Annotated in this window: 49 protein-coding genes (2 of these 49 cut by a window edge); 24 read left to right on the plus strand and 25 right to left on the minus strand. The window is 44.3% G+C overall.

Going from position 1 to position 57,671, the window contains the following annotated elements:
• The 5 genes from OW255_RS19240 to OW255_RS19260 all read left to right on the plus strand — a co-directional run.
• On the plus strand, positions 1 to 432 hold the final stretch of the coding sequence (locus OW255_RS19240; RefSeq protein ID WP_268115041.1) for a transketolase family protein. The gene continues 504 nt to the left of window position 1, outside the view; only the last 432 of its 936 coding nucleotides appear in the window; the start codon falls outside the window, past its left edge; the stop codon is at positions 430 to 432.
• Positions 429 to 1,877: an FGGY-family carbohydrate kinase gene (locus OW255_RS19245; protein WP_155857780.1), complete on the plus strand. Its 1,449-nt coding sequence runs from the start codon at positions 429 to 431 to the stop codon at positions 1,875 to 1,877. Before OW255_RS19240 ends, OW255_RS19245 begins: the two co-directional genes overlap by 4 nt.
• Positions 1,878 to 1,927: 50 nt before the next feature.
• The gene (locus OW255_RS19250; protein ID WP_024838175.1) at positions 1,928 to 2,974 is read left to right on the plus strand and encodes a LacI family DNA-binding transcriptional regulator; all 1,047 of its coding nucleotides are present in this window, start codon (positions 1,928 to 1,930) and stop codon (positions 2,972 to 2,974) included.
• A gap of 208 nt (positions 2,975 to 3,182) precedes the next feature.
• Positions 3,183 to 5,045 (plus strand): beta-glucoside-specific PTS transporter subunit IIABC, encoded by a 1,863-nt coding sequence (locus OW255_RS19255; protein ID WP_024838174.1) that lies wholly within the window; start codon positions 3,183 to 3,185, stop codon positions 5,043 to 5,045.
• A 16-nt stretch (positions 5,046 to 5,061) separates the two neighbouring features.
• On the plus strand, positions 5,062 to 6,342 hold the full coding sequence (locus OW255_RS19260) for a glycoside hydrolase family 140 protein (protein WP_024838173.1): 1,281 nt from the start codon (positions 5,062 to 5,064) through the stop codon (positions 6,340 to 6,342).
• A gap of 126 nt (positions 6,343 to 6,468) precedes the next feature.
• Here the strand turns inward: OW255_RS19260 and OW255_RS19265 are convergent, their stop codons facing one another.
• The 3 genes from OW255_RS19265 to OW255_RS19275 all read right to left on the minus strand — a co-directional run bounded on the left by OW255_RS19265 (position 6,469) and on the right by OW255_RS19275 (position 10,244).
• Positions 6,469 to 7,356: an alpha/beta hydrolase fold domain-containing protein gene (locus tag OW255_RS19265; RefSeq protein ID WP_024838172.1), complete on the minus strand. Its 888-nt coding sequence runs from the start codon at positions 7,354 to 7,356 to the stop codon at positions 6,469 to 6,471.
• Positions 7,357 to 7,386: 30 nt separating this feature from the next.
• Positions 7,387 to 8,775, minus strand: coding sequence for an MATE family efflux transporter (locus OW255_RS19270; protein WP_024838171.1), 1,389 nt, complete (start codon positions 8,773 to 8,775; stop codon positions 7,387 to 7,389).
• A gap of 473 nt (positions 8,776 to 9,248) precedes the next feature.
• Positions 9,249 to 10,244 carry a zinc-binding dehydrogenase gene (locus tag OW255_RS19275; protein ID WP_024838170.1) on the minus strand — a complete coding sequence of 332 codons (996 nt, stop codon included), beginning with the start codon at positions 10,242 to 10,244 and terminating at the stop codon, positions 9,249 to 9,251.
• Between the two features lie 175 nt (positions 10,245 to 10,419).
• Here OW255_RS19275 and OW255_RS19280 point away from each other — a divergent pair, with 175 nt between their 5' ends.
• The gene (locus OW255_RS19280; protein ID WP_024838169.1) at positions 10,420 to 10,770 is read left to right on the plus strand and encodes a winged helix-turn-helix transcriptional regulator; all 351 of its coding nucleotides are present in this window, start codon (positions 10,420 to 10,422) and stop codon (positions 10,768 to 10,770) included.
• 45 nt (positions 10,771 to 10,815) lie between these two features.
• On the opposite strand, the gene OW255_RS19285 is transcribed toward OW255_RS19280, so the two are convergent.
• The 5 genes from OW255_RS19285 to OW255_RS19305 form a co-directional block, all read right to left on the minus strand.
• Positions 10,816 to 13,032 carry an alpha-galactosidase gene (locus OW255_RS19285; RefSeq protein WP_024838168.1) on the minus strand — a complete coding sequence of 739 codons (2,217 nt, stop codon included), beginning with the start codon at positions 13,030 to 13,032 and terminating at the stop codon, positions 10,816 to 10,818.
• 14 nt (positions 13,033 to 13,046) lie between these two features.
• A complete protein-coding gene (locus OW255_RS19290; RefSeq protein ID WP_024838167.1) occupies positions 13,047 to 13,877 on the minus strand; it encodes a carbohydrate ABC transporter permease in 831 nt (276 codons plus the stop codon).
• A gap of 14 nt (positions 13,878 to 13,891) precedes the next feature.
• Entirely contained in the window at positions 13,892 to 14,800 is a 909-nt protein-coding gene (locus tag OW255_RS19295) for a carbohydrate ABC transporter permease (protein WP_268115042.1), read from the minus strand.
• A gap of 61 nt (positions 14,801 to 14,861) precedes the next feature.
• On the minus strand, positions 14,862 to 16,202 hold the full coding sequence (locus tag OW255_RS19300; protein WP_024838165.1) for an ABC transporter substrate-binding protein: 1,341 nt from the start codon (positions 16,200 to 16,202) through the stop codon (positions 14,862 to 14,864).
• 132 nt (positions 16,203 to 16,334) lie between these two features.
• Positions 16,335 to 17,147 (minus strand): AraC family transcriptional regulator, encoded by an 813-nt coding sequence (locus OW255_RS19305; protein WP_024838164.1) that lies wholly within the window; start codon positions 17,145 to 17,147, stop codon positions 16,335 to 16,337.
• A 119-nt stretch (positions 17,148 to 17,266) separates the two neighbouring features.
• Here OW255_RS19305 and melA point away from each other — a divergent pair, with 119 nt between their 5' ends.
• Together melA and OW255_RS19315 are read left to right on the plus strand one after the other, a co-directional pair.
• On the plus strand, positions 17,267 to 18,589 hold the full coding sequence (melA, locus tag OW255_RS19310; RefSeq protein WP_268115043.1) for an alpha-glucosidase/alpha-galactosidase: 1,323 nt from the start codon (positions 17,267 to 17,269) through the stop codon (positions 18,587 to 18,589).
• 125 nt (positions 18,590 to 18,714) lie between these two features.
• Positions 18,715 to 19,587, plus strand: coding sequence for an AraC family transcriptional regulator (locus OW255_RS19315; RefSeq protein WP_024838162.1), 873 nt, complete (start codon positions 18,715 to 18,717; stop codon positions 19,585 to 19,587).
• A 46-nt stretch (positions 19,588 to 19,633) separates the two neighbouring features.
• Here the strand turns inward: OW255_RS19315 and OW255_RS19320 are convergent, their stop codons facing one another.
• Entirely contained in the window at positions 19,634 to 19,834 is a 201-nt protein-coding gene (locus OW255_RS19320) for a DUF1858 domain-containing protein (protein ID WP_024838161.1), read from the minus strand.
• A 242-nt stretch (positions 19,835 to 20,076) separates the two neighbouring features.
• On the opposite strand from OW255_RS19320, the gene pflB reads away from it, so the two are divergent.
• The 6 genes from pflB to OW255_RS19350 all read left to right on the plus strand — a co-directional run bounded on the left by pflB (position 20,077) and on the right by OW255_RS19350 (position 24,530).
• A complete protein-coding gene (gene pflB / locus OW255_RS19325; protein ID WP_268115044.1) occupies positions 20,077 to 22,137 on the plus strand; it encodes a formate C-acetyltransferase in 2,061 nt (686 codons plus the stop codon).
• Positions 22,138 to 22,149: 12 nt separating this feature from the next.
• Positions 22,150 to 22,377, plus strand: a complete 228-nt coding sequence (locus tag OW255_RS19330; RefSeq protein ID WP_024838159.1) for a hypothetical protein — start codon at positions 22,150 to 22,152, stop codon at positions 22,375 to 22,377.
• 39 nt (positions 22,378 to 22,416) lie between these two features.
• The gene (gene grcA3 / locus OW255_RS19335) at positions 22,417 to 22,662 is read left to right on the plus strand and encodes an autonomous glycyl radical cofactor GrcA3 (RefSeq protein ID WP_024838158.1); all 246 of its coding nucleotides are present in this window, start codon (positions 22,417 to 22,419) and stop codon (positions 22,660 to 22,662) included.
• Between the two features lie 25 nt (positions 22,663 to 22,687).
• Positions 22,688 to 23,443, plus strand: a complete 756-nt coding sequence (pflA, locus tag OW255_RS19340; protein ID WP_268115045.1) for a pyruvate formate-lyase-activating protein — start codon at positions 22,688 to 22,690, stop codon at positions 23,441 to 23,443.
• 107 nt (positions 23,444 to 23,550) lie between these two features.
• On the plus strand, positions 23,551 to 23,721 hold the full coding sequence (locus OW255_RS19345) for a DUF362 domain-containing protein (protein ID WP_024838156.1): 171 nt from the start codon (positions 23,551 to 23,553) through the stop codon (positions 23,719 to 23,721).
• Positions 23,722 to 23,813: 92 nt separating this feature from the next.
• Complete coding sequence (locus tag OW255_RS19350) at positions 23,814 to 24,530, plus strand: gamma-glutamyl-gamma-aminobutyrate hydrolase family protein (protein ID WP_268115046.1); 717 nt, start codon at positions 23,814 to 23,816, stop codon at positions 24,528 to 24,530.
• Positions 24,531 to 24,625: 95 nt separating this feature from the next.
• Here OW255_RS19350 and OW255_RS19355 read toward each other — a convergent pair whose 3' ends face one another.
• Entirely contained in the window at positions 24,626 to 25,285 is a 660-nt protein-coding gene (locus OW255_RS19355) for a helix-turn-helix domain-containing protein (RefSeq protein ID WP_024838154.1), read from the minus strand.
• A gap of 306 nt (positions 25,286 to 25,591) precedes the next feature.
• Here OW255_RS19355 and OW255_RS19360 point away from each other — a divergent pair, with 306 nt between their 5' ends.
• Entirely contained in the window at positions 25,592 to 26,596 is a 1,005-nt protein-coding gene (locus tag OW255_RS19360; RefSeq protein WP_268115047.1) for an alpha/beta fold hydrolase, read from the plus strand.
• A 102-nt stretch (positions 26,597 to 26,698) separates the two neighbouring features.
• On the opposite strand, the gene dnaB is transcribed toward OW255_RS19360, so the two are convergent.
• The 4 genes from dnaB to OW255_RS19380 all read right to left on the minus strand — a co-directional run bounded on the left by dnaB (position 26,699) and on the right by OW255_RS19380 (position 31,048).
• Positions 26,699 to 28,033, minus strand: coding sequence for a replicative DNA helicase (gene dnaB, locus OW255_RS19365; RefSeq protein WP_024838152.1), 1,335 nt, complete (start codon positions 28,031 to 28,033; stop codon positions 26,699 to 26,701).
• Positions 28,034 to 28,044: 11 nt separating this feature from the next.
• Complete coding sequence (rplI, locus tag OW255_RS19370) at positions 28,045 to 28,491, minus strand: 50S ribosomal protein L9 (RefSeq protein ID WP_024838151.1); 447 nt, start codon at positions 28,489 to 28,491, stop codon at positions 28,045 to 28,047.
• Positions 28,491 to 30,551 carry a DHH family phosphoesterase gene (locus OW255_RS19375; protein WP_024838150.1) on the minus strand — a complete coding sequence of 687 codons (2,061 nt, stop codon included), beginning with the start codon at positions 30,549 to 30,551 and terminating at the stop codon, positions 28,491 to 28,493. Before OW255_RS19375 ends, rplI begins: the two co-directional genes overlap by 1 nt.
• 119 nt (positions 30,552 to 30,670) lie before the next feature.
• Complete coding sequence (locus OW255_RS19380; RefSeq protein WP_268115048.1) at positions 30,671 to 31,048, minus strand: LytR/AlgR family response regulator transcription factor; 378 nt, start codon at positions 31,046 to 31,048, stop codon at positions 30,671 to 30,673.
• A gap of 246 nt (positions 31,049 to 31,294) precedes the next feature.
• Here OW255_RS19380 and OW255_RS19385 point away from each other — a divergent pair, with 246 nt between their 5' ends.
• Positions 31,295 to 31,783 carry a C-GCAxxG-C-C family protein gene (locus OW255_RS19385; RefSeq protein ID WP_268115049.1) on the plus strand — a complete coding sequence of 163 codons (489 nt, stop codon included), beginning with the start codon at positions 31,295 to 31,297 and terminating at the stop codon, positions 31,781 to 31,783.
• Between the two features lie 4 nt (positions 31,784 to 31,787).
• The gene (locus OW255_RS19390) at positions 31,788 to 32,735 is read left to right on the plus strand and encodes a TDT family transporter (RefSeq protein ID WP_268115050.1); all 948 of its coding nucleotides are present in this window, start codon (positions 31,788 to 31,790) and stop codon (positions 32,733 to 32,735) included.
• A 7-nt stretch (positions 32,736 to 32,742) separates the two neighbouring features.
• Here OW255_RS19390 and OW255_RS19395 read toward each other — a convergent pair whose 3' ends face one another.
• From OW255_RS19395 to vanR, 5 genes are all read right to left on the minus strand, one after another.
• Positions 32,743 to 33,939 (minus strand): Acg family FMN-binding oxidoreductase, encoded by a 1,197-nt coding sequence (locus OW255_RS19395; RefSeq protein ID WP_268115051.1) that lies wholly within the window; start codon positions 33,937 to 33,939, stop codon positions 32,743 to 32,745.
• Position 33,940: 1 nt separating this feature from the next.
• Positions 33,941 to 34,600 (minus strand): TetR/AcrR family transcriptional regulator, encoded by a 660-nt coding sequence (locus tag OW255_RS19400; RefSeq protein WP_268115052.1) that lies wholly within the window; start codon positions 34,598 to 34,600, stop codon positions 33,941 to 33,943.
• Between the two features lie 184 nt (positions 34,601 to 34,784).
• Positions 34,785 to 35,396 carry a M15 family metallopeptidase gene (locus OW255_RS19405; protein WP_326498164.1) on the minus strand — a complete coding sequence of 204 codons (612 nt, stop codon included), beginning with the start codon at positions 35,394 to 35,396 and terminating at the stop codon, positions 34,785 to 34,787.
• A 321-nt stretch (positions 35,397 to 35,717) separates the two neighbouring features.
• Complete coding sequence (locus OW255_RS19410; protein WP_416861726.1) at positions 35,718 to 36,875, minus strand: sensor histidine kinase; 1,158 nt, start codon at positions 36,873 to 36,875, stop codon at positions 35,718 to 35,720.
• Positions 36,832 to 37,533 carry a VanR-ABDEGLN family response regulator transcription factor gene (gene vanR / locus OW255_RS19415; RefSeq protein ID WP_268115054.1) on the minus strand — a complete coding sequence of 234 codons (702 nt, stop codon included), beginning with the start codon at positions 37,531 to 37,533 and terminating at the stop codon, positions 36,832 to 36,834. The genes OW255_RS19410 and vanR overlap by 44 nt, the downstream gene beginning before the upstream one ends.
• A 261-nt stretch (positions 37,534 to 37,794) precedes the next feature.
• On the opposite strand from vanR, the gene OW255_RS19420 reads away from it, so the two are divergent.
• The 7 genes from OW255_RS19420 to OW255_RS19450 all read left to right on the plus strand — a co-directional run bounded on the left by OW255_RS19420 (position 37,795) and on the right by OW255_RS19450 (position 49,746).
• Entirely contained in the window at positions 37,795 to 37,956 is a 162-nt protein-coding gene (locus OW255_RS19420) for a hypothetical protein (RefSeq protein WP_268115055.1), read from the plus strand.
• A complete protein-coding gene (locus tag OW255_RS19425) occupies positions 37,947 to 38,384 on the plus strand; it encodes a DUF7948 domain-containing protein (protein WP_268115056.1) in 438 nt (145 codons plus the stop codon). The genes OW255_RS19420 and OW255_RS19425 overlap by 10 nt, the downstream gene beginning before the upstream one ends.
• 48 nt (positions 38,385 to 38,432) lie before the next feature.
• Positions 38,433 to 40,535 carry a DUF7948 domain-containing protein gene (locus OW255_RS19430; RefSeq protein ID WP_268115057.1) on the plus strand — a complete coding sequence of 701 codons (2,103 nt, stop codon included), beginning with the start codon at positions 38,433 to 38,435 and terminating at the stop codon, positions 40,533 to 40,535.
• A 58-nt stretch (positions 40,536 to 40,593) separates the two neighbouring features.
• The gene (locus OW255_RS19435; RefSeq protein WP_268115058.1) at positions 40,594 to 42,687 is read left to right on the plus strand and encodes a DUF7948 domain-containing protein; all 2,094 of its coding nucleotides are present in this window, start codon (positions 40,594 to 40,596) and stop codon (positions 42,685 to 42,687) included.
• 109 nt (positions 42,688 to 42,796) lie between these two features.
• Positions 42,797 to 44,893, plus strand: coding sequence for a DUF7948 domain-containing protein (locus tag OW255_RS19440; protein WP_268115059.1), 2,097 nt, complete (start codon positions 42,797 to 42,799; stop codon positions 44,891 to 44,893).
• A gap of 598 nt (positions 44,894 to 45,491) precedes the next feature.
• Positions 45,492 to 47,567 (plus strand): DUF7948 domain-containing protein, encoded by a 2,076-nt coding sequence (locus OW255_RS19445; RefSeq protein ID WP_268115060.1) that lies wholly within the window; start codon positions 45,492 to 45,494, stop codon positions 47,565 to 47,567.
• Positions 47,568 to 47,670: 103 nt separating this feature from the next.
• Entirely contained in the window at positions 47,671 to 49,746 is a 2,076-nt protein-coding gene (locus OW255_RS19450; protein ID WP_268115061.1) for a DUF7948 domain-containing protein, read from the plus strand.
• Between the two features lie 117 nt (positions 49,747 to 49,863).
• Here OW255_RS19450 and OW255_RS19455 read toward each other — a convergent pair whose 3' ends face one another.
• The 6 genes from OW255_RS19455 to OW255_RS19480 form a co-directional block, all read right to left on the minus strand.
• Complete coding sequence (locus OW255_RS19455) at positions 49,864 to 51,570, minus strand: BclA C-terminal domain-containing protein (RefSeq protein ID WP_268115062.1); 1,707 nt, start codon at positions 51,568 to 51,570, stop codon at positions 49,864 to 49,866.
• Positions 51,571 to 51,576: 6 nt separating this feature from the next.
• Complete coding sequence (locus OW255_RS19460; RefSeq protein WP_268115063.1) at positions 51,577 to 53,175, minus strand: recombinase family protein; 1,599 nt, start codon at positions 53,173 to 53,175, stop codon at positions 51,577 to 51,579.
• Between the two features lie 4 nt (positions 53,176 to 53,179).
• The gene (locus OW255_RS19465) at positions 53,180 to 53,359 is read right to left on the minus strand and encodes a hypothetical protein (RefSeq protein WP_024838139.1); all 180 of its coding nucleotides are present in this window, start codon (positions 53,357 to 53,359) and stop codon (positions 53,180 to 53,182) included.
• Between the two features lie 201 nt (positions 53,360 to 53,560).
• Positions 53,561 to 54,025, minus strand: coding sequence for a hypothetical protein (locus OW255_RS19470; protein ID WP_268115064.1), 465 nt, complete (start codon positions 54,023 to 54,025; stop codon positions 53,561 to 53,563).
• Between the two features lie 328 nt (positions 54,026 to 54,353).
• Positions 54,354 to 56,366 carry a collagen-like domain-containing protein gene (locus OW255_RS19475; protein WP_331485701.1) on the minus strand — a complete coding sequence of 671 codons (2,013 nt, stop codon included), beginning with the start codon at positions 56,364 to 56,366 and terminating at the stop codon, positions 54,354 to 54,356.
• Between the two features lie 149 nt (positions 56,367 to 56,515).
• Positions 56,516 to 57,671, minus strand: partial view of a collagen-like domain-containing protein gene (locus OW255_RS19480; protein WP_326498139.1) — the 3' portion only. The gene runs 881 nt beyond the window's last position; 1,156 of the gene's 2,037 nt are visible here — the last part of the coding sequence; its start codon lies beyond the right edge, outside the window; its stop codon occupies positions 56,516 to 56,518.

Consider the following 57,671-nt stretch of genomic DNA (forward strand, 5'->3'; position numbering starts at 1 on the left):
GACATTTACGGGGATGATATGGATTTTACTTTAAACCGCGCCCATGTTCTGGCAGAAGGGAAGGATGCCGTTATCATTACCTGCGGCGAGCTGGTTCCATACGGTGTAAAGGCACAGAAAGAGCTGGAAAGGCAGGGATATGATGTAGGGCTCATAGATATGTACTGCTTAAAGCCCATAGATGAAGAAGCTGTCAAAAGGGCGGCCAGTCAGGCAGATGTCATTATCACCGCAGAGGAGCACTCCCCATATGGGGGACTTGGAAGCATGGTGGCTCAAATCGTTTCTAGGGAAACAAAAAAAATGGTGGTGAACTTAGCTCTTCCAGACGGTCACCTGATTTCCGGTACCAATCATGAGATATTCCATTATTACGGCCTGGATGACCTAGGTATGGTGGCTGCTGTGAAAAAGGCAAGAAGCGAGGGATAGCAATGAAATATATAATTGCAATTGACCAGAGTACCCAGGCAACAAAGGCTGTCCTGTTTGATGAAAAAGGACGTTTTGTAGGCAGAGCTGACTTAAAGCATCAGCAGATCATAACGGAACATGGCTGGGTATCCCATGACCTGACTGAAATCTATGAAAACACCCTCCAATCCGTCCGGGATGTAGTGGATAAAACTGGAATAGATGCTGCAAGCATTGCGGCTGTTGGTATCAGTAATCAGAGGGAGACCACTGCTTTATGGGATAAATTGGGCAATCCTCTGGCACATGCCGTGGTGTGGCAGTGCGCCAGGGCAAAAGAAATCACAGAGCGATTTCAGGAGGAAAAGGAAATGGTCCGGGAAAAGACCGGACTTTCTCTATCCCCCTATTATCCGGCTTCAAAGATGGCCTGGCTCCTTACCCACCTAAGGCCCAAGGAACCCTTTTGCCTTGGGACCATGGATAGCTGGCTTATCTATAAGCTGACAGATGGGTTAAGTTTTTATACCGATTATTCCAACGCTTCCCGCACTCAGCTCTTTAACCTCCATACACTTTGCTGGGACCAGGAGCTGTGCCAACTTTTTGGCATTCCGATGACATCTCTTCCCGAAGTGATGGACAGCAATGCCTGCTTTGGTTATACAGACTTTGGGGGATTCCTAAATAAAAAAATACCCATTCATGGGGTCATGGGAGATTCCCACAGTGCGCTCTTCGGCCAGAAATGCCATTGTAAGGGCATGGCAAAGGCCACCTATGGAACTGGCTCTTCCATTATGATGAACATAGGAAGTACCTTTGCCGCCAGCCATGCAGGACTTGCCACTTCTCTTGCCTGGGGAATTGACGGAAAGGTGGAGTTTGTACTGGAGGGAAATATCCATTATGCCGGGGCAGTAATATCCTGGCTTCAAAATGACTTAAAGCTGATTTCCTCCGCCAAAGAGGCGGAGGAGCTGGCCGCCATTTCTAATCCTGAGGATAGCACCGTTCTTGTTCCGGCCTTTACCGGTCTTTCCGCGCCTTACTGGAAGGAGGATGCGAAGGCAGTTCTATGGGGAATGAGCCGGACGACTGGAAGGGCAGAAATTGCAAAAGCCGCCCTAGACAGCATCGCCTTCCAGGTCATGGATGTTCTAAATGCTATGGAACGGGACAGTGCTTGCAGCTTAAAGGAATTGTGTGTAGACGGAGGACCTGCAAAAAACAGCCGATTGATGCAGTTTCAAAGTGATATTGCAAGACAGACACTTCGGGCCTCCAGACAGGAGGAGCTTTCTGCCATCGGTGTTGCCTATCTGGCAGGCATGGCAGCCGGAATTTCAAAAGAAGAAGAAATATTTGGGCAAATAGAGTATGATATCTATACCCCAGCTATGGATTCCCAGACAAGAATCAGGCGTGTGAACCAATGGAATGAGGCTCTTTCTAAGATTTAATAAATTTCTAAAGAATATCTGGTAAATAATAAAGTGAGGTGATAAACATCATGCGAATCAAATCCAAGGATATTGCGTCAGCACTTAAGCTGTCGCCAGCAACCGTATCCCTAGTTTTAAATCATAAGCCCGGAGTGAATGAAGAGACCAGAAAGCGGGTTTTTAATTATATAGAAGAAATGGAACGGGCAGAGCAAAGAAAGAGCAGGCTTATGAAAGCTGATAACAAGGGGACCATATTATTTTTAACTTACATTAAGCATGGACTCATACTGAAACAAATTGCAAACCAGCCCGTCTCCCGCTTGTTTGAAGATATGGAATCTCTCTGCGCCCTTAGCGGATACTGTTTTTCATACGAAGTATTTTATGAAAAAACCGGGAATCTGGAAGAAATGTTAACGAAAATCAGGGAAAGGAACATCAAAGGAATCTATTTCATGGCTGCGGAAATGATGGGGAGTGATGTTTATCCCTTTTTAAGATTAAACATTCCTATCGTAATTGGAGACAATCTGTTCTATGAGCTGGAGGCTGACAGCTACCTGGTGGATAACAGAGAAGGCATAAGGCGGGGAGTGGATTATCTGGTGGACAAAGGGCACAGCCATATTGTTTATCTGGCACAGTCCATTGATATATTTAACTTTTCAGAGCGAAGAAAGGCTTTTATCGAAGAAATGGAAGTACGCCAGTGCGGAGATGGCACCAACCGGATTCTCCGCCTGGGAGATACGGTTGATGACGTTTATGATGCCATGAATCAGTACCTAGACCGGGGGATTTTAAAAACGACTGCCTTTGTACTGGAAAGCTCTGTTATTACCCTGGGTACCACAAAGGCTCTCCTGGAGCGGAATATGAAAATACCCAGAGAAATCTCCCTGATTGGTTTTGACGCCCTTCCTATACAGAGCATTCCCGGCCTTAATCTGACTCTTATCAAAGGAACCCATACAAACAGGCACCTGGCCGGCATGAAGCATCTGATCCGCCGACTGACAGATAAGGAAGATGAAATCGTCAGGGTCTATTACAGAACCCGGCTGATAGAAGGAGACAGTGTATTTGATAAAAAGAAATATATTTACCATTAACCATCGCCCATGGATTTAAAGAAAATTTAAATCCATGGGTGATGTGCACAAAAAAATTAATTTTAATATTGTTTTCATGTAATATTTTAACACAGATAGAGAAAAATCCGGTGGGGATTGAACCTCCATTTTGGTGATGCTAGTATAAAATCACAACAAGTCATACAAGGTACCATATGGGGTGTCCATATTACAGGAGGGAAAATTTATGGCCAATAAAAATTATGACGAACTGGCAAAACAAATCGTAGCCAATGTAGGCGGTGCAGAAAATGTCAGCTCACTGGTCCATTGTGCCACCCGTCTCCGTTTCCGGGTGGTCGACAGTTCCAAGGTGAATAAGGAAAAACTGAAACAGACCGAACATGTCATTACCGTGGTAGAAGCCGGGGGACAGATTCAGGTGGTAATCGGCAATGCAGTGGCTGATGTTTACAATACCATAATCCGCGTCACCGATGTAAAATCAGACGATGAAGGAACTGGAAATGAGTCATCAGAAAAAGATAAAAACCTGATTAATCTGTTTATGAGCACGGTTTCCGGAATCTTCGCTCCCACACTTGGAGCCATGGCTGGAGCCGGTTTATTAAAAGGTATCCTTATCCTATGCACGACCATGGGATGGCTTACGAATGATATGGGAACATACCGGATATTATTTGCAGCCGCAGACGGAGTCTTTACCTTCCTGCCGCTGTTCTTAGCCTATACTTCAGCAAAAAAATTTGGCGCTGATTTATTTGTTTCTGTGGGAATTGCAGCAGCTTTGGTCTACCCGGATCTAACGGCAGCGTTTAAAGCGAAAGAGGCCCTGTCCTTTCTAGGGATTCCAGTGGTTTTAGTAAGCTATACCTCTTCCGTCATTCCCATTATACTTTCCGTTTATGCTCTCGCTAAGCTGGAAAAGGGATTAAAGAAGATACTTCCAGGCGTGATTAAAAATGTTTTCACCCCTCTTATTTCTCTGGTTGTTATGGTGCCAGCCACCTATCTTGTGATCGGACCGATTGCCGATTATGCAGGAAAGCTTTTGGCAGGCGGATATATGACCATTGTAGGAGTAAATCCCATCATTGCAGGCTTTATTCTGGGTCTCATCTGGCCGGCAGCCGTTATGTTTGGTCTCCATTGGGGATTTGTACCGATTGTTATCAATAACATTACTCAATACGGAAGAGATACCCTGTTCACCATTACAGGCCCAAATAACTTTGCGCAGGCAGGCGCCACTCTTGGAGTCTTTTTAAAGACAAAGGACAAAAAGGTAAAAGACATTGCCGGACCGGCTGCTATCTCCGCTGTTCTTGCAGGAATTACAGAGCCAGCTATTTATGGTATTACACTAAAATATAAAAAACCATTTTTCATCGGAGCATTTTTCTCTGGTATTGCAGGAGCTATCACGGCAGCCGTTGGAGCTGGCGCACCTGCCTTACTTGGAACCAGCCTTCTTACCCTGACCGGTTATATTGGGGTTGGATTTACCGGTTTTTGCATCGCTTGTGCCATTGCATACTTTGGCTCCGCTATCTGTACCTATTTATTTGGATTTGATGACAGCATGCTCATAGACAATGAAAAGAAACCGGAATCTCCGGTTGTCCCGGAAGTGAAGGACGAGATGATTAAGGCTCCCGTAAACGGCGCTCTTATCCCATTATCTGAAGTTCCTGATGAAGTGTTTTCCTCCGGGACCTTAGGCCAGGGGATTGCCATAGTTCCCGAATCAAATGTGATAAAAGCTCCCTGCTCCGGTACGGTCATTACAGCTTATCCTCATGCAGTGGGAATCAGAACTGCTCTTGGTGCAGAAATCTTTGTTCACGTAGGACTTGATACCGTAAAGCTGGGTGGAAAGTACTTTGAGCTTCTGGTCAAAGACGGGGATGAAGTAAAAGAGGGAGACTCACTCATAAAAGTGGATATTGAGGCATTAAAAGCAGAGGGCTATAATGTAACTACCATGATCCTCGTTACCAATTCCAGAGATTATGAAGAAGTATTGCCGTCTGCCCATAATAAGGCAGCAGCAGGGGATACCATATTAAGCTGTATCAGCAGAAAATAAAGAAATGGAGGCGCCAATGAGCAGGCTAAAGATAAATGAGGATGGCAGGACTTTTAAACTGGACGGGCAAAGATTCTTTTATCTTGCAGACACCGTTTGGAGTGCCTTTACTTCTGCCACAATGGATGAGTGGGAATTTTATCTGGAGAAACGCTGGGCACAGGGCTTTACCGTACTGCAGATCAATATTCTGCCACAATGGGACCGCTGCATGTCCGATGTCGGGGTGTACCCATTTGAAACACAAGACGGTATTATATTTGATTATACCAAATGGAATGACGCCTATTTTGAACGAGCAAGGACCATGTGCAAAATGGCAAGGGAAAAAGGCTTTCAGCTGGCCCTTGTAGTCTTATGGCTGAATTTTGTTCCCGGCACCTGGGGAAGCAGGATGAAGAGCGATTACATCATGCCAAGAGAGCTTGTAGAGCCTTATACCAAAAAAGTCGTGGAAGCATTTGAGGAATTTGAACCAATTTACATGGTAAGCGGTGACACCGATTTTGATACCCCGGAGTCTGTGGATTATTACGAAGCAGCCCTGTCTGTGGCTTGTCAGATGTCACCGGATTCCTTAAAAGCAATGCATATCAAACGTGGATATGATTATATACCGGAATCCTTTTTAGATCGGATCAGCTTTTATATGTACCAGTCAGGGCACAATGCAGACGGCCAGCAAATGGCATACGTTCTGGCAGAAAAGTTCTACCGGGATTACCCGAAAAAACCTGTGATCAATGCAGAGCCCTGTTACGAGCAGATGGGCTACAGCCGAAATATGTACGGCAGATTCCAGCCCTTTGATATCCGAAAGGCTGCCTTTAGCAGCCTTTTATCCGGGGCCTGTGCCGGAATCACCTACGGAGCCCATGGGGTGTGGAACTGGAAAAAAAGCGGCAAACAGCCCAATCCTGTTATGGGGGAGGGGTTTGACAAATCCTTTTCCATGCAGGAAGCCTTACTCTTTCCCGGTGCCTGGGATTACGGATATCTGGCTGATTTTATGGAGAGAACCATTGTTGATGAGCTGATTCCGGCGTCAGACCTTTTGGAGGAGAAATCCTCTGATATCCGCATGGCCATGACAGCCCAGGGACAGTATTTAATCTATATGCCCTATCCCACGGAGCTTCTAATAAAGAAAGAACTTCATGGATACCAGGCGAAAGCCATTAATTTATCCGATCGGCGCATCGCCAGGGTAGGGATTGAAGAAAAAGAAAACAGCACAAAAGTCTCCATGCACAGTTTCCAGGATGATGTTCTTCTCTTTTTGACACCACAAAAATAAAAGTCTGGCTTGCCAGAATCTGGCGCTAAGGCGTCGTTATAATCATGACAAAAAACACCCCTTTGTGAGACAGGATCCAGCCTGTCCCACAAGGGGTGTTTCATGATTTAATCATGTCTTCACTTTTTATTCCCAGTCCTCATCCCTAAAAAAAGAACAAATCAGTTTAAACGTTCCGTCTGTCTCCTTGCTTGGAACTTTAATCCAGTCGTGGAACATGCCGGCACCTTTTTTATAGATGATTTCTGTTCCTTCTAATTTGCCGGCCTTTTCTGCCAAAAGCTCACAATCCGGTGTCAATATCTCCTCTGTTCCCGAGAATATTAGGATAGGACCCAGACCATTCCAGTCTCCGTATAAGGGAGAAACCATAGGATGATCATTTTCCAGCGGTCCACAGTATTTCCTGCCAGCCTCTCTTAACGCTTCTAAAGGTAAGATAACATCTGTTTTCTGAAATAGCTTGATCTTGGGATTTTCCAGCGCGATATCAAGCCATGGAGATACCACTGCCGTCTTAACCGGCATCGGAAGCTCTCCCTTATCTCTCAGCACCTGCAAAAAGGATAAGGCCAGTCCACCTCCGGAAAAATCTCCAAAAAGGAAAAAATCGTCCTCCGGATATTCCTTTCTTAAACTGGAATATGCTTCCATCAGGCACTCATGAGCGTTCAGTGCCGAATATTCCGGGGAAAGGGGATACTGGAAAATGGATACCTTAAAGCCTTCATATACGGCAAGGTATTCCCCGATTTCCCTGGTTCGTTCCGTGGGTTCTAAGGTATAGGCCCCTCCCGGAAGCATAAGAATATGGGCATTCTTAGGGTAGCTTCCGTTAATGGTGACTCCATAAAAGCCGTTGACATCAAAGGTCTTGACCCGAACCCGTTTTGTAAACTTTAAAGGATCCAGTTCAAAGCTTCCACGCGCTGGCTGCTCCAGCTCCAGTGCCATTTTCCGATTTGCTTTTCCCCATTTCGCAAAAAGCTTTGCTTTCTCTGCTTTTAAACTCATGATAAATCTCCCCTTTCCCTACTGGCAGAATTAAGCCTCCTTGCAGACTTTGTCCAGCTTCTTCATCTCCCGTATTACAAACTGGCTGACTATGATCGCAGATAAAATATCTGCAAGCGGGCCCGCATACAAAATTCCATCAAGCCCAAAATGTAGCGGCAGAATGAGTACGAGAGGAATCAGCAGCAAAAGCTGACGCAGCATGGACAGTATGGAAGCCTTTAGCGGCTGTCCGGTGGACTGGAAATAGCTGGTCACCACCACCTGGAAACCGGCAGTAAAAATTCCTAACATAAATACCTTTAAGCATCGAATTGCAAAATAAGAAAATTCCGCATCCTGTGTGCCAAAAATACTCAAAATAGGACCTGGGAATATCTGACAGGCAAGCCAGCCCACAAAAGAAACCGAGGTTGAGGCCGCTGCTGCTAACAGGAAGGTTCTCTTTACCCTCTTTGGCTGCCCGGCTCCCTTATTAAATCCTAAAATCGGCTGAGAACCAATACCAATTCCAATACAGATGGAAACCAAGGTCATACTGATCTTACTGACAATACCCATAGCACTTAAGGCTACATCTCCTCCAACCTCAGAATGATTTCCGTAAAAGACCAGAGAATTATTTAACACAATCTGTAAAATCGTAGAAGCAATCTGTGTGATACCGCTTGACATTCCAAGAGAGAAAGCTGACCGAAAAATCTGAGGATCGATTTTCATATAGCATTTGCGGAATCTCATATGCTTACCCCTGGTTACAAAGTAAGAGGTTAAGAATGCCGCCGAGATGAACTGAGAAGTAATGGTCGCAAAGGCAGAACCGCTTACTCCCCAGTGAAAAATAAAGATATAGATTGGATTTAGGATTGTGTTAATAACCGCACCCACTAAAATGGCGTACATGGACAGAGTAGGACTTCCATCGGTTCTTGCCATGTTGCTCAGCACCACACTTATCATATTAAAGGGAGTACCGATTAGCATAACAGCCGTATACTGTCTTGCATATACCATAGTATTATCCGTTGCTCCAAAGAGCCTTAGCATGGGATCTAAAAACAGAAAGCATGCAATCATTAAAACAATGCTTGAAAGAATCGTTAAAACAGTCACGGTTCCCAGAGTTTTTTCTGCTTGTTCCTCTTTTTTCTCCCCCAGCTTAATGGCTGCATAGGCACTTCCTCCTGCACCAAGAAGGGTGGACAGGGCAAGTACAATCGTTACAACGGGAAATGCAATGGTTGTTGCGGCATTTCCCAGATATCCGATTCCTTGTCCAATAAAGATCTGGTCAACGATGTTATAGATTGAGTTTACCAGCATGGAAATAATCGCCGGCATGGCAAACTGGGAGAGAAGCTTTCCAACCGGCTGATAGCCAAGGGGATTCCCTTCGTGTGTCGTTACTTTTTGTTCCATAGAATGTGTGATTCCTTTCCTTTGCGCTCTGCGACAAAGAACCTTAGTTCTTTCTGATTCATGTCATAAATCATAAAATTCTGCAACAAGAAAGAGTCTGACGAGTCAGACTCTAGCGCTGATACGCTGTCACTTCAGTGACACCTTCTTCTTAAGCGTCATGCGCATCCTGCAGGTCGTGCTTTTTATTTTATAGGGGAGTTCCTAAAACTTTCCTAGAAATTAAAAAAAACTGTTTCCACAGCCTGTTTCATTAAGAATTATTTCTTTTTTGTGATCCATGAATCCTTCTTCAGGGAGTTATTAATAGATAAAAAAAGCATATCATAAGTTATTTCCATGCGCAACCGCATTTTAAAAAATTAGTTTTGTAAATCTTAAGTAATTATTATAAACGTATTATGAGAAAGCAGCCTGGCGATTGCGCTTTGTGCTTTCTCATAATAAATTAGCCATTTTCAAAATATTAGACTTTATTCTTCACGTATTAGGATGGAAATATTACCAAGCTGCTCGCCTTTCTCCATTCGTTCATATGCTAAAGCAGTATCTTTTAAGAAATAGGTTGAATCTACCATGGGGTGAATGGAGTGCTTTTCCATGAAATCCACCATATCCTTATATTCCTGACCACTTGCCATGGAAGTTCCGGTAATTGTAATTTGAGGGAAAAAGATAGCTCTTGTGGGGATTGTAATATCATCTCCTGAACTACTTCCAAACATTACGATTCTTCCATTGGGTTTTATTACGTCAAAATATTTTTGGAACGTTGCTGGTCCGATGCTGTCTAATATAAGATCTACAGAACCACTCCCCATACTTTCTTTCCAGTCACTCCTACTGTCAACAGCCTGATTTATGGGCATTTTCCTGGCCATTTCAAGCTTTTCCTCACGCCTTGAAGTCACGCTGACCTTTGCACCAATTGCAGCTGCCATCATTGCAGCATACGTTGCAACGCCTCCACCGATTCCGGGAATAAGTACATGCTCGCCCGGCTGTAGATTCCCCTTCGTAAACAGGGCTCTATAGGCGGTCATGGCGGATAAAGATAAAACACCAGCTTCTTCCCAGGATAAATAAGATGGCTTTTCAATCGCATTTTCCTGAGGAATGATTACGAATTCAGCTAATGTACCATCTGTTGGTCCTCCTAGAATTTCAGGGACGACGGGAACCTGATTCATATTCTCCCAGCCCAAACAGGGATTAATGATAACCTCTGCCCCTATCTTAACATTGGTAACTCCTTCTCCAACGGCTTCAACGATACCTGCCCCATCAGATCCAGGAATGAAGGAAGCCTCTAAATCCACTGGAGAATTCATAAGAAACAAATCCCGGTGATTCAATCCTGCTGCCTTTAGCCTCACCTTAACCTCGCCCTTTCCGGGATATCGGTTTGCTTGCTGTGTATATTGTAATCCATGTATTCCCCTTGTTCCTGCATGTATGATCGCTCTCATGATAAACCTCCTGCCTTTCATTTAATCTATTTCTTATGAAAATACCAAGATAACCTGCCATTTGATTTTTATCTGTTTGACAAAGTCACTTAAAGTTTATATGATAGTGTTACAAGTTACAAGTATGAACATTTATGTTATATACTAAACTATTTGTAAGTATAGGAGTATGAGCATGGATTTTAATCTTAAATTTGGTAATTGTCCTATCTATTATACGATCTCTAAAATAGAAGGTAAATGGAAGTGGGTCATCTTATACAAGCTCTACAGATGTAAAGTAATCCGATACAATCGATTATGGTACGAACTGCAGCCAATCGCTCACAGAACCTTAAGCAAACAGCTAAAAGAGTTGGAGGCAGATGGATTGGTTCATAGAGAACAATACAACGAAGTTCCCCCGAGAGTAGAATACTCTCTCACCGAAGACGGAGAGACTCTCACACCAATTCTTGAATTGATGTCCGAATGGGGAGAAAGACACATAAATCCCAAACAAAAGGTATCAGACCATCAAGACTAATAGAAGCATGCCGTCATAAATACGGCATGCTTCTATTATAATACCCTATCTTCCTGCTTTTTCAATCATAATCATAAGAGAGGCAAAATCTCCGGTCTCCTTTGAGAACCGGACTCTGTCAATAGGGATCCCTGCATACATCAGCTGGCTTCCATAGAAAATTTCTTCCTGATCCCATAGAGTAACTTTATATGCTGTCTCCTCGGAAAGTCCATTAAGCTTTAATCTGAGCCAGCCTGCATTGGCGGGATTTAACACCTGATAATAGGATACGATGGCACGCTCCTTATCTTCCGAAACCACCATCCAGGCAGTATCATTTCCTTCAAATGGGCTCTTTAACCGGTAGAAGGTTCCCTGGTGGAGAAGCTTTCTGTTTTGCTTGTAGAATGCAATCTGCTCCTTTACCGTCTCAATTTCATCCGGGGTCAGGCTATTTAAGTCAAGCTCGTATCCAAAGGCTCCAAAAAGGGCTGCATGGCCTCTCGTCTTTAAATCCGTGACGCGGTGAATCTGATGGTTCGGCACCGCGGAAATATGGGCCCCTATGCTTGAAATGGGATAAACAAAGGTGGTTCCGTACTGAATCTTTAAGCGGTCTATGGCATCCGTATTGTCACTGCACCATGCCTGCGGTGCAAAATAAAGCATTCCCGGATCAAATCTGGCACCACCGCTTGCACAGGACTCAAAGAGAATTTCTGGGAAGTCCTTAATAAGCCTTGTGTATAAATCATAAACACCAAGAATGTATTTATGCATGACCATTCCCTGACTCTTATGGTCAGCGCCCCTGGAAAAGCACTCGGTCAGATACCGGTTCATATCCCATTTGATATAGGAAATCTTTGCATTGCCTATGACATCCTTTAACATGGTATAAACTGCATTAATGACCTCTGGCCTTGAAAAATCAAGAACGTGCTGACGTCTGCTTGGAGTCTCATACCGCCCCGGCGTGGATATGATCCAATCGGGATGGGCTTCATAAAAACGGCTGTTTTTATTGACCATCTCCGGCTCGATCCAAAGGCCAAAGCGCAAGCCCAACTCTTCAATCTTTTCGGACAGACCTTTAATTCCGCCTGGAAGCTTCTCTTTATTGACGAACCAGTCACCCAGACTTCTGTCATCGTCATTGCGCTCCCCAAACCAGCCATCATCAAGGACAAACAGCTCCACTCCGGTTTCCTTCGCCTTCTTTGCAATGGATAAGATCTTTTCTTCATTAAAATCCATGTAGGTAGCTTCCCAGTTGTTTAGTAAAACAGGACGCTCCCGGTCTCTCCAGCAGCCTCTTGCCAGACGTGTCCGGTAAAGCTTATGGTAGACCTGGCTCATATGGGAGAGCCCCTCTGTAGAATACACCATAACAAGCTCTGGTGTCTGGAATGATTCTCCTGTCTTTAAGGGCCATTCAAAGGTATCCGGATGAATTCCCATGAGCACTCTTGTGGTTTCATGTGAACAGACCTCTGCCTGTGCCAGGAAGCTGCCGCTGTATACCAGACTGAAGCCGTAAACTTCTCCGCTCCACTCTGTGGTTTCTTTTCTGGCAAGGGCAAGGAACGGATTGTGCTCGGCACTGCTGATGCCTCTCATACTGTACACAGCCTGAATTCCCTGCTCCAGGGGACGCCTTCTCACATACCGCTCTCTGGACCATGCACCGGATAACTGAATCATCTCGTAATTGCTGTCAGGTAAATCAACGGCACCGCTCATGGCAGTGGTAAGGGAGATTTCCTCCTGCCCGTGATGCTCAAATCTGGCGCTTCTTGTAAGGACCGGAAGTTCCTTATAAATGGTATAGGTCAGGATAAGATCTGTATCCATGACCTCATCATGAAGCTTGATGCTTAAGGTTTCTGCTTCCTCCTCATCCTCCACATAAGTAGAGGGAAGGGGTAATATGGAAGGCTTTCCTTTCACAATAGAGTGGGACTGATACGTAAATCCAATGGTCCGGCTGCCATTTTCCTGCTTTATGACACACGCGCCGTACCGGTAATCTCCCGTTCCATAGGCCGGATATTCCTGCTTTGTATACTCAAGGCATAAATCCACCGGATGGGAACAGCTGATGGCTGCATGGGGACGCTCCCCAGTTTCAAAGAGATAGGAGAATGATTCCCTGTCTGCAATGCGTTTTCCATAGTATAAGTTTCCCAGCTGGCCATTTCCCATAACCTGCATGATATAGCTGAAAGATCCGTTGCAAAGGTGAAACTCTCTGGCTTCTTCGTGGTAAATGATTGACATAGTATATACTCCTTTTACAATTTTCCTCCGGATGTTGCAATTCCATCAATGAACTGCTTCTGAAATATGAGGTAGATTACAATCATGGGAATACAGGCTAACAACGACGCTGCCATCAATTCCGGATAGTTTGTTACAAACTGGCCCTGAAGCTTTGCCAGTGCCGCTGATAATGGCATGGTATTTTGCTCCGTGTTGACTACCAGGGGCCACATCAGATCTTTAAAAGCAAACAAGGCAGTAAAGATACCGAGAGCCACCATGGAGGACTTGGTCAGGGGCGCCATCACATGTAGAAAGGTCTGACCGATGTTACAGCCGTCTAATCTGGCAGCTTCCTCTAAGGATGCCGGAAGCCCCATATAGGCCTGACGGAGAAGGAAGGTGCCAAAGGCAGTGACAAGACCTGGAAAGAGAAGTCCAAACCAGGTATTAAGAGCGCCAAGGCGGCTTACCATAAGATACTGAGGAATGATGAAAATCTGGGTGGGTACCATCATCTGAAAGAGAACCAGGGAAAATGCCAGGTTCTTTCCTTTGAAATGAAGGCGTCCAAAGGCATATCCAGCCATGGTAGCCGTCAGCACCGCACATACGACTCTGCCTACTATGAGAACAAGGGTATTCCAGTAGAGCCGTAAAAAATTCATCTTGCTCATGACCGCCAAAAAAGCATCCTTTCTCCAGGTACTGGGAAAGATGATGAACGGATTCATCTGAGTTGCCTCAGATGCCGATTTAAAGGCGGTTAATATCATCCATATAAAGGGTACCAGCATAACCACAGACCCTATAAAGAGGATCACGTAAATAAGGCCTTCCCTTACTTTTCTGCTCTTATCCATGTTTTTTCCTCCTCCTATGAGCTGTAATTAACCCACTTCTTCTGGCAGAACATCTGAATGACCGTAATCAATAAGATGACCACTAAAAGAAGCATGACAATGGAAGAACCATATCCCTTATTTCCCTCAATGAAGGAATATTTATAGAAGAGATACACCAGTGACTGGGTTTTTACAAGAGCAGGATTGCTTTTTTCCATCATCATATAGATACTGTCAAACACCTGCATGGCACCGATGATCCTTGTCACCGCGACAAAGAACATGGTCGGTGATATGAGAGGAAGGGTCACGTAGAAAAACTGCTTTACACCTCCTGCACCGTCAATCTGGGCGGCCTCATAATAATCCTTTGGAATTTCTTTTAAGCCGGCAATAAAGAGTACCATGTTGTAGCCGAGAATAGACCAGATACCTACCACAGCCACTGAGATGTAGGCAGTGCTTGGATTTGAGATCCAGTTGACAGAGGATAAGCCCATACTGTTTAACAAATGATTAAAGAGACCAAATTCCGAATTATAAAGCCATCTCCACACCATGGCAACCGCTGCCGGAGCAGCTACCATGGGAAGAAAGTAAATGGTTCTCCATGCAGACTTTCCACGGATCTTTCCGTCCATTAAGACGGCCAGCAAAAGGGCAATTGCAATGGAAAAAGGCACTTCCACCAAAGCATATTTACAAGTATTGATCAGAGCCTGCCATACCATTTGATCGCTGAACAGCTTTTCATAATTTTGAAAGCCTACAAAAATATTGCCCTTTCCAAAAGCCCCTGTCTTAAAAAAGCTTTGATAAATGGTTTGGAAAATCGGGATGATGTTTAGGATCATCAGACCCGCCATGGTAGGCAGAAGAAACATCCACCCCCATAGAAACTCACTTCTCTCCCGTCTGGATCCTTTTCTTTTTGTGTTCATGTAACCCCTCCCATCTCTGATTAAAAGGGGGAGGCAATCCTTATCGCCTCCCCTGCCTTACCTATTCGTTTGCCAGCATGGAATTCATTTCCTTTTCAATATCCTTACATACTTCCTCTGTGCTCTTGTTTCCGTTCCAGGCATCAATCAGCTTTTCATGGATCATGTTGGTCCATGCCATGGTTGATTTGGAGTATGGACGGATTACAAGGTCATCCATCATGTCAAGATAAGCCTTTAAATTAAAGGAAGGATAGGATTTTACCCAGTTGTCTGTGGTTCCTGCATAAGCAGACATAACGATTCCAAGGTCAGACTGCTTTTGCTGCGCGTCCTTGGAGCCCATGTATTCAATCAGCTTCCATGCTTCTTCCGGCATGGAGGTATTGCCAGATGCTGCCCAGCCAAGACCATTATAGATTGTTGCTCTTCTTCCGGAAGCGGCATCCTTTGGAAGAACTGCAATGTCACAGTTTGATTTTACATAATCATTGTTGCAAAGCTCTGGAAGCATCCAGGATCCCTGTGTGATCATAGCCACTTTACCAGCTTCAAACAACGCTTCTTCTTTATTCTCAGCAATTACTTCATATGGCGGTGCATATCCTGCCTTCATTAAATCGGTAAGGAAGGTAAGTCCTTTAATGGTTCCTTCCTGGCCAAAGCCGGAGGACTTCTTATCATCACTGATGACGTAACCGCCCATATCATAAACAATATTACACCAGCCAGCCTGATCATTGGTTGGGTTAATGGCAAAGCCGTACTGACTTCCATCTGACTTTGTCAGCTTTTTAGCTGCATCTGCAAAGGTATCCCAGGTCCAGCTTGCGTCTGGATAGGAAAGTCCAGCCTCATCAAACATGGTCTTGTTGTACCAAAGTGCAATGGTATCTATGTCCTTAGGAACTGCAAACTGCTTTTTCCCTTCCCAATTATAAATATCTACGATTTCTTTTGGGAATTTATCCATCTCAAGGGTCTTGCTGTCCTTAATCCGGTCTGTCAAGTCAAGGAGCATGTCGTATTGAGCATATTTGGCAATCTCATTGGAATGCATCCAGAATACATCTGGAAGAGAACCTCCGGTAGCCCCTGCCTCCAACATGGTCCAGTACTGCTCCCATGGGGTGACCTGTATCTGGGTCTTAATTCCTGTTGCCTGGGTAAAGTCCTTCATAATCTCTGTTAACCCCGGCTCCTGATTCTTATCCCAGATAGCAACCGTCAGTGTCTTGCCTCCACCGGTATTTTCTGCTGCCTTGGTGGTTTCCGCCGCCTGCTTTGTCTCCTCTTTGCCGGCTGACGTAGCTTCTTTTCCTGTCTGCTGGCTCGCACATCCCACAAGTGCCGCTGCAGCAATTGCTGCAAATGCCGCTGTAAATCCCCATTTACGTCTCATTACGCTACCTCCCTGTTTGACTATTTTACATGTTTTCTTTAACTAATGCCATTACTTTTTGTGCACTTTTCTTTTGTATGGTGTTATTATAATATATAGTTTGCATAAATAACATGGATTTTTGTGATTGAATTATGGTATTTTGTTATATCCCAGGCTGCCAGTGCGGATTCCTTTCCGATATTGTAAGGGGGACTGCCCCTCTGCCTGTTGAAAGCATCTGCAGAATACAGAAGCATCATGAAAGCCACAGGATAATCCTGTTTCTGTCATAGACAGCTCCGTATCCTCCAGCAGTCTTTTTGCCTCCATAATTCGATAAGCCGTTAAATACTGCTTGGGAGAGATATTTTTATGCTTCATGAAAAGCTTATATAGGTAGGTTCTGTCGATGCCCACATGTCGGGCCACATCTTCAATCCGTATGGAATAGCTGAAATTATGATGGATGTAGGATTCTGCCCTTAGTAAGTAGCTGGCTTCAAATTCGCCCTCCTCCTTTCTTTTGGGAAGCATGGAAAACAGGAGATAAAAATACCCTGTCATGGCATCCTGCCTATCCCCTCCTTCCAAAAACAATTCCACCAGCTTAGACATGCAGCGTTTCCACTCATTTCCTTCCTCAAACCCATAAACATATCCGGTCTCTTCCTGTATATGCTCCCTTAAAAGTCGCTCCCCATCCCCACCGGCAAAAGATACCCAGGCGTATTCCCAGGGTTCCAGCGGATCTGCTTCATAATAAGTCACCTCCTGAGGCTTAATTAAAAATCCCTCTCCTTCCTTTAATGAATACTCTTTACTTCCTGTCCGGTAAATTCCCTTCCCCTTAAGAATCACATGCAGCAGATAATGGGTCCGTATGGCAGGACCGAAAAAATGCCCTGGTGCACAGGATTCATGGCCGCAGAAATAGATGGTAAGTCCTCTGGCTGTCTGATTCATTCAGCATACCTCCATGCAACAAAATAACAATTATAGGAAACAATCTTCCTATCTTTTTATCTATGGCAATTATACAATAGCATCATCAGGGCTGCAATGAAAAACAAGGAGGAATTCATATGGTAAAGATAACGTTTATGGGGGCCGGAAGCACCATTTTTGCAAGAAATGTCCTGGGTGACTGCATGTGCACCCCTGTGCTTTGGGATGCACAAATTGCCCTCTATGACATCGATTCGGAGCGTCTTTCTGATTCCAAACTGATTCTAAATGCAATCAACAAAAATATAAACCAGGGCCGTGCTAATATAAGAGGATATCTTGGAGTGGAAAACAGAAAAGAAGCGCTTCGTGATGCCACCTTTGTAGTAAATGCCATCCAGGTGGGCGGGTACGATCCCTGCACCATCATTGACTTTGATATTCCTAAGAAGTACGGCTTAAAGCAGACCATAGCCGATACCCTGGGAATCGGAGGAATTATGAGAGGACTTAGAACCATACCGGTTCTTGAAGAATTTGCAAAGGATATGGAAGAGGTATGTCCCAACGCCTATTTCTTAAACTACACCAATCCAATGGCCATTCTCACTGGCTATATGCAAAAGTATACTTCCATTAAGACCATCGGACTCTGCCACAGCGTTCAGGTATGCTCAGAAACCTTACTAAAGGAGCTTGATATGGAGGATAAGCTTGAGGGCCGTACCGAGCTGATTGCCGGAATCAATCACATGGCCTGGCTGTTAAAGTTAAATGACAGAGACGGCAACGACCTTTATCCGGTCATTCGTGAAAAAGCATTAAAGAAGAATCAAACAGAAAAGCATAAAGATATGGTTCGCTTTGAATACATACAGCACCTTGGATATTACTGCACCGAGTCCAGTGAGCACAATGCGGAATACAATCCATATTTCATTAAATCAAAGTATCCGGAGATGATTGAAGATTTTCAGATTCCTCTCGATGAATACCCCCGACGCTGCATCAAACAGATTAAAGGCTGGGAAGAGGAAAAAGCTTCTATATTAAATAACGGTGAAATCACTCACACCCGTTCCCTGGAATACGCTTCTTATATTATGGAAGCAATTGTAACCAATCAGCCCTATAAGATCGGTGCAAGTGTATTAAATCACGGCCTCATTGAGAATCTTCCCTCGGATGCCTGTGTAGAGGTTCCATGTCTTGTGGATGGAAGCGGAATCACTCCATGCCGGGTGGGCCGCCTTCCTACCCAGCTGGCAGCCATGAATATGACCAATATAAATCCTCAGCTTCTTACTATAGAAGCTGCTCATAACAGAGATGTCTCCATGATCTATCAGGCGGCCATGCTGGATCCTCATACCAGTGCTGAGCTTAATATAAGGGACATACGGGCAATGGTAGATGAGCTCATCAAAGCTCATGGGGAATACATGAAAATGTATCGTTAATGGATCATTTGCGTTAAATAATATTTGCATGTCATATTGGCTTCCTGTATAATAGACCCATCAGATATCAGTTTTAAAGCTGCTGTCTGAACGGGTCTTTTTCTATATGGAGGTGGATTTCATTGATGGAAAAACAAACCACATACAACAACGTAGCAGGTTTCCGCTGTTTAAGAAATATCAAACGGCAGACCAATGACTTATACCTGGTCCACTGCGGAATCCAGAAGTGTCCCCCAGGCTATACCTACGATCATAAGATTCCCAATGAGTATCATCTTCATTTTGTGCTGGAAGGCACAGGTGCTCTTATTATTGGGGAAAAGCAGTATGATTTAAAGACCGACGATATTTTCCTGATTCCAAAAGGAATCCCCATCCGTTATCACGCGAACTACGAAAATCCCTGGGAATATATGTGGATCACCTTTGACGGAGAGATGGCAGAGGCTTACTTAAGCTATGCCGGACTATCTGCTGATTCACCAGCCATTCACTCCCAAATTCCAAGCCAGGTTTATCTTCCCATGATTCAGAAGATTCTGGATTTAAACCAGCTTACTTTTTATAATGAAATCCGGCGGGTAGGATATTTATATGAAATACTCTCTTCCCTGATCGAGATGCAGAGTTCTTTAAAGACTAGCCGTAAAAAGCAATACGATTATTCCATCGACACCTATGTTGATTATGCGCTTCAATATATAAAGCTTCATTACGAACATATTACCGTACAGGACATTGCAGATTATATTGGAATCAACCGTTCGTATTTGACATCTATATTTAAAAAACAGCTTCACGTTTCACCGAAAGAATACCTGATGAGGTTTAAGCTTAATATCGCCGCAAAGCAGCTTACTGACACTTCTATGTCCATTCAGGAGATCGCCACCGGCATCGGATATGATAATCCCCTTACCTTTTCAAAAATTTTCAAACAGGAATACGGAATCAGCCCCAGACATTACCGGGAAGAAAAAAAGATATCGATATAAAAAAAATAAGGAGGCAGATCAAAGCGACCTGCCTCCTTATATATATTTATCTGTCTGCCAGAACTTCATTAATCTGGGAAACTAAAACGTCACAGTCTAATCCATGAACCATGCACGCTTCCTCTAAAGACTCTCCCTGAGAAGATGGGCATCCAAGGCAATGCATGCCTGCACGCATTAAAATCGGTGCTATGCATTCATCTATCTGAAGCAAATTGCCGATTACCATATTTTTATCGATCTGCATCTCGTATACCTCCTTTTAAAAATGTACATATTGTCATTATAATATAATACTTTTTCCTATAATAAGCAAGATAAAAATCACTTTTATCAATTTATAAAAATTTTTATCAATAATAAGGTTATACTTGACATTGTATACAGTATTCATATATAATATATTCATACAAAGATTGTATGAAATATTATCTTTGACGGCACTTATCTATTGACATTACTTATAAAGAATTTTGGAGGTACAACACTATGAGACCAGAATGGAGAGCCTTTAAAGGCGGCGCTTGGGAACGTGAAGTTAACGTCCGGGACTTTATCCAGAAGAACTATACCCCTTACGACGGTGACGACTCTTTCCTTGTTGGAGCGACTGCCGCAACCAAAGAGCTTTGGGAGCAGGTTCTTGAATTATCTAAAAAAGAAAGAGAAGCCGGCGGCGTTCTTGATATGGACACTAAGGTTATTTCTTCCCTTACTTCCCATGGACCAGGATATTTAAACAAAGACAAAGAGAAAATCGTTGGATTCCAGACAGATAAGCCATTTAAGCGTTCCTTACAGCCTTACGGCGGTATTCGTATGGCAGAGAAGGCTTGTGCAGACAATGGTTATACCATTGACCCAGAAGTAAAGGAATTCTTCTCCACACATAGAAAAACACACAACGCAGGTGTTTTCGATGCTTACACACAGGAAATGCGTGACTGCCGTTCCAGCCATATCATCACTGGACTTCCAGATGCTTACGGCCGTGGACGTATCATCGGTGACTACCGCCGTGTAGCTCTTTACGGAATCGATTTCCTGATTCAGGATAAAGAAGATCAGAAAGATACCACAAGCTCTGTTATGTACGCTGATGTAATCCGTGACCGCGAGGAATTATCCGAGCAGATCCGTGCTCTCAAAGATTTAAAGAAGCTTGGTCAGATTTACGGCTTCGACCTTTCAAGACCAGCTGAGAACGTACAGGAAGCAATCCAGTGGACCTACATGGCATACCTGGCTGCTGTTAAAGATCAGAACGGTGCTGCTATGTCCCTTGGACGTACCTCCACATTCATCGATGTATACGCTCAGAGAGACTTAGAGGAAGGTACCTTTACAGAGGAGCAGATTCAGGAATTCGTAGACCACTTCGTTATGAAGCTTCGTCTTGTAAAATTTGCCCGTACACCAGAATACAACGAGTTATTCTCAGGAGATCCTACCTGGGTAACTGAGTCTATCGGTGGTGTAGGTATTGACGGACGTCACCTTGTTACAAAGATGTCCTTCCGTTATCTGCACACATTAAATACATTAGGAACCGCTCCAGAGCCAAACTTAACAGTTCTCTGGTCTACAAGACTTCCAGAAGGCTTCAAACGCTTCTGTGCTAAGTCTTCCATCGAGTCTTCATCTATCCAGTATGAGAACGACGACTTAATGAGAGTTACTCACGGTGATGACTATGCCATCGCTTGCTGTGTATCTTCCATGAGAGTTGGTAAAGAGATGCAGTTCTTCGGCGCCCGTGCCAACCTTGCAAAATGTCTCTTATACGCAATCAACGGCGGTGTAGATGAGATCTCCAAAAAGCAGATAGGACCAAAATACCGTCCGATTACCTCTGAATATTTAGAGTACGACGAAGTATTAGAATCCTACAAGCAGATGATGAAGTGGCTTGCTTCTGTTTATGTAAACACACTCAACATCATTCACTTTATGCATGACAAATACAGCTATGAGCGCATTCAGATGGCTCTTCATGATAGAGAAGTAACCCGTTGGTTCGCAACCGGTATCGCTGGACTTTCCGTAGTAGCTGATTCCCTTTCTGCTATCAAGTATGCAAAGGTGAAAGCAATCCGCGACGAGAACGGTGTTGTTACTGATTATGAAATTGAAGGTGACTTCCCCAAATACGGCAACAACGATGACCGCGTTGACCAAATCGCTCATGATCTGGTTCACACATTTATGTCCTATATTAAGGAAAACCACACTTACAGAAACGGTATTCCTACAACCTCTATCTTGACAATTACCTCTAACGTAGTTTATGGTAAGAACACAGGAGCAACTCCTGATGGACGTAAGAAAGGTGACGCATTCGCACCAGGTGCTAACCCAATGCACCACAGAGATACTCACGGTGCTGTCGCTTCCCTTGCATCTGTAGCAAAGCTTCCATTTAAAGATGCTCAGGATGGTATCTCCAATACCTTCTCCATCATTCCAGGTGCTCTTGGTAAGGAAGATCAGATCTTCCACGGCGATTTAGAGTTGGACCTTGAACTGGAACTCAGCGAAGACCAGAAATAAGGAGTGACTGCTATGGCAGATCCAAAAGACAAACAAATCGACGATATCGTCTCCATGCTTGATGAATTCATGACAGGTAATGGCGGACACATGAACATCCGTGTCGACAAAGACGGTACCGTAAATGCCGATAAGACTATGGCAAAAACAATTACTACAACTAGTTCCTCAGACTGCGCAGAAGGCGATCAGGCATGTAAAGTGCCAACGCTCTTCTTCGGTCTGGACCAGGAAGACTAATCAAACACATTTGTACAAACACATAAGGAGGATAACACTATGGCAAATATCAGCACATCCCAGATCGACAATCTTGTGAATTTATTAGATGGCTATGTAGAAGAAGGCGGTCATCACTTAAATGTTAACGTTTTTACCCGTGAAACTCTTTTAGACGCTCAGCAGCATCCAGAGAATTACCCACAGCTTACTGTTCGTGTTTCCGGTTATGCAGTAAACTTTATCAAACTGACAAAAGAGCAGCAGGATGAAGTTATCTCCCGTACATTCCACGACAATATCTAATTAAAGTAAAGAAGGCGAATCAATCATGACAGGTCATATTCATTCCATTGAAAGCTTCGGTACCGTTGACGGGCCAGGCGTACGCTTAGTAGTCTTTTTACAGGGCTGTCCTATGCGTTGTCAGTACTGCCACAATCCGGATACCTGGAAGATGGCTGGTGGTACTGAGATGACAGTAGACGAAATTTTAAGGCAGTATGAGTCGTCCCGGAACTTTTACCGGGGCGGCGGCATCACTGCCACCGGTGGAGAGCCGATGATGCAGCTTGAGTTCGTAACAGAGCTGTTTGAAGCTGCCAGAAAGAAAGACATTCATACCTGTCTGGATACCTCAGGGGTAACCTTTCGAAGGGATGACAAAGTGCTTCTCTCTAAAATCGAACGGCTCTTAAAATCCACCAGTCTTGTCATGCTTGACATCAAACACATCGATAACGAAAAGCACAAGCCATTAACCGGACATTCTAACAACAATATATTGGATTTTGCCCGGTACTTAGATGAGTTAGAGGTTCCCGTTTGGGTCCGGCACGTAGTGGTGCCGGGTCTCACGGACCAGGAAGAGGATTTATACCGCCTGGGCCGTTTTATCGGAGAACTGACAAATGTCAAAGCTCTTGATGTTCTTCCCTATCATGACATGGGTAAGGTGAAGTATGAAAGCCTTGGAATGGAGTATCCGTTAAAGGATGTTCCTCCTATGTCTAAGGAGAATGCCGTTGCGGCGAAGAAGATTATTCTCAGCGGTATTAAAGCCGCAAGATTAGACAAAACTAACTGACTTTGCTCCTAAAATTATACATGAAATGCATAGTTTACTACTTGATTAATTTTTATTAATAGTATAAAATATAGAAAAATGTATAGAATATAAGGAGGTAATTTATAATGGCACGTGTTATTAGTGATGCTTGTGTTAGTTGCGGAACCTGTGAAGGCGAGTGCCCAGTAAGCGCTATCAGCCAGGGCGACTCTATGTTCGTTATTGATGCTGATTCCTGTATCGATTGCGGCGCTTGTGAAGGTGTATGCCCAACTGGAGCTATTTCCGAAGCTTAATTTATGAATACATAAATGCCTCTTCCGTAAGGAAGGGGCATTTTGTTATTTCTTTTTATCTCCTTCTATCATGAGAGAAAGGATGTTTCTATATGAGAAAACCTCTGATTGGTCTCACGCCTTATCACGATACGGATAATCACGATATTAAGATGCGTCCCACCTATTTAAGGGCCTTAAAGGCCGCAGGAGCCATTCCTGTTGTCATGCCCTTAGAAGCTTCCAAAGATGATTTATTGCAGCTTACCGATGAACTAGACGGCTTCCTGTTTGCAGGAGGACCTGATGTCCATCCTTTTTTATTTGGAGAAGAAACCAGAGAAGGCTGTGGCAATGTTTCTAAGGAACGGGATCAGATGGAGCTTACTCTCCTTCCCCTGATTTTAGCCCTTGGAAAACCGGTGCTTGGCATCTGCCGGGGAATCCAGGTTTTAAACATCGGGCTTGGCGGTGATATCTGGCAGGATATCCCTTCCCAGGTGAAACGTGACTTCCCCGTTGCCCATTCCCAGCCATTTTATTACAACATGCCAAGCCATACGGTCACTTTATCAGATGACAGCCTCCTTTCTTCCATTGCAGGAAAATCGGAATTAAAGGTGAACAGCATGCACCACCAGGCAGTCAGAGAGGTAGCTCCTGGTCTTATTGCAACGGCATGGTCCCCGGATCAGCTGGTGGAAGCCATAGAAATGCCTGGTTACCCCTTCTTTTTGGGTGTTCAGTGGCATCCGGAATATTTGTGGGAAAAAGATGATGTGGCGTTACGAATGTTTCAGACGTTTGTTGATGCATGTAGAAAAGAATAAGCTTACAGAAAAATCCGCAGTCTCACTTTCAGTGGCAACTGCGGATTTTTGCCTGAACAGGTATCCCTGTTGTTTTATCTGAAAGTAGTGTGGTGTTACAGTTTTTTCCCGTTTCTCCCGAACTTTTTTTTGCGGTTGAAAAAAGGAATCTTGGAAGCGGCTGCTTCGGCACGGCCTTTGTTGTCTTTTTGATACGTTCTTAAAAGCTCGTCCAATTGCTTGTAACGCTCTTCTTCTTTTTCTTCTTTTAAACTCATTAGATACTGCATTTCCTTAATGACCTTATCATTGACCAGACAGCTTACATCCTGACTTAGCTGTTCATTATTGACCTCTAAGGCTCGTCCAATAATGTGGTTCATGATCTCCTGGAACTGCTCCATTTTTTCTGAGGCAATGGAAACCGGCGCTGTATTATGTATGTCCAGGACTGTCCCGCCCTCTTGACCAGATAAGCTTCCCTCTTTTAATTCCTGGGTGATCTGGCCCTCCAATAAATCATCGGGGATGATGGGATCTTCGCTTCCCTCAATGACCTTATCAAGCGCTGTTTTGATGGCTTTTAACTGGTATCCCTTTTCTTTCAAGTCTTTGATCTGCCTGAATAAACGGATGTGGGTCTCGGTGTAATACCGGTGCCCCATCTCATTTCTGGGAATGTCTAATTGAAGCTCGTCCTCCCAGTATCGAAGGACATGGGATTCCACATCGACTTTCCGCGATGCATCCGATATTAAGTAATGTATCTCAGCCATAGCTATATCCTCTCCTTTGGTTCACTAAGTTTTCATAACCTTACTATTTATATCATATGCTGGTTTCATACGGATTATGAATATAGAATGAAATTTTTTTAGGATATTGGGCAATATTTTAATGAAAAACCATTGGGATTGCTTATTACGTTCATTCTTTCCCTCATATTCACATCATGGTACTTCTCTCTTTCATACTTGCTTCTATGGGCTACATATTACCAGTGCAAAGGGGACATATTATTTTATACGACTTGATGCATGTGATAAAATAGCTTTAACGTTAGATAGACAGGAGAAATAAATATGGCAAAGACATTAGAAACAAAGGATAACACCGGAAATAGGCCCGGTAAGCTGATGCGCCTGTTATTAAGAATAATCGCAGGAATCGTAATCGTTCTCATATTGTTTCTGGCTATCACTTATGTGGTGAATGCAATCTGTAACCGCATGGAAAAGAAAAAAATCGAACCTTACGGTCAATCTGTAGAGGTGGATGGCAAAAGGATGAACGTTTTCATACAGGGGAATGGGGATCAGATCATCGTCCTACTCCCAGGACAAGGCACTCCATCTCCTGTCCTGGACTTTAAGCCGCTCATTGATGAATTGTCGCCGGATTACAGGGTCGTAGCCATAGAACCCTTTGGTTATGGACTCAGCGACGGAACTGACAAAGAAAGAACAACAGAGAATATCGTTAGTGAGATTCACCAGGCGGTACAGCAGCTAAAGCTGGATCATTACATTTTAATGGGTCATTCCATCACAGGTCTCTATGGGGCCACCTATGTAAACAACTACCGGGACGAGGTCCAGGCTTTTATTGGAATTGACAGCAGCGTTCCCAATCAGCCCGGCATGGAGGCTAAACTGCCTTTAAGAACCTTTGACTTTATAAAGCGTTCTGGCCTCATGAGATTGGTCAAAAAGCTGGAGGTCGACCGTAATGAAGACCTTCCATTAGATGAACACTCCCGCGAACAGATGAATCTCATATCCAATCAGGTAAGCAGCAATCCAACGATGCTCAACGAATTAAAACACCTTGGCTCCAATTTTAAAAACGGAGAAACGCTTACCTACCCTCACGATCTTCCAATGCTTCTTTTTGTACAGTCCAATAACGAAAATAATTCCTGGTGGCTGCCTCTCCACGAAGAACAGGCGAAGCAATCCCAATATGGTAAGGTGATTCCCATGGAAGGTACTCATTACCTTCACCATACTAAATACAAGGAAATAGCCCAGGAATTCAAGGCTTACATGAAGGAAGTATCCCATGATGGTACCCCTTCCTCAAAGTAGAAGCTATAAGAGCCATGAGACCGACCTTCAAAACTCATAAAAAGGAGCGGGGGAACATCACTGAAACTTGGTGATGTTCCTCCACTCCTTTTTCTACCCTGCTTATTGTCTTGCCATGTTTGCAAACTTCGTATACTCTGGTCTCCAGACCAGATTTACCGTTCCAATAGGACCGTTTCTCTGCTTTGCAATGATGACTTCTGCAATATTAGGCATATCTGTATCCTTATTATAATAATCATCTCGGTATAAGAACATAACAACGTCAGCATCCTGCTCGATGGCTCCTGACTCTCGAAGGTCAGATAGCATGGGCCTGTGGTCCTGTCTGGTCTCACAGGCACGGCTGAGCTGGGATAATGCGATAACCGGTGCGTTCATCTCTCTTGCCAGGGCCTTTAAGGATCTGGAGATTTCTGAGATCTCCTGCTGTCTGTTATCTCCGCCTTTTCCGCTTCCGCTCATAAGCTGCAGGTAGTCGATGATGACGACACTAAGACCGTATTCCAGCTTCATCTTCCGGCACTTGGAACGAAGCTCCATAATGGAGATTCCAGGGGTATCGTCGATGATCAGCTTGGAATTACCAATGACTCCGATTCCTTCTACTACGGCATCCCAGTCCGTATCGGAAAGGGTTCCCGTTCTTAGCTTCTGGGAGTCTACGTTGGATTCCATGGCAAGCATACGGTTTACCAGCTGCTCCTTTGACATCTCCAGACTGAATACCATGGCTGGAAGGCCTTTCTTAACCGCCACATGGTCTACCAGGTTCAAAACGAAGGCAGTCTTACCCATGGAAGGACGGGCCGCAATTAAGATGAAGTCAGAGGGCTGCAGGCCTGAGGTCTTATAATCTAAATCAATAAATCCAGTAGGAATACCTGTAACGGTTCCCTGGTTTTTCGAAGCTTCCTCGATCTTTTCCAGTACATTCATGGCAACCTGCCGGATTGGAACAAATTCCCCGGAATTACGGTTCTGTAACAGATTGAAGATGGTCTTTTCCGTATAAGCCATTATGGTTTCCAGTGGCTCTTTTCCTACGTAACATGTATTGGCAATCTCTTCATTGACCTTAATGAGACGCCTTAATACCGCCTTATCCCTTACAATATTAGCATAGGACTTTACATTGGCGGAGGTAGGTACTGTGGTAATGATCTCCCGGACGAACTCCAGGCTGGATACCTCAGGCGGTACATCCTTTTCCTTTAACCGGTTTTGTAGAGTTACTAGATCCACGGGCAGGTTCTCATTAAAAAGCTCCAGCATGGCCTCAAACATGATGCCATACTGGTGCTGATAAAAGTCTCCTGCGGTTACGATCTCGGAAGCTGAGATAATGGCGTCCCGGTCCATCAACATGGAACCAATGACAGACTGTTCTGCTTCTATGCTGTGGGGGAGCACCCGCTTGATCAGGGCGTCATCCATGGTTTTGCCTCCTAGCTTTCTATTACCTTAACAATCAGTTTTGCAGTTACTTCTTTATGAAGCTTAATGGGTACTTCGTGAGAGCCAAAGGTCTTAAGTGGCTCAGGAAGAACCAGCTTCTTTTTATCAATATCAAGTCCAAGCTGAGTTTGAATGGCCTGGGATATCTCCTTGCCTGAAACGGAACCAAACGCTCTTCCGCCCTCTCCTGCCCGGATAGACAGTGTGATGGAAAGCTCTCCTAACTTCGCTGCAAGCTCTTTGGCAGCCTCTAACTGCTCTGCCTGGATCTTAGCTTCGTTAGCCTTCTGAAGCTTTAAGTCATTTAAGTTCTTTGAAGTTGCTTCGATTCCAAGCTTCTTTGGGAGAATGAAATTTCTAGCATATCCATCGTTCACCTTAACGATTTGTCCCTTTTTTCCTAATGCCTTTACGTCTTCTAATAATACAATATCCATTATGATATGTCTCCCTTCTCTAACATCTCTTTGATAACCGCTTTTAAGCGGGTTTTTGCTTCTTCAATGGTCACATCCGCAAGCTGTGCGCCTGCTATGGTACGGTGGCCTCCGCCTCCCAGCTTTTCCATCATGACCTGGACATTTACCTCGTCAATGGAACGGGCGCTCATAAACACCGTATTGTTATAATGTGACATTACAACGGATGCCTTAATGCCTGCTATATCAAGAAGCTCATTGGCCGCCTGAGCCCCAATGACCGTAGGGCTTCCAATTCCTTCCGACGGGCAGACACTGATTGCAAAATATTTTTCAAAAATCTCTGCCTCACGAACTGCTTCTGCTTTTGCCTTGTAATCATCAAGATCATCCCGAAACAGCTTTCTCACACGGACCACATCAGCTCCGTTTCTCTTAAGAAATGCCGCCGCTTCAAAGGTTCTGACTCCAGTCTGATTGGTGAAATTATGAGTATCAATGACGATTCCCGCATACAGGGCGTCTGCCTCTGCAGACTTAATCTTAATTCCATCCGCAATATACTGAAGCACCTCCGCAACCATCTCACAGGCTGAGGAAGCGTATGGCTCCACATAGGATAAGACTGCATTGTCGATGATCTCACTGCTTTGTCTGTGATGATCCAGAACCACAATGGTCTTTACCATGCGTAAAAGCTCAGGGGCATCGGTAATGCTGGGACGGTTTACATCCACAACCACCAAAATGGTGTTGGCGTCCACAAGCTCTGCTGCCTTTGCTCCGGTGAGGAACAAATCATCGGGATAATCGGGATTTCCAATAAACCGGTCCTGCAAGGGACGAACGGAAGTGGTTACTTCATTAATAATGATGTGAGCCTTTTTATTCAGGGCTGTTGCAATACGGTAGATACCAACTGCGGCTCCAAAGGAGTCTACGTCTGTGAGCCGGTGCCCCATGATTAAGAGCCTGTCTTTGGTTTCCATAAGCTCTCTTAAGGCATGAGCCTTGACACGGGCTTTGACACGGGTGGTCTTTTCTACCTGAGGTGCCTTGCCTCCAAAGAACTGAATCCGCTCCCCATCCTTTACAACGGCCTGATCACCGCCACGGCCCAGGGCCATATCAATGGCGATTCTGGCAAAATCATAGTTTTTGTAATACGTGTCCCCGTTCATTCCAAGTCCAATGCTTAAGGTCACTGCCATCTCATTGCCGATATTCACGCCTTTTACTTCTTCTAAAATGGAAAAGCGGCCTTCTTTCAGCTCCGGAATATAGGACTGCTTAATGGCAATAAAATACTTATCTTTTTCCAGCTTCTTCACAATACCATTCATGTTGGTAATGTACTTTGTAATCTTACGATCAATGAGCGCCGTAAGAAGGGAGCGGCGGACTTCTTCCACGCTCTCTAAGGCTTCCTCATAATTATCCAGATAAATGAGTCCTGCGACCATCTTTTGGTCATCGACCATCTGCTTGTAAGTAAGGATCTCAGTCTCATCAAAAAGATAGACCGCTACAAGGGTCTCTCCCGCAGCATCCATATCCACGGCCTGACCGATTCCGTGAGAAGAGCCTTCCATGGTCACTGTCTTTAAATGAATCTTATATTTTCGGTCATTTAAGGTTGCATGAAGTTCCGCTGTTCCGTTACTCAGCTTAAGAGCTTCTTTTGTTATCTCTGGAAATATGGTGGTTATGTTCTTTCTTGTTACCTTAAGAGGCTTTTCCTCTCCCAGGACTTCTGAAAGCGCCGCGTTCCCCCATAAGACACGCCCATTCTCATCTGCGATTCCGTAGGGAAGCTCCAGATCGGTAAGAAAATTCTTCTGCATCCAGGAATATTCTGCGGAAAATTCCACAAGGCCTCCAAGCAGACGCTGCCTTCTGTAAGCGTAAAGCCAGACTGCAAGCCCCGTATACAAAAGCGTGAACAGGGCCATGATGATCCCTGCCTTTGCACTGACTGCACCTATGATCATATTCGCAATGATCCAAAGCGCACTCAGATAAAGCGGCCACTGCATATAGGCTCTCAGCTGCCCCCTTATTTTAAACTTCTCTTTCATATCTTTCTCCTTATGGAAAAAAGGGTCTTTTTTCACTATTTCCTTATTATAACATAGGAAAATGGGTTCGTCCATTAAAAGAAAACCCACCCTGGCAGAGACAAACAAAGGAAATACGATTATTCTCCAATGCCATATTCCACAATATACTGATCCACAATGTTTTTAATCTGGGGCTTTTTATAAGGTTTGATGATAAACCCGTAAGCCTTAATCTTCCACGCTTCCAGAGAAAAACCGGGGATTCCGGAAAGCAAAACTACCTCCGGCGGATTCGCCAGCTCATAAAGCTTGGCTGCTAAGGTAATGCCGCTGATATCTGGCATCACAACGTCAGAAAATACCAGTTGTACTGGATGTTCCTTTATATACTGCATGGCTGTAACAGCATCGCTGAAACTGCCTAATAGTTCGACCTCTTTCATCTCTTTTAAAATTCTGGTTATTTTATCTAATAATTCCTCCGAATTATCAATTGCTACCACTTTGATGCCCATAACGCCTCCCAGGTTATTCGTGTAAATTTTCTATTTGTAATAGGAATAATATATATTATACATAGTTTCTACCATTGTATCAATGAAGATGTATTTCTTTATTATTTCCCTATGATTCATTGGCAAACAGCATTTTATTGATAAAAACAATGATTGTCCCAATACAAATTGAAAAAGGCAATTGGAGGTTCCTGGCCCATTATGATAAGATTATAACAATAAATATATACAAAGGAGTGTTTGAATATGGAAATGAAAAAAGAGGTCAGTGTAGAAAAAATCAAGAAAGAGGCAGAAGAATTATATCGTGGTGGTTTTTTCTGTTCAGAAGCTGTTGTTTGTTCTATTCGAGATAATTTTGAACTTGACGTTCCAGATACGGTCATTTCCATGGCTTCCGGGTTTCCCATTGGAATTGGACGCTCCAAATGCGTATGCGGGGCAGTATCCGGGGGAGTGATGACACTTGGACTTTTCTTTGGACGAACAAAACAAGGTGACCCAAAAGTTGAAAAAAACCTTTTATTAGCCAATGAACTTCATGATTATTTTAAAACTGCCAACGGAAAGAACTCTCTTTGCTGCCGTGTACTCACAAGAGGATTTGATATGGGAAGTGGGGAACATAAGGAGCAATGCATTGCATTTACCGGATTGGTTGCTGAAAAAGTAGCACAGATTGTCATACGGGAATTTAATCTTGTAAATACAGATGAACTTGTGGCAGCGAGGTGACTTCATGACTGACTTCATCAAACGAGTGCCAATTCCAATGTCTGGAGTTATGCTTGGTTGTGCGGCTCTGGGCAATTTACTTCAGAGCTATTCCAATGGCCTTCGCTATCTGTTTGGAATCATATCATTTCTTCTATTGATGCTGCTGGTACTTAAAATAACAATGTATCCTTCTGATGTTAAGAAGGATTTAAAGAATCCAATTATAATGAGCGTTTCGGCTACATTTCCTATGGGGGTTATGCTGCTATCAGTTTACATAAAGCCTTTTTGGAGTCCATTGGCTTTAATCCTCTGGCTTTTGGCCATAGCACTTCATCTCCTTCTTATATGTGCCTTTACTTATCGATTTATGAGAAAGGTGAATCTTAAGAATGTATATGTCAGCTATTTTATTGTATATGTAGGGATAGCCGCTGCAGGTGTTACTTCTCCAGCTTACCAAATGACGCTCATTGGTACTGCCGCCTTCTGGTTTGGATTCATCAGCTTCCTTGCTTTACTTCTATTGGTTGGATATCGTTATGTTAAATATACTGAGATACCAGAGCCTGCCCAGGCATTGTTTTGTATTTTTGCAGCACCTGGAAGCTTGTGCCTGGCGGCTTACCTACAATCAGTGGAAAATAAGAGTCTGATCCTTATAATAGGACTTGCCATACTTTCTTTTCTATTATATGTCCTTGTACTGACACGGCTAATTCCACTATTGTGCCTGCCATTCTACCCAAGTTATTCTGCCTTTACATTTCCATTTGTTATCAGTGCCATTGCATCGAAGCAGACGGCAGGCTATCTGGTTAAAAATGGGTTAGAAATTTCAGTCGTACAGTCAATCATATGGATTCAGACTATTGTTGCTGTAATACTTGTCTGCTATACTCTTTTGCGATACACTATGTTTTTATTACAGATTAAGGCAGCACCTGTGAACACACAGACGGCCAGATAATCCATAGTTACTTCACAAAAAAGTTCATGATATCCTGTCTCATGCTAAGGGGCATACGTTTCTTGGGATATCCAGTTCGGAATAACATCTGTATGGTGCCATCTTTTGGAGCGTACTTTTGCTTAAACTTGGTATATAAGTGGTTCATTTCCGGATATTCTTCCAGAACCTGACTGAGTGGCTGCATAGCTAGACCCATGGTATGTCCTGTGAGCACAAGCCGGCTGTAAATCATTCCGCTCCTGACCTGGGTTGCCCGGTCGTTTCTTTCGGTTACAATCATAACGTAGGCTGGAGCGTTTTTGGCGGAGGTCATAGTTGATTTAATAAAGTTCTGGCTGGCCGCCTTTCCTGAATTGAGGGACGGGAACATCGTGAGCATTCCCTGCAAAACTGGTTTCATAAGGCCACTTGTTCCCTGCCCTTCCACGGAAAAACCGTAACGGTACCTATTTTTCTGATGTTCGTTGGCACGGAATATGGTATTTGTTTCTTCCATCACCCGGGGAACTCCTGCTTCCATTATGGCACTTTCGATAACACAAGCTGTAATGTAAGAATGATCGGATTGCTCCTTATATACCTTTACTGAAATATCAGATGTATCAGAAGCTGATTCCAGACTGGAAATCTCATATGGAGAAAGCTCATGGTCCCAGTAAGGCATTCGGTTTGTATCTGGCATGTACATGGCGTTATAAAGCGGAGCTTCCTCTTGTTGAGCGCTTTCTAAGGTAATTTTTGCCACCGGCAGAGTATCCATGCTATGAAGTAAATTTTCTTCGTCATACTCTCCATTGGGAAATAGCTTAATCTTTACCTCCCATCCCTCTTTTTCACCTGCCACTGAAACGTATTCTAAAAAGGTTCCCTGAGATATCATCATCTGACGAAACTCTGGATCTACTTCTTTTGTAATGCGCTCAGGGTTGGCATAGAGATAAAACGACAAGGAATCGATAGGGTCAAGCCTTAAGGTCCAAGGCTGCATGTTATGTCCGCTTGACGCTAAGATACCTCTTGCAGCCAGACGGATTCGTGGATCATTATAATTGTTGGAGTATTCCTTTGACCATGGTTTTAAATATTCTTGCTTCATGAAACCTCCACTGATAATAAAAAGTGCGATGAATAGAACTATGATGGCCACAGCAAGGGAAAGCAGCCCATTTGCCACGACATCAGAGGATTTATCTCCCTTCATGTTATATTTCTCCTTTTACGCCAATTAAATGCATCACCATATGGAAGGAATCCGTAACAAAGTCTTCGGGGGAGACGTTATGATACACTTTTAGATAATCCTTTTTTCTTTCTCTTGTATTAAATACTCCCACAGTAAACGCCCATAAAATCATAGCTGTCTTTTCGCTGTCAAGTTCTTTTCTCACACTTCCCTCTTCCTTACCTCGATCCAATGATTTGGAGAGATAACTAAAGATTTGTTCACCCAATTCATAGCATTCATGGATTGCGGCATCTTCTACACCGGTATATTGGTCACAATCCTTTGTTTCATATTCCATGATGGCTTTAAAGTATGGGGCGCACTCCTGGCTGAACTGATAAAAGGATAAGAAGATGGTACGCAGCTCATCCAAGGCGTTCACCTGTTTTTTTTCTTTAAAATTATTTTCCAGCTTTGCAATCAGCAGGCGATATCCTCGTATCATAATTTCAAAATAGATTTGTTCCTTGCTGCTAAAATACATATAGATCGTTTTTTTCGTAAATCCAGCTTCTTTTGCAACGTTATCCATAGAAGCATTCTCAAATCCTTTTGAAAAAAAGACTCGTTCTGCGGCGTCAATGATATGACCTTTCCTCAATTCTTTTTCCTTCATGCTGTGTTCTTTTCGTCCCATGATACCACCTTATATTGCTGCATTTATTTTAAGTATACTAACAGTTTACTTAATATGAATATATGCCTTATTTACTCATTTGTCAACCAATCATAATTATTTATTTTTCATTTTTAAAATTCTTGATAATTATTAATCTAAGAATAATGATATAGCCTTGGTGAACATTTTTTGGCATCGTCTTTTACTGGCTTGTTTTATTTAGATATTCTTCCAGGCAGATACCTCTTTTGTATATTTCAGCTGCCGCTTCCTTTCCAACATAACGGTAATGCCAGGGTTCATGGATTACCCCGGTTATATCCGTCTTGTCGGCTGGGTAGCGAAGAATGAATCCAAATTTATAACTATTCTTTCTGAGCCATTCATAAACGTCGTTTCCAGTGGATTTCATTTTGTCTGCATTGATATCCACTGATAAACCAATTTGATGTTCACTTGTTCCTGGAACGGCAACCCACTCCTCGGCTTTGGTCCTGGCCTCTTCCTGGGAGTGTCCTTTCCCTTTGTATTCAGCAATCTTTTCTTTCATCAAGCTTTTTTGCCTCATTTCAGTTCTATATCCAGACGCTGCAATGGGATAGATGTTTTCACTTCTGGCTGCATCGAACATTTCCTGCAATTCAGGATAGATCCGTTTGTCTACTGATTGTCCATTTGTTAATTCCATTAGTTCCACTTCATAATTATCTGGAATGGTATTCCACTTATTAACTAAAATTAAGTTCCATGGGGTTTCCTCACTCCTGGTATTAGGAGCCGGGATATTGGTATTAATTGCATGGATGGGAGGCATCTGCCACTCTTTACTGCCAAGCGGATTTTTATCCTTTATCAAGCCAAAAGCGGTTACTGCCATTGCAAGGCAACCGCATAGGAATAAAAAGGTGGGAATTCTTCTGAACCTGTTTTTACGCCTTGCTTGTCTGCGGGGTTTATATCTATCAACATTATGGTTATTTACTTCCTGTTTCATGGTAATCTTCCTTTCTCATTTGGATCAAAACTCATATAAAAAGCTCCTGTTTCGTAATTATCTTACCAAACAGGAGCTTTTGTGATTTTAATATTTTGTTGTTTAAATCCTAAGAAAATCCTAATACCAAGTGGATAGAACCTAAAGGGACTGGGGCAGGGTAACCGTGAATATGATGGTTTTATTTTCACTTTGCGCAGTTATGCTGCCACCATGCAAGGAAATAATTTCTTTTGCTATGACTAGACCTAAGCCAGCTCCCCCAGTGTTTGAAGTCCGGGCTTCGTCAATTCGGTAAAACTTTTCAAAAATTGCAGAAAGTTTTTCCTGTGGAATCGTGTGTCCTTTATTATGAAATGAAATAACTACCTCATTTTCTTCTTCCATAGCTGAGATGATGATATCCGTATTTGGATAGCTATATGCTATTGCATTTTTTAATATGTTATTGAAAACCCTTGCCAGGTTTCCAGGATCTCCATAAGCGGTTAGATTCTCATCTGCCTTGAGGGTGACTGTATTTCCTTTTTCAGATAGAATGGGGGTGAGCTCATCTATTAATTGTACCAGCATGTAGTAAAGGTCTATCTTTTCTTTTTCTATTTTAATTTGCTGGAGATTATAGCGTGTTATTTCAAAGAATTCATTGATCATCTTCTCCAAACGGTACGCTTTATCCAGGGTTATGTGCACATACTTTGCCTTCTGCTCCAGGGGCATATCAGGAGCTTCCTCTAATAAACTTAAATATCCGATCACCGATGTAAGCGGGGTTCTTATGTCATGGGCTAAATACATAACCAAATCATTCTTTCGCTGTTCGGCGATCTGGACATCTAAGGCCCGTTTTTGAAGGGTTCGCTTTACTGTGTTCAATTTTAGTTCAATGGCTGACATTTCTGCTGGCAAGGAGATAATCCTATCCTCTTCTAGTAACGCGTCAATTCCTTGATTGATTGCATTAAAATACTTTGTAAACCAGTTAAGGAAAAATATTAGAAATACAAAAAATACGAATACAATTCCGATCACCCAAATCAACTCCGCATAATCGCGAAATATATGACGGTATATATAGAGTGCATCGCCATATTCCATCCCAAGGATTTTTTGTAAGATGGAAACAATGGCGTCTCCTCCTTTTCCACTCCATAAGGTCTTATACAAAACAAATATAATTAGAAAAGCAAATACCATCATTCCTAGAAACCGGAAAAACAATTTATATTTTAACTGAAAATAGTCCGCTTTATACTTATCCTTCAATTTTATAACCCACTCCCCATATGGTTTTAATATACTTTGGTTTATCTACCGTATCGTTCATCTTCTCTCTCAGATGACGAATATGGACCGTAATCGTGTTGTTACTTTTGCTGTAATACTCGTCCTGCCAAATCTTATGAAATAATTCCTCTGCACTGACTACATTTCCTTTATTCTCTAAAAGAATGCGAAGAATCGAAAATTCCGTGGGAGTCAGAGCGAGTGGTCTTTCATCCAACGTGCACTCGTGGGTCTTAATGTCCATCAACAAACCGGAATGGGCAATTACAGACTCCTCAGATTCCGTGGAATGAGATGGATTGTATTTTTTATATCTACGTAACTGGGCTTTTACTCTTGCTACCATCTCAAGGGGGCGAAAAGGCTTTGTAATATAATCATCTGCTCCTAATGTCAAACCTGTTATTTTATCAATCTCTTCATCTTTTGCTGTCAGCATAATAATTGGGTAGGTGTGCTGCTCCCTAATCTTCTGACATAGCTTAAATCCACTCATATCCGGCAGCATGACATCTAATATAGCAAGATCAAGTACTGTGGTTTCAATACAGGCAAGGGTATCTCTTGCTGAATAAAATTTATAAACCGTGTATCCTTCATTGTTTAGATATAGTTCCACTAAGTCCGCAATTTCTTGTTCATCGTCTACAATCAGTATCTTTTCCTGCATATCTTTGATTCTCCTTTCCATGGTTATGGAGGACAGCTTATTTTATCAGTTTTCCAAACGCTAATTATCATTTTTTTACTGAGATATTATTAAGATTTCCCTAACATTATATACTTCACCCACAATATTATCAAGAAACAAGGGATTTAGTAGGGGCTTGCTTAAATGCTATTAGGTAGCACTTGGTATGTCTGTCTCATAAATTATGACTTTTGCATACTATGTCTTTGTATAGCAATTTTAAAAAACAGGGGGTATATTATGCAAAATGTTGTGACAGACCCAATGAGTAAATATCAGACAAAGCTCCCTCTCTCTTTTGTTAAAAACAGCGGGCAGGAAGATAGCAGAGTCACTTTACTACAAACTATAAAGGACGGCGTTTTTTCTTTTCTTCGGATCGGATCACTTCAGTGGAACTAGAACCCATAGATGAAACAGTACCAGAAAACCCTAGAAATGGCGTAGCCCTGGAGCTTTCCTTTATAAATGCAAATACAGGTCTGACACCAGAGGGCGTTTCTCAGCAATCAGGCTATCACCATTATCTTAAAGGAAAAGACTCGTCAAAAAGGAGAAATGGTGTTCCTCATTACAAAGAGCTTCGCTATCCTGCTGTCTGGGAGGGCGTGGATTTAGAGTTATCGGCAAGTTTAAATGGCATGAAGATGAACTGGGTTTTAAACGAGCCAAGCAGAGTTTCCTCCATTCGCCTTCATTGGGCAGGTCTAACCTCCTCTACCGAATTTCCCGCCACTCCTGGTGCATACCAGACATCTTTAAATGGAACCAGTGATGCGTTTGTGATCAAGACAGGTTTTGCATTTTACCGTCAGGCTTCCGTTGAATAAAAGGATTGATCTAGGGGATTTAAGAATAAAAATTAAGAGGTGTTTATTATGCAGAATATTGTCACGAATCCTTACAATGAATATAGAACAAAACTCCCTCTCTCCTTCGTCAAAAATAATGGGCAGGAAGATATCAGGGCTCACTTTTCCACAAACTACAAAGGACGGCGTTTCTTCTTTTCTTCTGACAGAATTACTTCTGTGGAGCTGGAACCTGTGGATGAACCCATACAGGAACCAGATGATCTCATAGAGTCACCAATACCATCAGGAATACCTCGAAACGGTGTTGCTGTAGAACTTTCATTCGTAAATGCAAATCCCACCCTTACTTTAGAGGGAGTATTACCCCAACCAGGGTACCACCACTTTTATAGGGGAAATGACTCTACAAAATGGAGCAATGGCATTCCCCATTATAAAGAACTTCACTATCCCGCTGTCTGGGAGGGCGTTGATCTGGAGCTTTTGGGTGGTCAAGAAGGCTTGAAGATGAACTGGGTTTTAGATGGTCCGGACAGAGTTTCTTCTATACGATTACACTGGGCAGGAGCCGACAGTCTGGAACTAGACGCCGCAGGAAACCTACTTGTGCATCATGCTTTGGGGACATTGACTGATTTGGCTCCCATTGCCTATCAGGAAATAGATGGGGAAAGAAAGCCAGTGGATTGCGTTTACCGGTTATATGGAAGCTTTGATCTTGGTTTTGAGCTGACAGGTAGCTATATTGAGAATACTCCACTTATCATTGATCCAATCTTAATGTACGCCACCTACCTGGGTGGCAGCTTAACAGAAAATGCAAGAGGTATTGCTGTAGATACTCAGGGCTGCGCTTATGTTACGGGAACTACTACTTCCGTTGATTTTCCTATAACACCTGGCGCTTTCCAGACCACCGCTGGAGGTGTGAATGATGCATATGTTACTAAATTTGCCAGCGATGGCAGCTCCCTTATATATTCCACCTATCTGGGAGGCAGTAATGGTGCTTCTGCCAACTCCATTTTCTTGGATACACAAGAATGCGCTTATATTACAGGTTCAACAGGTTCCACCGATTTCCCCATTACCCCAGGGGCATACCAAACGACACCTGGTAGCTTATATGTTACTAAACTTGCGCCAGACGGGGGAAGTTTAATTTACTCTACCTATTTAGGTGGCACAGTTAGTGGGTCGTCTAGTAACGGCATTGTAGTTGATCTTCAGGGGCATGCTCATGTTGCAGGATATACCTCTGACACTAATTTTCCTATTACTCCAGGTGCATTTCAAACTACGAATTTGGGCCTCTCTGGTAGTGGATTTATCACCAAATTTTCCACTGACGGAGGAAGCCTTATCTACTCCACCTTCCTGGGGGGTACTGGTCAGGATATTATTAATGACATTACTGTTGATACTCAAGGTTACGCTTATGTTACAGGCGCTACCAGTTCTACCGATTTCCCTGTAACACCAAGCGCTTTTCAAACAACGTTCACAGGAAGTTCCACATTTATAACAAAACTTGCCCTTGATGGAAGTGCTCTTATTTACTCCACCTTTTTGTCTGGCACTAGCAACTCCTCGGGCCGTAGCATTTCTGTAGATACTCAAGGTAATTCTTATATTACAGGACGGGTTGACGGACCTGGTTTTCCTGTAACAGCTAACGCTTTTCAAACAACCTATGGAGGAGGAGCAGCAGATACCTTTGCCACCAAGTTATCTCCAGGCGGGGATAGTCTTATTGCCTCCACGTATTTAGGTGGAACGGTAGCTGATGTTAATTATAGTGGTGCGATTGACATGCAAGGCCATATTTATGCGGCTGGATACACCACTTCGCCCAACTTTCCATTAACCCCGGAAGTAATACCTTCTGTCCCCGGGGGTATATATATCAGCATTTTTTCCGCAGATTTGGCAAAACTTCTAGTTTCTTATTGTCTGGGGGACTGGGGTGCTTATAACATGACCGTTGGGCGGGAAGGGGCAGTATATGTAACAGGGCAGACCTTTTCTACTGAATTTCCAGCCACGCCAGGGGCATTCCAGACAACTTTAAATGGAGCCAGTGATGCGTTTGTGACCAAAACTGGGTTTGCCTTTTACCGGCAGGCTTCGGTTGAAATTGACGGAATCACCACAATGACTTTTTAACAAGCATGTGATTTATTTCTCATTGCGCACTTTAATAATGAATTATGAGGTGTTATTTATGCAGAATATTGTTACGAATTCTTTGAATGAATATAGAACGAAACTCCCCCTCTCCTTTATCAAAAACAACGGACAGGAAGATTCCAGAGCTCTCTTTACTACCAACCATAAGGGACGGCGTCTTTTCTTCTCTTCAGACCGTATCACTTTGGTGGAACTGGAACCTATAGAGGAAGCGCTGCCGGAACCTGATGATCTCCCAGAACTTCCAACCGAGTCAAAAGTTCCCAGAAACGGTGTGGCTGTGGAACTTTCATTTGTAAATGCAAATCAAAATCTTACTCCAGAGGGAGTGTTGCCACAACCAGGATATCACCACTTTTATAAAGGGAATGACTCTTCAAAATGGAGCAATGGCGTTCCTCATTATAAAGAGCTTCGCTATCCAGCTGTCTGGGAAGGCGTGGATTTGGAGATATCAGGAAATCAAAATGGTATGAAGATGAACTGGGTATTAGACAGACCAGACAGATCCTCCTCTATACTCCTACACTGGGAAGGAGCTGACAGTCTGGAACTAGACGTCACAGGAAACCTGCTTGTCCATCATGCTCTTGGGACATTGACTGATTTATCCCCCATTGCCTATCAGGAAATAGATGGGGCAAGAAAGCCAGTGGGCTGTGCTTACCGACTATTTGGAAATTTTGAACTTGGCTTTGAACTGACAGGCAATTATTTGGAGGATATTCCTCTTATCATTGATCCAATCCTTACGTACGCCTCCTACCTGGGGGGAAGTTTAACAGAAACAGGAAGAGGTACTGCGGTAGATACTCAGGGTTGTGCTTATGTTACGGGAACCACTACTTCTGTTGACTTTCCTGTAACACCCGGTGCATTTCAAACCACCTATGGAGGTGACACAGATGCATTTGTTACCAAGTTTGCAAGCAATGGTGCCTCCCTTATTTATTCCACTTACATTGGAGGCAGTGGCATCGAAGCCGACAACTTCATTTCCCTGGATACAGAAGGGTGTGCTTATATTACAGGTGGAACGACTTCAGCCGATTTCCCCATTACTCCGGGTGCTTTTCAAACCACTGCAGGAAGAATATATGTTACTAAGCTTGCGCCAGACGGAGGTAGTTTGATTTATTCTACTTTTTTAGGATCTACAGCATCTGGAAATGGTAACGGAATTGCAGTTGATTCTCAGGGCCATGCATATGTGGCTGGATATACCAGTGACCTTAATTTTCCTGTTACTCCAGGTGCATTTCAAACTACGTACTTTGGATTTCAAAGCGGATTTATTACAAAACTTTCTTCTGATGGAGGAAGCCTTATCTATTCCACCTACCTGGAAGGCAGCGGTCAGGATGTAATCAACGACATTGCAGTGGATGCTCAGGATTACGCCTATGTAACAGGAATAACCTCTTCCATTGACTTTCCTGTAACACCAGGCGCTTTTCAAACTACGTCCACTGTAAATTCCGCGTTTATAACAAAGCTCGCCCTTGATGGAAGTGCCCTTATTTATTCCACCTATTTGTCTGGCAGCTCCGTTACAAACGGTCAAAGTATTTCTGTGGATTCTAATGGTAATGCCTTTGTTACAGGGTTCGTTAATGGGCCTGGTTTTCCAGTAACACCTGGAGCATTTCAGACAATCTCTCCTGGAGGGTCTTTAAGTACGTTTATTTCCAAGCTATCTCCTGGAGGAGATAGTCTTATTGCCTCTACTTTTTTAGGAGGTAATGGTTCTGAAATTAACCGGGGAGGAACAGTTGACGCGCAAGGCCGTATTTTCTCCACCGGATCTACTAGCTCGCCCAACTTCCCATTAACACCAGATGTGATTCCTTCTGTAAGCGATGGAAGTTCAAATATATATATCAGTATCTTATCCCCAGATTTAACACAGCTTCTTGTTTCTTATTGTCTGGGAAGTGGAGTTGGTTATAGTATTGCCACGGGGCCGGAAGGTGCGGTATATGCAACAGGGCAGACCCTTTCTACTGAATTTCCCGCTACGCCTGGAGCATTCCAGACAACGTTAAATGGAGCCAGTGATGCATTTGTGACCAAAACCGGGTTTGCTTTTTATCGTCAGGCTTCCGTTGAGATTGATGGATTGTTTTAGAGACTTAAAGTTAAAACCACCCTGCAATGGCACCTTGTCAGGATTGTCTCAAAGAAAGAATATTTTGCATATTATGCTTTATCAAATAAATCATTAAGAGGTGTTAATTATGCAGAATATTATGGCGGACCCATTGCCTTCAAATAAAAATAAGCTTCCTCTCTCCTTTGTTGCAAACAACGGGCAGGAGGACTCCAGGGCACACTTTACTTCCAGCCTTAAGAATCAACGTATTTTCTTCTCCTCAGACCGGATTACACTGGTAGAACTGGAACCAATAGAGGAATCAATTCCAGAACCTGATGATTTTCCTTCCCCTATCACTGAGCCTGACGAACCAAGAAATGGTGTAGCCCTGGAGCTTTCCTTTACAAATGCAAATACCAGTCTTGCCCCTCAGGGCATATCCCAACTGCCGGGACATCACCATTTTTACCGGGGAAATGATTCTACAAAATGGAACAATGGTGTTCCTCATTTTAAGGAGCTTCGATATCCCGGAATCTGGGATGGGGTTGATTTAGAGATATCAGGTAGTAAGGATGGTATGAAAATGAATTGGGTGTTAGATAAGCCAGACCAAGTTTCGTCCATTCGTCTTCATTGGTCAGGGGCAGACAGCCTGGAGATCGACTCTACAGGGAACCTTCTGGTTCATCATGCATTGGGTACCTTAACTGATTTGGCTCCCATTGCTTATCAGGAAATAGAGGGGGAAAGAAAACCAGTAGACTGCGTTTATCGACTATATGGTAGTTTTGACCTTGGTTTTGAACTGATTGGCAAGTATTTGGAAAATCTCCCTCTTATCATTGACCCAATCCTTGCATATGCCACTTATTTAGGAGGCAGCTTAACGGATCAATGCAGAGGAATCGCAGTAGATCCCCAGGGGTGTGCCCATGTAGTTGGTGATACAACCTCAATTAATTTTCCTGTGACACCTGGCGCTTTTCAGACAACCAATGCCGGGGGAAGTGATGTATTTGTCACCAAGTTTTCCAGCGATGGCAGTTCTCTTATCTATTCCACCTATCTCGGAGGCAGCGGTTCCGAGATTGGTTATGCCATTGCCCTGGATACCCAAGGTTGCTCCTACGTCACTGGGCAGACTAATTCGGCTAATTTTCCAATCACACCGGGGGCGTTTCAGACAACAGCTGGAGGAATCTTTGTCACGAAACTTGCGGCGGATGGAGAGAGCCTTATTTACTCCACCTTTTTAGGTACGTCAGGAACAGGTTTTGGCATTGCAGTTGACTCCGAGGGCTGTTCTTATGTCACTGGCCAAGGTGGCACTATACCCACTACACCCGGTGCGTTTCAAACGACTCTTACTGCTCCAGTAGGTGCTGTTGGTTTTATTACAAAGTTTTCCAATGATGGCAGTGATCTCATTTATTCTACCTATCTTTATGGTAACGGTAATGGCTATTGCACGGGGATTGCTTTGGATGCTTATGATTATGCCTATGTTACAGGTATTACTAATGCTACTAATTTTCCAGTAACACCTGGTGCCTTTCAGACTACACTAACCTCCAATGCAGTAACTGTCACAAAACTTGCCATAGATGGAAGTTCACTGGCCTACTCCACCTTTTTATCTGGCAATGCTAGTGATGTAGCCCGTAGTATTGCAGTAGATAGTCAAGGCTGTGCCTATGTTACAGGTAGAACCGCCTCTGCTGATTTTCCAGTAACACCAAACGGGTTTCAGACAACCTATGGAGGTGGGAGTGATGATGTATTTCTCACTAAGTTATCACCTGGAGGAAACAGTTTAATCGGATCCACCTTTTTAGGTGGAGACCTTCACGATGATGGTTTTGGTGTTGCTTTGGATGAATATGGCCACGCCTACGTTACAGGACACACTTTTTCCCCAAATTTTCCAACAACACCCAATGTAATTTCCTCTGCTTTAGAAGGAACATCAGATGCAATTATCTGCATTCTATCCTCAGATTTGACAAATCTCATTGTTTCTTACTATCTGGGAGGTGGCGGAGGTGATACTGGTCAGGGAATTTCTCTTGGGTCAGATGGTGCAGTGTACACCGCTGGATCTACCAGCTCCGCTGATTTTCCCGTTACTTCTGGGGCTTACCAGGCAACACTTAACGGAACATCAGACGCGTATGTTACAAGAACTGCTTTTGCCTTTTACAGACAGGCTTCAGTTGATGTAACGGGATATTTATGATGATATGAGAAAAGGGGAAGCTGGTTTTTGGCCTCTTGTAAGGTTTGTCTCATAGAGAGATTCTTCTGCATATTATGCTCTATCAAATAAATCATTAAGAGGTGTTAATTATGCAGAATATTATGGCAAATTCACTGCCTTTAAAAAAAATGAAGCTTCCTCTCTCCTTTGTTGCAAATAACGGACAGGAGGATTCCAGAGCGCACTTTACTAGCAGCCTCAAGAACCAACGTATTTTCTTCTCCTCAGACCGGATTTCTTCCATCCGACTTCATTGGGCAGGGGGGAAATAATGAGGCTGATGGCCGCGTTATTTACATCGGGCCAGAAGGTGCAATATATAAGACAGGGAATACTAGCTCGACTGATTTTCCAGTAACACCAGGAGCATACCAGACAACATTAATTGAAAGAGGTGATGCTTTTGTTAATAAAACAGCGTTTGCATTTTACAATCAAGTATCTCTTGATTTAGTTAAATTGCTATAATATTCTATGGTAAGGGGCCGTGTTGACAGGCCCCTTACCATACGTTTGTCTCATAAAAAGAACATTTTGCATACTATGCTTTATAACCATTTAGAAAGAGGTGCATATTATGCAAAATCATTTAAACGATTCCATGCTTATAAATAAAACTAAGCTTCCTCTCTCCTTTGTTAAAAATAATGGGCAGGAAGATCAGAGGGCACACTTTACGACAAATTATAAAGGACGCCGCTTTTTCTTTTCTTCAGACCGGATTACTTCCGTGGAGCTGGAGCCTATAGGGGAACAAGTTCCAGAGCCGAATCAGCCTAGAAATGGGGTAGCTCTGGAGCTTTCCTTCACAAATGCAAATACCAATCTGATTCCAGAAGGAGTATTTCAGCTGGAAGGATATCACCATTATTTCAGAGGAAATGACTCTTCCAAATGGCAAAATGGAGTTCCTCATTATAAGGAACTACGGTATAACGCAGTCTGGGAAGGTGTGGATGTGGAGGTTAGTGCTAGTGAGGATGGCTTGAAAATGAACTGGTTGTTAGATGAACCAGAACGCATTTCATCGATCCGACTTCATTGGGAAGGAGCCGACCGTCTGGATATAGACGAAATGGGGAATCTTCTTATTCATCATGCACTGGGAACACTGACCGACTTAGCTCCTATTGCTTATCAGGAAATTGATGGGGTTAAGATACCGGTGAGCTGTGCTTACCAGCGCTATGGGGATTTTGACTTTGGATTCCAGCTGACTGGAGATTATTCTACAGATAGTCCTCTTGTCATTGATCCCATTATTCAGTATTCCACCTATCTTGGAGGCAGCGATTTTCAATATGGCAATGCCATTGCAGTAGATGATCTGGGTCAGGCCTATGTAACTGGGTACGTGAATTCAGCAGGATTCCCTGTAACCCCAGGTGCCTTTCAGACCACCTACTCCGGCAATGAGGAGGCTTATATTACTAAGTTTTCCAGCAACGGAGAATCTCTTATTTATTCAACCTATCTTGGAGGTAGTGGTCGAGATTATAGTTGGGGTATTGCAGTTGATACAGAATATTGCGCCTATGTGACTGGACAAACAAATTCTGTTAACTTTCCAATAACGCCAGATGCCTTTCAAACCACCCGCGGTTATATGTTTATAACAAAAATCGCAGCAAATGGGGAAAGTCTTGTTTACTCTACCTTTTTGGGAAACAGCACCGAAGATCAAGGCCAGGCAATTGCAGTTGACTCTCAAGGCAGTGCTTATATTACAGGTCTTACTGCCTCTACGGTTTTACCAAGCACCCCCGGTGCCTTTCAAACAACTTTGCCCGGACCGTCTAGCACATTTGTTACCAAGATGTCACCAGACGGAAGAAGCCTTATTTATTCCACCTATCTTGGAGGAAATAACTCAGCCACCAGTTTTGGCATCGCCTTAGACACCGAGGGGCACGCCTATGTAACCGGTGTTACAGGGGCAACAGATTTTCCTTTGACCCCTAACGCCTTTCAAACTACGTTTGTGGTAGATGCAGGATATGTTACTAAATTTTCAACTGACGGAAGTTCCTTGATCTACTCCACGTTTATAGGGGGGAGCGGAAATAATACTCCTTTAAGTATTGCTGTAGACCCTTTAGGCTATGCTTCTATTACAGGACTCACCAATTCATCAGATTACCCAGTTACACCTGGTGCGTTTCAGCCAACAAAAGGCCTTGCTGTTAATCAAGTATTTGTATCCAAGATATCTCCGTCGGGAGGCAGTCTGTTTGGGTCCACCTATTTAGGTGGAAGCGTTATAAGTACTGGTGCTGATATTAAAACAGATGCACAAGGCCATGTGTATGTAACAGGATATACTCAGGCATCTGATTTTCCAACAACACCAAATGTATTTCCCTCTTCTTTAAAAGGGCAAGTAAATGCCTTTATTACCATTTTTAAAGCAGACTTGACCAGTCTTATTGTATCTTACTATCTAGGTGGTAGTAATGGAGATTCGAGTCGAGGGATTGAGATTGGTCCGGATGGTGCCATATATACGACAGGAGAGACCTCCTCCAGCGATTTTCCTGTTACACCAGGAGCATACCAGACAACTCTTATTGGCAGAGGTGATGCTTTTGTTAACAAAGCAGCGCTTGCATTTTACAATCAGGTATCTCTGAATATGATAAAGTTAACTAATTAATCATATAAGAGGTACTACCATTACCACCCTCCCTGAACGTTTGTCTCATAGAATAAATATTCTGCATATTATGCTTTATACCATTTAGAAAGAGGTGTATATTTTGCAAAATCATTTAAAAGATTCCGTTCATTTAAATAAATGTAAGCTTCCTCTCTCATTTGTTAAAAATAATGGGCAGGAGGATCAGAGAGCGTATTTTACGACAAATTATAAAGGCCGTCGTTTTTTCTTTTCTTCAGACCGGATTACTTCCGTTGAACTGGAGCCTATAGAGGAAGAAGTCCCAGAGCCAGATCAGCCTAGAAATGGTGTGGCTCTGGAGCTCTCTTTTACAAATGCAAATACCAATCTTTTCCCGGAAGGAGTCTCTCAGCAGGAGGGGTATCACCATTATTTCAAGGGAAATGACTCTTTAATGTGGCAAAATGGAGTTCCCCATTATAAGGAACTAAAATATAATGCTGTCTGGCAGGGCGTGGATCTGGAGGTTTCCGCTGGTGATGATGGCTTGAAAATGAACTGGTTATTAAATAGTCCGGAACACGTCTCTTCTATCCAACTTCATTGGGAAGGAGCTGAGAGTCTGGAAATAGACGAGTCAGGAAATCTTCTGGTACACCATGCACTTGGAACGCTCACAGACTTAGCGCCTATTGCTTATCAGGAGATAGATGGTAATGTCATACCAGTGAACTGCACCTATCAGCTTTACAATAATTTTGATATTGGTTTTGAATTAGTTGGGGATTATTCTTCAGATACCCCCCTTGTCATTGATCCCATTCTTTTGTATTCCACCTATCTTGGAGGCGCAGATATTCAATACGGTCAAAAAATTGCTGTAGATGACCAGGGGCATGCCTATGTAGTTGGATACGTGAATTCAACTGGCTTCCCAGTAACACCAGGTGCCTTTCAAACTACTTTTTCCGGAAATGAGGATGCGTATATCACCAAGTTTTCCCCCAATGGAGAATCTCTTGTTTATTCTACGTATCTTGGAGGAAGTGGTATAGATCGTGGCCATGGAATCTCCTTGGATGATGAATATTGTGCCTATGTCACAGGAGAGACCCGTTCAATAAACTTTCCAGTAACACCAGGTGCCTTTCAAACCACTCGTGGCTATATGTTTGTTACTAAAATAGCGGCAGACGGTGGAAGCCTTATTTACTCCTCTTTTTTGGGAAACAGCAATACTGATGTTGGTTATAATATTGCCGTAGATTCACAAGGTAGTGCTTATGTAATAGGGCGAACGACCTCCACTGTTTTGCCTTCTACCCCCGGCGCCTTTCAAACGACCTTACCCAATACTACCGGTAGCGGGTTTATTACTAAAGTTTCTCCTAATGGAGCAAGCCTGATTTACTCCACCTACCTTGGAGGTAGTTTTTCTGAAAGTTGCCTTGGAATTGCTTTGGACACTCAGGGGCATGCGTATGTTACTGGCACTACTGAGTCTGCGAATTTCCCTGTAACACCCGGTGCTTTCCAAACCACTTTTAATGAGCAGGAAGCATTTATTACAAAACTGGCAACCGACGGAAGTTCCCTTGTCTACTCAACCTTTTTGGGTGGAAGCAGTATTGATTACGGTTATAGTATTGCTTTGGATACCTTGGGCCATGCTTATGTCACGGGAAGCACCAATTCATCGGATTTTCCAGTAACACCTGGCGCTTTCCAGACAACAAAAGGCCCTGCTATTAGTCAGCCATATATATCCAAGTTATCTCCTTCTGGAGACAGTCTGATTGCATCCACCTATTTTGGTGGAAGTACTTCGAGTGAAGTTAGAGATATCTACACCGATTTACAGGGCCATGCTTATATCACAGGATCTACTTCAGCGTCCGACTTTCCAACAACACCAAACGTGATCCCTTCAACATGGACCGGAAATGCGGCTGCATTTATCAGCGTTTTTTCAGAAGATCTAACTAACCTTATTGTTTCATACTATATAGGGGTAAATAATTTGGCTGATGGCCGAGGTATTGACGTCGGACCGGAAGGTGCAGTATATATGGTAGGGATTACTAGCTCCACGGATTTCCCCGTTACGCCAGGAGCATATCAGACAACTTTAATTGGAAGACAAGACGCTTATGTTAATAAAGCAGCGTTTGCATTTTACAATCAGATATCTCTGAATGTGATAAAATTAGTATAGGCATATCCTATAAAATAAGGTGCCTTGGTCAATATTAGATGCCGGCAACCTGTCTATGAAAGACAGATTGCCGGCATCTATTTTTTATTCCCCCAACCTAAATCTTAACAGCCTTACCTACTCGATTCTCAGAGTAATTACGTCCCCTGCTGTTAGGCTTAGTATAATTGAGTTAGAGAATGTGCCCACCATTATCTCGGTTGGAACGGCGGCAGAATTAACATCTACTCCGTTAACGGCTACGGTAACCGTAGCGTCAATATTATTGCTTATCGAAATACTATAATTAATCTTATATACGCCGGTTTGCTCTATTGTTATAGGTGCAGTACCAGGTGTATGGGTAATTCCCTGCAAGATCCCGTTATTACTAAAAAGAACATCTCCTGATAATAATACTGCTGTTTCGGAGTCCTCTGCCAATGGTGTAAATACATTTCCAAAAACAGTTATGCCTGGTCCTGTGTCACCAGTTGGGCCGGTTGGACCTGTTGCCCCTGTGGGACCAGTCGCTCCCGTTGGGCCGGTATCCCCTGTGGGGCCAGTCGCTCCTGTTGGGCCAATACCCGTTGGACCAGTGTCTCCCGTTGGGCCGGTTGCTCCTGTCGGACCGGTCGCTCCTGTGGGACCCGTCGCTCCTGTGGGACCGGTTGCTCCTGTCGGACCAGTGGCTCCTGTTGGGCCCGTCGCTCCCGTTGGACCCGTCGCTCCGGTCGGACCGGTTGCACCCGTCGGGCCAGTGGCTCCTATCGGGCCAGTGGCTCCTGTCGGACCGGTGGCTCCTGTTGGACCAGTGACTCCTGTCGGGCCGGTCTCTCCCGTTGGACCAGTGGCTCCTGTTGGGCCCGTGGCTCCGGTCGGACCCGTCGCTCCCGTTGGACCCGTTACCCCTGTCGGGCCGGTCTCTCCTGTTGGACCCGTGGCTCCCGTTGGTCCGGTCGCTCCTGTTGGACCCGTCACCCCAGTTGGACCCGTGGCTCCTGTTGGTCCGGTCGCTCCTGTTGGTCCGGTCGCTCCTGTCGGGCCGGTCTCTCCTGTTGGACCCGTGGCTCCTATCGGGCCTGTCGCTCCTGTGGGACCGGTTGCTCCCGTTGGGCCGGTTACTCCGGTCGGACCCGTCGCTCCCGTTGGACCCGTGGCTCCTGTTGGACCACTAGCTCCTGTTGGACCCGTCGCTCCTGCCAGACCCGAAGTTCCCGCCGGGCCAGGGGCTCCTGTCGGACCCGTCGCTCCCGTTGGACCCGTGGCTCCCGTTGAACCTGCAGCTCCTGTTGGACCACTATCTCCTGTTGGACCTATATCTCCCGTCGGACCGGTAGCTCCTGTAACACCAGGGACTCCTGTGGGGCCGGTATCTCCTGTCGGACCAGTGGCTCCCGTGGGACCGGTTGCTCCTGTGGGACCGGTATCTCCTGTTGAACCAGTGTCTCCGATTGGGCCGGTCGCTCCTGTCGGACCGGTATCTCCCGTTGGACCAGTTTGACCGGTTGGACCTGTTGTTCCAGCTGTACCTGTAGGACCAGTGGGGCCAGTGAATCCAGTTTCGCCGGTCGCTCCTGCCGGACCGGTATCTCCTGTTGGGCCGGTTGCTCCCGTTGGGCCTATATCTCCCGTTGGGCCCGTAGCTCCTGTTGGGCCTATATCTCCCGTTGGACCGGTGACTCCTGTTGGACCCGTAGCTCCTGTTGGGCCGATATTACCTGTTGGGCCAGTGGCTCCTGTTGGACCGGCATTTCCCGTCGGACCTGTCACTCCAGCCGGACCAGTGGCTCCCGATGGTCCAGTTGCCCCTGTCGGACCGGTGGCTCCGTTTAACTTATGCACATACTTCTATTCTTCTGGTAAAGGATTCTTGAAATTGTAGTGAATAAAGACATTCCTTTCTTTGTCTATTTCGATTCTTTCAATTAATTGAGTTAAAATGGTCTTATCTGGTACCTGGAATTGAATGATATCTGTAAGAACCTTTTCATAGTTATCACTATCCTGGTTGTTTGAGTTTAGCACCTGCTGCAATTTTTTCATTTGTTCGTATCGTGTGTTTACATTTTCCTTTTCTTTAATATAGTCATTGATGAGAGTAATAAAAGTATCATTTGTTATGATTTTATTTACCTTATCCTCGTATAATTTTTTCATAAAGGTCTGTATTTCCATACGTCTTTTCTCCAGCTGAACCAGCTCAACACTGTACATATCCGCTTTTTCCTTTTTTTCTAAAGAGCCAAATTGTTTATAAAAATCATTGGGTAATGCTTTTAAAGAGATTTTTCTAAGCTCCTCCACAATAAATGAATCCAGGGTTTCTTCATCAATATAATGACTGCAGCAATAGTTTTTTCCGTGTCTTAAATAAGTCATACAGTTCATCTTATGTTTCCCATTTACCTGTTTATAAGTGAGCTTAGAACCACATTCTTTGCAATACACAAGCCCATTTAAAAGATGCTTCGCACCGCTCTTTCTCCCATAAAGAACGGTCTTTTTATCTATTAATTTTTGTACTAAATTATATTGTTCCTGCTCTATGATTGGTTCATGAGTATTCTCAACTATAATCCATTCTGATTGTTTATAGCTCTTCATTTTCTTAGTTTTATAGTTTATCTTCTCTGATCTTTTTTGTGCCATATGGCCCAGATAGGTTGGATTTGTAAATACATTTTTTACCATTCCCTGGTTCCATAACCTTCGATCGGTCCTCTTGTTTTTATAATTACAGAAGGTCTCTTTGTAAGCAATGGGGGAGGGAATATTTTCTTCGTTTAAGATTTTAGCTATGGCGCCCATGCTGTTGTCATTGATATATAGATTGTACATACGTTTCACGATGGCCGAGGCATAGGGGTCAACAATTAATTTATTTTTGTTATCAGGGTCCTTTAAATATCCGTAAGGGGCAAACGCACCAATGAACTGGCCCCTTTTTCTTTTTTCATCAAATACAAAACGGATTTTCATTGAAATATCTTTTGCGTACATGTCATTTAAAAGAGATTTGAACGGTCCAATATCACTGACGCTGCCTGGAGCGCTGGTGTCTATGCCATCACTTAAAGCAATATATCGGATATTTTTTTCCGGGAAGTACCGTTCCAGATAATAACCGGTCACTATATAATCACGTCCTAATCGTGACAGATCTTTTGTTATAACTAAATTGATTTTTTTACTTTCAATATCACCTAATAACCGTAAAAATCCGGGGCGGTCAAAACGCAAACCTGAGTATCCGTCATCAATATATACCTGATAACAAGTCCAGCCCTGTGAAAGTATGTATTGGATTAAAATATTTCTTTGGTTCTCAATACTAATGGACTGACCGATTGATTCGTCTTCCTTTGATAGCCTTAAATAAACAGCAACTCTGTATTCATTTCTGAATTTACTAAGCTCTGACCTGGTACGGTTATCGTTAACAATCATTCTATCACTCCTTTTCGTCTTCAATACAACTTATGCCTGCAGAAAGATTTTTCTTGTTTTGAGGGTTCTTTAAGATATAATCATTGGACTTTAGATAGTTTAAAATAGTAATGGTAAATAGCTTTTTGAATTCACTACCCTCCTCTTTAAAACCAGAGACCGCTTTTAGATGACCTTTACTCATATTAACTGCCTTAACGTTCTTTATTAACCATATGCAATTATAGTTGTCTACTTAGATAGATTCCTACCTTAAATTTCGACATATTCATGTTATTTTATCAGATGTTGTATGGATAAATAGTCTGAATATATTGTGTATTGTTTTTCATATATGAGTATTTTGTCTTTATTTTGAGAAGTTATCATAATATTTTTTTGATTCTTACCACAAGTTTAACGGAGCAGTTGCTCCTGTTGGGCCAGTCGGGCCAGTTCCACCGGAACCCTCCCCGCCAATCACTACAAGTGTTGCTTTGACTGGGACTATCGTGGGATAATACACTTCCGCTGTACTGTTATTTTTAAGCTCTACCGTAACAGGTACTTCATTGACTACAAGTATGGCCACACCTACAACCTCACCTGTCTTTATAGGTGAATTGCCTACAAGGAGGTCCCCCTGAGATGATACAAGAGCAAAGCCCACACCATTAGAGGATGCAGAAGATTGGGTGTCTACCCACCAGTCAAATTCATATCTACCCGGTTGAAGCAAAGTTATGGTACCGGTCGCGCTGTTATAGCTGACGGAATCAGATATAACCACAATGGAATCAAAAATTACATTATCATTTACCCCAACGGTTCCATCTATTAACCGCTCTATCTGTAAAACTGTGTCGCTCATGATATCCTTCTCCTTTACCTAAAATAGAGTGTTGTCGAACAATAACTGCAAAAGCCACCTATATTACCTATCTACATTCAGTACTTCTACAGCTATTATACTTATCATAATATGTCAAGCTGGCTTACTGAGTGTATAATCATATCTACTTTGTGTTACCAATATTCAGCATGGGCATATGGGTGAATATCGGGTAAAATGGGGAAGTCAAAATTGACATTATACTATTTGACATTCGAAAAAGCTGTCTGGGAAGTCCAATAATAAAATCGACTTCCCAGGCAGCCTTTTTATGCGTCTACAATCTCCGCAGGATACTCAATACATCTTAATCAGATATTTTAACAATCATAATTTGTGCTGAAAATAGTCCAATTGCAGAGGCTAAACTGACATCTGTAAAAGCATCATTCGTCAAAGTAAATGTTGTGCTTGGCGCCGTAACCCGTACAAGGAAAGTGATACCTTCAGACATTCTATTAGGAGCTACGGGCCCGCTGGTATTAATCACCCTTCCGCCAGGAACAATCAAACCTGGGGCTCTAAAATCAAAAGCCATATAAAGTCCGGGAGAGGCTACTGAACCATGAACTTCCCAGGATACTAGATATGTTCCAGTTAATAGAGTAATTGCATCAGGGGCTGATTGAACAATATCTGGGGCACCATTATCCATAACAGTTACATTGAAAGGAACAGACTGTATACCACCTACTAAAATATTCTCATTATTTGCAATAAATAAGTTTCTCGCTGTGATAATGTCCCCTGTGGGACCAGTGGCTCCCGTTGGACCCGTGGCTCCGGTAGGACCGGTGGCTCCCGTTGGACCGGTTTCCCCCGTTGGACCGGTGGGGCCCGTGACTCCCGTCGGACCGGTAACTCCCGTGGGGCCGGTGGCTCCCGTCGGACCCGTGGCTCCCGTTGGACCGGTTTCCCCCGTTGGACCGGTGCTTCCCGTGGGGCCCGTGGCTCCCGTTGGACCGGTATCTCCCGTTGGACCTGTAGCTCCCGTTGGGCCGGTGAATCCCGTGGGGCCGGTGGCTCCCGTCGGGCCCGTTACTCCGGTAGGACCTGTGATTCCCGTCGGGCCGGTAGCTCCTGTTGGACCGGTAACTCCCGTTGGACCTGTAGCTCCCGTTGGGCCGGTGAATCCCGTCGGGCCGGTAGCTCCTGTCGGACCCGTTACTCCTGTCGGACCCGTGGATCCCGTTGGACCTATTAGTCCCGTGGGGCCGGTGGCTCCCGTCGGGCCCGTTACTCCGGTAGGACCTGTGATTCCCGTCGGGCCGGTAGCTCCTGTTGGACCGGTAACTCCCGTTGGACCTGTAGCTCCCGTTGGGCCGGTGAATCCCGTCGGGCCGGTAGCTCCTGTCGGACCCGTTACTCCTGTCGGACCCGTGGATCCCGTTGGACCTATTAGTCCTGTGGGGCCGGTGGCTCCCGTTGGACCTGTAGCTCCCGTCGGGCCCGTTACTCCGGTAGGACCTGTTTCTCCCGCCGGACCTGTTTCTCCCGTCGGGCCCGTTACTCCGGTTGGACCTGTTTCTCCCACCATACCAGTTTCTCCCGTCGGGCCTGTGGCTCCGGTATCACCGGCGGCTCCCGTTGGGCCTGTAGCCCCCGTTGGGCCTGTGGCTCCCGTTGGGCCGGTGGCTCCCGTTAGGCCTGTAACTCCCGTTGGGCCGGTGAATCCCGTCGGGCCGGTAGCTCCTGTCGGACCCGTGGATCCCGTTGGACCTATTAGTCCTGTCGGGCCGGTGAATCCCGTCGGGCCGGTAGCTCCCGTCGGGCCGGTGGCTCCGGTATCACCGGTGGCTCCCGTTGAGCCTGTAGCCCCCGTTGGGCCCGTGACTCCCGTTGGACCGGTAGCTCCCGTTGGGCCCGTGACTCCCGTTGGACCGGTAGCTCCTGTCGGGCCGGTGGCTCCCGTCTGACCGGTTTCTCCTGTTGGACCGGTAGCTCCTGTCGGACCGGTAGCTCCTGTCGGACCGGTAGCTCCTGTCGGACCGGTAGCTCCTGTCGGACCGGTAGCTCCTGTCGGACCGGTAGCTCCCGTTGGACCGATAGCTCCTGTTGGACCTGTAACTCCAGTTGGTCCTGTTTCTCCCGTTGGGCCAATTTCTCCTGTCGGGCCGGTGGCTCCCGTTGGTCCTGTACTCCCAGTAGGACCGGTCGCTCCTGTTGGACCTGTAAATCCTGTTGGGCCCGTCTCTCCGGTTGGACCAATTGCCCCCGTTGGACCTGTAGCTCCCGTCGGACCAATTGATCCAGAAGGGCCAGTATCCCCTGTCGGACCGGTAGCTACGTTTAACTTATGTAAGATGATACACACTATCATTTAGAGTATGTATATAAAGAAAGAAATATTTAAATAAAATGTTCAACTCTCTCTGTTTATGCCATTAATAATATGTGTAAAAAATATTACAGATATATAATTTAAACAACAGGTAGCCTTTATCTATCCAGGCTGCCTGCTGTTTGAAACTAGATTATAAGGAGATCTATAGAGTTATCACGACCTGAAGACATTACATCAATGCTAAAAGCAAGTTCAGTGATAACACGTACCTCATAAGTGGAGGTGGTAGTCACAGGAGCCGTGTCTACAAAGGTGTGCGAAATATTATGGGAAAGATTAAAACCAGTGCCTGGGCCTACATTTCCGCTATCTCTGAAATCGCGGCTAAAAATTTGGATTCCATCACGATATAATCGTATATTAACCACAAAATGATATAATTCGACTGCAGCACAATCCAGAAAAAATGTGTAACCCACCTTTACTTGATTACCCGCAGTTACCTCCGCAGATACTGTTGCTATTGTTACTTCTGTATCTAAAGGCGGATATAAAACATAAGCCACACTTTCAATACTACTAACCAGTCTAACGTTATTAACTGCGCTTGGTCCGGTAGGGCCAGTGGCTCCAGTTGGACCGGTAGCTCCCGTTGGACCGGTACTTCCCGTTGGGCCGGTACTTCCCGTTGGACCGGTACTTCCCGTTGGGCCGGTTGCTCCCGTTGGGCCAGTGGCTCCTGTCGGACCCGTGGCTCCCGTCGGACCAGTAGCTCCGGTCGGGCCGGTGACTCCTGTTGGGCCCGTGGCTCCTGTTGGACCTGTTTCTCCTGTCGGGCCCGTGGCTCCTGTTGGACCTGTGGCTCCCGTTGGGCCAGTGGCTCCTGTCGGACCCGTGGCTCCCGACGAACCAGTAGCTCCGGTCGGGCCGGTAACTCCTGTTGGGCCGGTAACTCCTGTTGGGCCGGTGACTCCTGTTGGGCCAGTGGCTCCTGTTGGACCTGTTTCTCCTGTCGGGCCGGTATCTCCTGTCGGGCCGGTACTTCCCGTCGGACCGGTGACTCCCGTTGGGCCCGTGGCTCCTGTCGGACCAGTGGCTCCCGTCGGGCCGGTATCTCCTGTTGGGCCAGTGACTCCCGTTGGGCCAGTAGCTCCTGTTGGACCGATGGTTCCTGTTGGACCGGTTTCTCCCGTTGGGCCGGTAACTCCCGTCGGGCCGGTACTTCCCGTCGGACCGGTGACTCCCGTTGGGCCCGTGGCTCCTGTCGGACCCGTGGCTCCCGTTGTGCCCGTGGCTCCTGTCGGACCAGTGGCTCCCGTCGGACCCGTAGCTCCGGACGGG

It is taken from the genome of Lacrimispora xylanolytica, assembly GCF_026723765.1.
Classification (GTDB): Bacteria; Bacillota; Clostridia; order Lachnospirales; family Lachnospiraceae; genus Lacrimispora; species Lacrimispora xylanolytica.

What these genes read in the sequence shown, in the direction of transcription:
- OW255_RS19260 (WP_024838173.1), top strand. Translation starts at nt 5,062, where the DNA reads ATGAGCAGGCTAAAGATAAATGAGGATGGCAGGACTTTTAAACTGGAC.
- OW255_RS19355 (WP_024838154.1), bottom strand. Translation starts at nt 25,285, where the DNA reads ATGGCTGAGATACATTACTTAATATCGGATGCATCGCGGAAAGTCGAT.
- OW255_RS19385 (WP_268115049.1), top strand. Translation starts at nt 31,295, where the DNA reads ATGGAAATGAAAAAAGAGGTCAGTGTAGAAAAAATCAAGAAAGAGGCA.
- OW255_RS19445 (WP_268115060.1), top strand. Translation starts at nt 45,492, where the DNA reads ATGCAAAATCATTTAAACGATTCCATGCTTATAAATAAAACTAAGCTT.
- OW255_RS19430 (WP_268115057.1), top strand. Translation starts at nt 38,433, where the DNA reads ATGCAGAATATTGTCACGAATCCTTACAATGAATATAGAACAAAACTC.
- OW255_RS19460 (WP_268115063.1), bottom strand. Translation starts at nt 53,175, where the DNA reads ATGATTGTTAACGATAACCGTACCAGGTCAGAGCTTAGTAAATTCAGA.
- OW255_RS19470 (WP_268115064.1), bottom strand. Translation starts at nt 54,025, where the DNA reads ATGAGCGACACAGTTTTACAGATAGAGCGGTTAATAGATGGAACCGTT.
- OW255_RS19295 (WP_268115042.1), bottom strand. Translation starts at nt 14,800, where the DNA reads ATGAACACAAAAAGAAAAGGATCCAGACGGGAGAGAAGTGAGTTTCTA.
- pflB (WP_268115044.1), top strand. Translation starts at nt 20,077, where the DNA reads ATGAGACCAGAATGGAGAGCCTTTAAAGGCGGCGCTTGGGAACGTGAA.
- melA (WP_268115043.1), top strand. Translation starts at nt 17,267, where the DNA reads ATGGTAAAGATAACGTTTATGGGGGCCGGAAGCACCATTTTTGCAAGA.
- OW255_RS19435 (WP_268115058.1), top strand. Translation starts at nt 40,594, where the DNA reads ATGCAGAATATTGTTACGAATTCTTTGAATGAATATAGAACGAAACTC.
- vanR (WP_268115054.1), bottom strand. Translation starts at nt 37,533, where the DNA reads ATGCAGGAAAAGATACTGATTGTAGACGATGAACAAGAAATTGCGGAC.
- rplI (WP_024838151.1), bottom strand. Translation starts at nt 28,491, where the DNA reads ATGGATATTGTATTATTAGAAGACGTAAAGGCATTAGGAAAAAAGGGA.
- OW255_RS19465 (WP_024838139.1), bottom strand. Translation starts at nt 53,359, where the DNA reads ATGAGTAAAGGTCATCTAAAAGCGGTCTCTGGTTTTAAAGAGGAGGGT.
- OW255_RS19315 (WP_024838162.1), top strand. Translation starts at nt 18,715, where the DNA reads ATGGAAAAACAAACCACATACAACAACGTAGCAGGTTTCCGCTGTTTA.
- OW255_RS19440 (WP_268115059.1), top strand. Translation starts at nt 42,797, where the DNA reads ATGCAGAATATTATGGCGGACCCATTGCCTTCAAATAAAAATAAGCTT.
- pflA (WP_268115045.1), top strand. Translation starts at nt 22,688, where the DNA reads ATGACAGGTCATATTCATTCCATTGAAAGCTTCGGTACCGTTGACGGG.
- OW255_RS19380 (WP_268115048.1), bottom strand. Translation starts at nt 31,048, where the DNA reads ATGGGCATCAAAGTGGTAGCAATTGATAATTCGGAGGAATTATTAGAT.
- OW255_RS19405 (WP_326498164.1), bottom strand. Translation starts at nt 35,396, where the DNA reads ATGCCTCCCATCCATGCAATTAATACCAATATCCCGGCTCCTAATACC.
- OW255_RS19390 (WP_268115050.1), top strand. Translation starts at nt 31,788, where the DNA reads ATGACTGACTTCATCAAACGAGTGCCAATTCCAATGTCTGGAGTTATG.
- OW255_RS19300 (WP_024838165.1), bottom strand. Translation starts at nt 16,202, where the DNA reads ATGAGACGTAAATGGGGATTTACAGCGGCATTTGCAGCAATTGCTGCA.
- dnaB (WP_024838152.1), bottom strand. Translation starts at nt 28,033, where the DNA reads ATGGATGACGCCCTGATCAAGCGGGTGCTCCCCCACAGCATAGAAGCA.
- OW255_RS19285 (WP_024838168.1), bottom strand. Translation starts at nt 13,032, where the DNA reads ATGTCAATCATTTACCACGAAGAAGCCAGAGAGTTTCACCTTTGCAAC.
- OW255_RS19305 (WP_024838164.1), bottom strand. Translation starts at nt 17,147, where the DNA reads ATGAATCAGACAGCCAGAGGACTTACCATCTATTTCTGCGGCCATGAA.
- OW255_RS19360 (WP_268115047.1), top strand. Translation starts at nt 25,592, where the DNA reads ATGGCAAAGACATTAGAAACAAAGGATAACACCGGAAATAGGCCCGGT.
- OW255_RS19255 (WP_024838174.1), top strand. Translation starts at nt 3,183, where the DNA reads ATGGCCAATAAAAATTATGACGAACTGGCAAAACAAATCGTAGCCAAT.
- OW255_RS19395 (WP_268115051.1), bottom strand. Translation starts at nt 33,939, where the DNA reads ATGAAGGGAGATAAATCCTCTGATGTCGTGGCAAATGGGCTGCTTTCC.
- OW255_RS19375 (WP_024838150.1), bottom strand. Translation starts at nt 30,551, where the DNA reads ATGAAAGAGAAGTTTAAAATAAGGGGGCAGCTGAGAGCCTATATGCAG.
- OW255_RS19275 (WP_024838170.1), bottom strand. Translation starts at nt 10,244, where the DNA reads ATGAGAGCGATCATACATGCAGGAACAAGGGGAATACATGGATTACAA.
- OW255_RS19265 (WP_024838172.1), bottom strand. Translation starts at nt 7,356, where the DNA reads ATGAGTTTAAAAGCAGAGAAAGCAAAGCTTTTTGCGAAATGGGGAAAA.
- OW255_RS19350 (WP_268115046.1), top strand. Translation starts at nt 23,814, where the DNA reads ATGAGAAAACCTCTGATTGGTCTCACGCCTTATCACGATACGGATAAT.
- OW255_RS19420 (WP_268115055.1), top strand. Translation starts at nt 37,795, where the DNA reads ATGCAAAATGTTGTGACAGACCCAATGAGTAAATATCAGACAAAGCTC.
- OW255_RS19280 (WP_024838169.1), top strand. Translation starts at nt 10,420, where the DNA reads ATGGATTTTAATCTTAAATTTGGTAATTGTCCTATCTATTATACGATC.
- grcA3 (WP_024838158.1), top strand. Translation starts at nt 22,417, where the DNA reads ATGGCAAATATCAGCACATCCCAGATCGACAATCTTGTGAATTTATTA.
- OW255_RS19400 (WP_268115052.1), bottom strand. Translation starts at nt 34,600, where the DNA reads ATGGGACGAAAAGAACACAGCATGAAGGAAAAAGAATTGAGGAAAGGT.
- OW255_RS19345 (WP_024838156.1), top strand. Translation starts at nt 23,551, where the DNA reads ATGGCACGTGTTATTAGTGATGCTTGTGTTAGTTGCGGAACCTGTGAA.
- OW255_RS19270 (WP_024838171.1), bottom strand. Translation starts at nt 8,775, where the DNA reads ATGGAACAAAAAGTAACGACACACGAAGGGAATCCCCTTGGCTATCAG.
- OW255_RS19330 (WP_024838159.1), top strand. Translation starts at nt 22,150, where the DNA reads ATGGCAGATCCAAAAGACAAACAAATCGACGATATCGTCTCCATGCTT.
- OW255_RS19475 (WP_331485701.1), bottom strand. Translation starts at nt 56,366, where the DNA reads ATGATAGTGTGTATCATCTTACATAAGTTAAACGTAGCTACCGGTCCG.
- OW255_RS19290 (WP_024838167.1), bottom strand. Translation starts at nt 13,877, where the DNA reads ATGGATAAGAGCAGAAAAGTAAGGGAAGGCCTTATTTACGTGATCCTC.
- OW255_RS19320 (WP_024838161.1), bottom strand. Translation starts at nt 19,834, where the DNA reads ATGCAGATCGATAAAAATATGGTAATCGGCAATTTGCTTCAGATAGAT.
- OW255_RS19250 (WP_024838175.1), top strand. Translation starts at nt 1,928, where the DNA reads ATGCGAATCAAATCCAAGGATATTGCGTCAGCACTTAAGCTGTCGCCA.